The sequence below is a fragment of the uncultured Selenomonas sp. genome, from assembly GCF_963528755.1.
Taxonomy (GTDB): Bacteria; Bacillota; Negativicutes; order Selenomonadales; family Selenomonadaceae; genus Selenomonas.
In genome coordinates, this window is record NZ_CAURXA010000005.1 from 115,344 (window position 1) to 173,014 (window position 57,671).

The following is a 57,671-nucleotide window of genomic DNA, read 5'->3' on the forward strand; positions in this document are numbered from 1 at the left end:
AGGCTTATTATACCATGGAGACATATATCTGTAAACGTTTAGGCATACATTCTCTGCCTGTCAGACGGCTGCCTTTGCGTGGGAATCGGTTTTGCTAAAGACTTGCTATGACATAGCGCTGATACATATTCCCTTGCTTTTCCGTGCGCGATAGCTTAACATGGAAAGGCAATATGAGAAAGGGGCGGGAGACGGAGTCATGACAAAGTTTATTTTCGATCTCGACGGAACGATTACGAAGGAAGAGACGCTTCCTGTTATTGCCAAACATTTTTCGATGGAAGAAGAGATTGAAGAGCTTACGCGGCAGACAGTCATGGGACATGTCCCTTTTGTCGAATCATTCATTCGGCGCGTCGTCCTTCTTGGGAAGCTGCCGATCGATGAGATTGATGCACTTTTGGCGGGGGTGGAACTTCATGAGCCGATCGTGAAGTTCATTCGGAAGAATCGTGCGCATTGCGCTATCGCTACGGGAAATCTTTCGTGCTGGGTCGCGAAACTCGTCGCACGAATTGGCTGCGAAGCCTACTGCTCCGAGGGAAAGATAGAGAACAACCGAGTGGTAGAGCTTATGAATATCATAAAGAAAGAAACCGTCGTTGAAAAATATCGTGCCGCAGGGCATCGCGTCGTCTTCATCGGCGATGGTCATAATGATGTGGAGGCGATGCGTGCCGCGGACATTGCCATCGCCTCGGGATTGACGCATGAGCCGGCGCAGAGCGTCCTTTCTGTGGCGGACTGTCTTGTACGGAATGAGGTAGAACTGTGCAGCCGGCTGAATCAGCTGCTGGTAAATATTGTAGAGCCGCGAAAGCAGGATGTTTTGCCGAAATAATCAGGAAGACGTCCCGTCCGGTGCTTGAAGATAAGGAAAGTAGCTGCGGTAGGCGGCAGGCACGCTGTAAATGTCGGCGATTTCCTGTGCCGTCGCCCAGAGAAGCGGCGGCGTTTTTGTCTGAGTATCGTAGGGAGCGGTGGCTTCGTGGAGGCGCAGGGAGGCAGGGCGTGCATTGGCCTCGACGACTTCGGTTGAAGCAGGCGAGGATTTCGTCGCAGCGGATGGTTCATCGCTCGACGTTTCCGCCAGTTCGACGTGCCAGCCGACTATTTGCCATGTGATATGGGAGAAGATGTGCTGTGCGGCGGGGAGCGCGTGAAGTTTTGCGGGGATAAGTCCGAGGGCTTGCAGCGCCTTCGCCGCCTCGTTCTTTTTAAGATGGCCTTCCATGGCAGGAAAGCCCCAAAGTCCTGCGAGAAGCCCGTGTGCGGGACGCTTTTCGAGGGCGATTTTACCGTTTTTCGCCAGCAGGAAGATCGTAAGTTTTTCCGTACGCCGCCTTTTGGGCGGCGTTTTTTGGGGCAATTCCGCCTGAAGATTGGCTTCCTTGGCGAGACATAGGCGTTCAAGCGGACAGGAGGGACAGCGTGCGGCGCCGCGCGGCAGACAGACGAGGGCGCCGAGCTCCATCAAGGCTTGGTTGAAGTCGCCAGCATTTTCGGGCAGATGCGCGATCAGTGCTTCCTCGACAGCGCGCTTCGTGCTCTCCTTCAAGATGTCAGCCGGGCAGGCGAGGAGGCGCATGATGACACGCAGCACATTGCCGTCAACGGCAGGACGGCGCTCGCCGAAGGCGATGGAGGCGACGGCGCCTGCTGTGTAGCGGCCGATGCCGGGCAAAGCGAGCAGGTCGTCGAAGCGCGCGGGAATCTCGCCGCCATGGTCGCTGCAGATGAGACGCGCGGCAGATTGCAGGTGGCGCGCGCGGCTGTAGTAGCCGAGACCTTCCCAGAGCTTCATCAGCGTGTCTTCGTCGGCTCGGGCGAGAGCTCGTACGTCAGGCAGCGCGGCGACGAAGCGTTCGAAGTACGGTTTGACAGCCTCGACGCGCGTCTGCTGCAGCATGATCTCGGACACCCACACGCGGTACGGCGTAGGTTCTTCACGCCACGGCAGTGCGCGCTTCTCGCTATGAAACCAGCGCAAGAGAGGCGCGGCGATCGCGTCAAGCGTTTCTATGTTTTTCAAGATATTTTCCTGCGGCTTTTTTGCCATCGAAATCTCCTTTGGTCATGGTGCTGCGCTGGGATACGGATGAGCGGCATAGGGTCACTTTGTCTCAGTCAGAAGTGTCGCGAGCTTTTGACACATGTCAAAAACAAGCCCGTCGCAGTTTTCCTTGCGTGTGACGCCTTTTTCTTCGGTGGCGGCGAGAAGACATCGGCAGTCCGTCGTGCCGTGGGCGGCGAGGAAGTCGTCGACGAGCTTCTTCGCCGTTTCCTTATCCTTGCCCGCTTTGCCGAGGATCATCAGCGCGGCGGTCAGCGTGCCGCAGGCAGAGCCATGCATCATGCCCGCGCCGAAGAAGGCGCCGAGAGCGTCAGCTGCTTCCTTTTCCATGCCGATTTCGGCGGCGAAGGGCACGAGGAGCGACTGCGCGCAGTTGTAGTGACGGCCGCCCGGCTCCTGTCGCAGAAGTTTTGCTTCTTCAAGGTGGTTCATGGATGTGTTCCTCCTTTATGATGAATGCTTTCCTTTATTCTACCCGCTTTTTACCTCGTGCGCAAAGGTTGTTTTGACAAGGCGCATTTCGTGCGATAGAATCGTGTTAGCAGACTTGCCGCAATGTTTTGCGGGGAGATTCCAGAAACGTTCGGAGGAATACGATGAAGATCATTGCTGGCCTCGGAAATCCTGGGGCGGAGTATGCACGTACGAAGCACAATGTCGGCTTCATGCTTGTCGACGCCTTGGCTGAAAGACTTGGCGTCGATGCTTGGCGTGAGAAGTTCAACGCGCTTACAGCCGAAGGGCGCATCGGCGCGCAGAAGGTGCTGCTCGTCAAGCCTTTGACCTACATGAATGAGAGCGGACGCGCGGTAGGCCCTCTGCTCGATTGGTACAAGCTCGCGCCAGAGGATTTGATCGTCGCGCATGACGACATGGACATCGCGGCGGGCACGATCCGTCTGCGGCGCAAGGGAAGCGCGGGCGGTCATAACGGCATTAAGTCGCTTCTCGCGCACATCGGTTCGGCGGACTTCTCGCGCGTTCGCATTGGCATTGGGCGTCCTTTGCCCGGTTGGACGGTAGTCAGGCATGTGCTTGCGCCTTTTCCCGCAGACGACGCGCCGAAGATTCAAGAGGCGATTTCTTATTTATTGCCCGCCGTCGAGTGCATCGTGACGGATGGAATCGACATGGCGATGAACCGCTACAACCCGCGCAAGAAAAAGGCGGCAAAGCAGGAAGCGCAGGAGAGGGAAAGTGCGGAGAAAAGCAGCGCTGTACCGCAGGCCGAGAGGCAGGAGGGCGAAGCATGAAGGCGGAAATACGTGCGCTTTACGCCGATGAGGACGGGGCGATCTTCGATGCGCCGGGCATCGCGGGACTGGGGCGCTCGGGTGATACACTCGTGCCGCTTGCGCCTGCCGACCTCATTCCTCTGCCCGAGTCGGCGGACTTGATGTTCCTGCCCGAGCGCGCGGCGATGGGAATGACGGCGGCTGGCGAGATGCTGCCTCTGGCGGGACGCGCCGTCGCCGCCATCCTGCCTGCGGGCTATACGCGGCTCTTTCTGCCTGCCTTTCAGCGCGAGGAGAGGGCCGAAAGACTCGCTCTCTACGGCTACACAGCGGTCGTGCTCTACAAGGACGATCTCTATGCGGCGGCTCTCTACACGGATGAGAATATGAAGTGGGATCCCGTATACTACAATACGCGAGAACTCAAGAAACTCGTGCGCCGCGTTGAAAAGGATCTGCCGGGCAATCGCATCGTCGAACAGGTGGCGGGCTGCTCCTTGAAGTGGCACTGCTGCACAGCGCAGAATCTCTTCTACCGTCGCTGGGAAGCGGGCATACCGACGTCGCCCGTCTGCAATGCGAACTGCTTCGGCTGCATCTCCCTGCAGCCCGCTGAGTGCTGTCCTTCGCCGCAGAGCCGCATCGCGTTCCGTCCGACGCCCGAGGAAATTGCGCAGGTCGGCATCTATCACCTTTCGACCGCGCCCGACGCCATCGTGAGTTTTGGGCAGGGCTGTGAGGGTGAGCCGTCGCTTGCGGCGGATGCGATCGCGGCAGCCGAGCGCCTGATTCGCGCTGAGACGAAGCGCGGGCAGATCAATATCAACACGAATGCCGGCTATACCGAGGGCATCCGAAAGATCGTCGACGCCGGTCTTGATTCCATGCGTGTGAGCATCATCAGCGCCATCGAGGAGAGCTATGCGGCCTACTACCGCAGCAATTACACGCTCGCCGATGTCAAGGAGTCGATCCGCTACGCGCTTTCGCACGGCGTGTACGTGTCTCTCAACATGCTCTTCTTCCCAGGTTTCAACGACCGCGCCGAAGAACTTGAAGCGTGGCGCAGCTTCTTTCGCGAGCTGCCCGTCAACATGGTGCAGGTGCGCAACCTCAATGTTGACCCCGATGCCTTCCTCGAAGTCATGCCCGAGGCGCAGGGCGAGGCAGTCGGTGCGAGGGAGTTTTTGGAACGACTCAAGAAGGAGTTTCCGACGCTCGTCATTGGCAGTTTTAGCCACTATGTTGAATAGGGAATTTTTCGCAAAGAGAATGATTCCTATCGAATTTCTATGCTTGACATAGAAATAAATCAATGCTATTCTTTTATAGGAATTTTATATCGTTGGATCAGGTGTCGCAAGACTTAATAGGGAATTCGGTAGAAGCCGGAGCGGTCCCGCCACTGTAGCAGCGAGCAACCCTGCAAGGAATGTCACTGGGGCGAATGCCTTGGGAAGGCGCAGGGGAGCGATGAACTGGAGCCAGGAGAACTGCCTGATGGACAATCGCCATTTGACCTGCGAGTGATGGGAAGGGGATTAAGGAAGCGCCGTTTGGCGTTTCTTCGGCTGCACGAACATAATCCTCCCGGCGAAACTGCCGGGAATTTTTTTGCGCCGCCCTTATGCGCCTTTTCTGCTTTGCAGGAGGGGCGCTTTATTTTGGGAAAGGGTGATGTAGATGAAAGGCAAGAAACATCTGACATGGGCGGTGCTCGCGGCAGTTGCGGGCATGAGCTTTGCGGGCGAGGCGTATGCGACGGAAAATGCGGCGGCAGGAAAGGCGGCAGCGAAAACGACGCAGGTGCAGGAACAAGGTGCGGAAACTGCAGAAAGCGGCGGCCATGATTTGCCTGATACGCTCGTGACGGCGCAGCGCAGGCGGAAGAGCGATCTCGATACGCCTGCGACGACGACGATCATCACAGCGAAGGATATTGAAAAAGCGGGCTATCGCAACGTATTCGAGGCGATCGACCAGCAGATCGGCTCGACGAGCACATCCTACGGCGAGGCAGGACAGGATTTTGGTCTTGCAGCCGGGCGCATCACATTGCGCGGCTATGACAGGGGCACGCTCGTCATGGTCAACGGCGTGCCGATGAATCTCAAGAACTATCCGAGTACGGAAAATATACCCGCCGCGATGGTCGAGCGCATCGAGATCGTCAAAGGTGCGGCATCGACGCTCTACGGTGCCAATGCAATGGGTGGTGTTGTCAATATTATTTTGAAAAAACCGAAGGCGGACGAATCTGAATTTCAGGTTAGTCAGACGGTTGGAAATTATTTCAAGAAGAGTGAAGCGTTTTATGCAGGAGATCGCATTTTCGTTGATGTGAGTCGCGAGTGGTCAAAGAATATTCCACATTCTAATGGGTTTGGTCTCCATAAGATTTCTTGGGTTGATTGGTGGGTCGGCAAGGGCAAAAAAGATCGTATTGCGGTAATGGCACAGATTACAGATGAGTTGTCGCTCAACTATAATTACATGGACGCTGAAATCACTCGCGGCGGAACTCGCTATAAGAAGGGCGCTGGGGGCACATCCCTTGTCTTAGAGGGAACAAGATATAGTTATCGTCATAATGATTATCGACACAATGCAAGTCTTGTCTATCAGGGAAAAGACAATGGTGTCCACGCTGTTCTCGGCTATGCTTACCGCAAGGTGTGGGGATACGATTTTATTGCAGATAAAGCGTCGGCATCCAATGCGACGCTGGATGGTGAAATCTTTGATGTGCAAAAGAATTGGAAGATTGACGCCGATTCACTTGTCGTGGGGTATTCCTATAAGCGAGAAGCGATTGATACTCCTGCTAAGAAACGCAGCGCCGTACGTACTGGAAATTCTCTCTACGCCTCCTACAGCAAACAATTCACGCCGCGGTTCAATTTTACGCTTGGTTTGCGTGGTGAATGGATTAATGATCCTGTAAAGGATCAGCAGGTATTCACACCTCAGTTCCAAACGGATTATAAGTTTGACCGCAATACGGCATGGTACATCAATATTGGCAAGGCCTTCCAGATGCCGACCGTTGATGACAGTTTTAGTTATACCCATTACAATCCTTTGGGTTTGAAGCCAGAGAGCGGCTGGACTTACGAGACGGGAATCAAGATTCGTCGTGGGAATGATATGTGGAAAGCTGCTATTTATCATATGGATATGAAGAATAAGATTGGCTGGGCGAGAGATCCCGTAACATTGGAGAATTATCCTATCAATAAGGGGAATTTCAGGAATACAGGAATCGAGATTGAATATACAAAACGGTTTAATGACATGTGGAAACTCACCCTTGGTGGGAGTGTATCGAATCCGGAAGTTCAAGATCCGAGTACCGTAAAAAAGGAATGGGTACAGGATGCAGCGCGTCTTGAGGGATTGGTGCGTCTTGATTATCAGATGAAAAAGTGGCAGGGCAATCTAAATCTCAAGTATCTTGGTGATCGTGAATATACTGCGCAAAGATATGGTGCAGCACAGGATGTACCCAGTAAACTGCAGCTCAATATGAATATCATCTATACGGCGGGCAAGAACGATACCGTAACGCTCGGCGTTTACAACCTCTTGGACAGGGAAAACTACTCGAATCGCTACGGCAACCTTGATCTGCCGCTGAACTTCCGCCTGACCTATGCGCATACGTTCTGACATCGTGCGGCGCAGCGGTGCGCTGTTGCTTCTTTTTGCCGCGAGTTTCTTCCTCTGCGCCTGTGCGCGAGGAGGAACGGCGGCAGAAGAGGAAGAGGGCGAGTTTTTCCGCGGCGTCGATGATATGGGGACGGAGATCGTGCTGCACGAGAAGCCGCAGCGCATCGTGTCGCTCAATCTCGGCACGGATGAAATCCTGCTCGCGCTCGCGCCGCCCGAACAGATTGCGGCGCTTTCATCCTACGTGGATGATGCGGGGCTTTCGTGCATGGCAGAGGCGGCGAAAGCCGTACCCGTGAAGCTGCACGACAAGAGTCCCGAGCGCGTGCTCGCACAGCATCCTGACCTTGTGCTTACAACGGACAGTGTGCCGAAGGAGCTCGTGGCGAGTATGCGCGATCTGGGTCTGACGGTCTTTGTTTCCAAAACGCCCAAGAGCATCGAGGCGGTTTTTCCACGCATTGAGTCCATCGGCAAGGTGATCGGCAGGGAAGAAGAAGCGGCGGCCTTGACTGGAAGGCTGCATAAACGCTTGGCGGATGTGATGCGGCGCACGGCGGACATTCCCGAAGATGAGAGGCCGATTGTCGTCGCCTTCGCCTTCAGCGGCGTCTTCGGGCGGCGCGACGACCTCTTCGACGACATGTGCCGCCATGCCGCGCTCAGAAACGGCGCGGCGATGGCGGGTCTCACGAAGGACAACAGCATATCCATGGAGCAGGTCGTCGCGCTCGATCCCGACGTGTTCCTGCTGCCGTCGTGGAGCGGCGAGGGAGAAAAGACGGAAGAATTCCGTGAGAAATTGCGCAATGACCCGTTGTTCAAGCATGTAAAGGCGGTGCGCGAGAATCGCCTCTACTGCGTGCCCGATACGTACCGCTACAGCGCCTCGCAAAATGCCGTTGAAGCCGTCTATGTGCTGGCAAAGACCGTCTATTCCGAACGTTTTGCCGATGAAGGCGGCGCGAATGCAGGAAATTGATGCTTGATGTGCAAGCGTGCAGGAAGGGGGCGTGCGATGGGACTGAAGATGCTGGTGCTGAGCTTGACGGGAGACTGCAACCTCGCCTGTCGCTATTGCTATGCAAGCGGTCAGGCGAGGCACACGATGGCATGGGAAACGGCGCGGCGGGTTGTCGATCTGGCTGCCTCCTGCGGTGAGCCGTTCCTCCTGCAGTTTTCGGGCGGCGAGCCTCTGCTCGCATTGCCGCTCCTTGCGCGTATCGCCGCCTATGTACGCGATCATCGCATCGAATCGCGCATGGCTGTTCAGACGAACGGCACGCTGCTGACGGAAGAGGCGGTGAACATCCTATGCGATTCCAACATAGGCATTGGCGTTAGCCTCGACGGCAGACCTGCGCTGCATGATCGCCAAAGGCAATATTCAGATGGCAGAGGTTCCGCCGCTGACGTGGCGGCGGGTATCGAGCGCCTTGCGCGGCGCGGCATTGGCATCGGCTTGACGTGCGTCGTGACAGCGGAGAATGTCCACAGCCTGACCGATGTCGTCGATATGGCCTATTACTTCGGCAACGTGTATCGCTTGGGCTTTGATCTCCTGCGTGCGCAGGGGCGCGGCACGAACGCCGCTTTGCCGCGAGAAAGCGATATGGCAGCGGCGATGTGCGAGGTTTTCGCTCGGCGCGAGGCGCTTTATCGCTTGACGGGACGCCGCCTCGCCATATCGCAGGAGGAGCAGGCGAGAAGCCTCGCAGGGCGCGGCGGGAGCGGCTTTTCCCACTGCCATGCGATGAACGGCGAAGGTGTCCACGTCGACATCGATGGCGGCATCTACGCGTGCTCCTCTTTCGTCGGTGATGAGCGCTTCTTCCTAGGCGCTGTTATGCAGGGAGTGAATTTGCGTCGGCAGCAGGAAGTATCTGCTAAGATGCAGCGAAGTATGATTTTTTGCCGGCGATGTCCCGATTTCCGCGCCTGCGGAGGCGGCTGTTTCGCGCGCTGGCTGGGAATGGAACAAGAAGAGCCGTGCGCGGCGGAATGTGCGTTGAAGAGGGCTGCAGTATCGGCAGTTTTCGGAAAGGAAGGATACCGTGCAGAGTAAGGTCTTCATGCAATCGTCGCTCATCGTTGTCGTCGTTTTGCTGCTTTTTCTGACAACATCGTGCGGCGGCGAAAAGAATGTGGAGGAGCAGTCTGCGAATTCTTCGACATCGTATTCGGTGACGGACATCACGGGGCGCACGATACATTTCGACGCTCCGCCGCAGCGCATCGTCACTTTGTCGGCGACCTTGGATCAGATCGTTCTCAGCGTCGTGCCGCCTGAAAGGCTTGTCGCCGTTCATTCGAGCATGAAGGAATCCGTCAATTCCAATATGGTGGAGCTCGCTTCGCAAATACCTGAGACGATACGTCAGCCGAGCGTAGAATACATCGTCTCCCTTCATCCCGACGTGGTTCTTGTTGCAGATTGGCAGTATATGGAGCTTGCCGATCCGCTGCGCGATGCAGGACTCAAGGTCGTCATCGGCAGGGGCCCGCATAATCTCGCAGAGGTCAAGGATCTCGTGCGCCTTGCGACGGAAACCATCGGGGAGAAGAGAAGGGGTGAAATCCTGCTCAAGAAGATGGATGAAAAGCTGGCGGAGATCAAGACTAAGGTCGACGCCATTCCACAGGAGAAGAGGAAGAGCGTCGTGTTCCTCTCGCTCATGCCCACGTACGGCGGCAAGGGATCGAGCTTCGACGACGCCTGTCACTATGCGGGCGTCATCAACGGCGTTTCCGCCTACGGACTGCGCAACGGGCAGGAAGTGACGAAGGAAGTGATTCTATCGATCAATCCCGACATACTGTTTTTGCCCGATTATCCATGGAAGGGGCAGGCATGGCTCGACGAGTTCATTCGCAGCTATACGGAAGATCCGGCTCTTCAGACGCTCAAGGCGCTCAAAACTCACAGCCTGGTGAAGCCTCGCTCGTCCTTCCTCTACAACTGCTCGCAGGACTTTGTCTACGGCGTGCAGGAAATCGCCTACAGGGTTTATGGCGATGAATTTTATCTGCCTGATAATGCGCATATTTCGGCAGTCGATGAGTGAATGTGCCGAAAGATAGATTCCAAAATCTGGAGAGAGGGAAAACCTGTATGATGAAAAGGACGTATCCCTTTTCTGCCATCGTGGGGCAGGAAGAGATGAAGAAGGCGCTTTTGCTCAATATCGTCATGCCGTCCTTGGGCGGCGTGCTGATCAAGGGCGAGAAGGGGACGGCGAAGTCGACCGCCGTCCGCGCCGCCGCTGAGCTGCTGCCCGCCATGCGGGCGGTGGCGGGCTGTGCGTGCCGCTGCGATCCTGCGGCGCCGGAGTTTTTTTGCGACGATTGCCGCAGAAAGGCTGCTGCGGGCGCACGCATGAAGGAAGAGAGCGTTCCCATGCGCGTCGTGGAGCTTCCCGTCAGTGCGACGGAGGATCGCGTCGTGGGCACGCTCGATATCGAGGCGGCGATCCGGCATGGCAGGAAGGAGTTTGAGGCGGGCATCCTCGCGGAGGCGAACCGCAGCATTCTCTATGTCGATGAAATCAATTTGCTTGACGATCACATCGTCGATATCCTGCTCGACTCGGCGGCGATGGGGGTCAATACGGTGGAGCGCGAGGGCATTTCCTATGCGCATCCGGCGCGGTTCGTGCTCGTGGGCACGATGAATCCCGAAGAGGGCGACATACGCCCGCAGCTGCTCGACCGGTTCGCCCTTTCGGTGACGGTGACGGGCGAGCGCGAGGCGAAGGATCGCATCGAGGTGGTGAAGAGGCGCATCGCTTATGAGCAGGATGCGGAGGGCTTTGCCGCTTCCTACAGGGAGCAGCAGGAAGCATTGCGCGAGAGGATCGAAAGGGCGCGTGCTCTCCTCAAAAGCGTCGCCGTGGCAGATGGAATGCTGGAAAAGGCGGCGCACATCTCGCTCGCGCTCGGCGTTGACGGGCATCGCGCCGACATCACGCTCATCAAGGCGGCGATGGCGAATGCCGCCTTCTCGGGGCGCACGGAGGTCGCAAAGGAAGATATGAAGGCCGTCAGCCGCCTCGTGCTCGCGCATCGTCTGCGCCGCCGCCCCTTCGAGGAGGGCGAGGTCGACTGGTCTGCCGTGGATGATGTACTGGCTTGAGGAGATGGGCATGGAATATCCGCGCTATCCGTTTACCGCTGTCGTCGGTCAGGAGCAGGCAAAGAAGGGGCTTCTTCTCGCGCTCGTGAATCCGCGCATGGGCGGCTTGCTCATTTCAGGCAAACGCGGCACAGCGAAGTCCGTCCTTGTGCGTGCAGCAGCGCCGTTCACGCCGACGGGGAGTCTCGTCGAACTGCCGCTCGGCGCGACGGACGACATGGTTTTCGGCAGTCTCGATGTGGATGCGGCTGTGCGGGACGGCGAGCGTCGCCTGCGCCATGGTCTCCTGCATCGCGCGGCGCATACGCTCATTTACATGGACGAGGTGAATCTCCTGCGCGAGGAGGTCTTGAAGTCTGTCTTAGAGAGCGCGTCGGCGGGGATGTTTTCCTTGGAGCGCGACGGCGTATCGGCGGTCGAGGAGATAAGCTGTCTGCCTGTCGGGACGATGGATCCCGCAGAAGGCGTGCTCTCGCCCGCGCTGCTCGACAGCTTCGGCATGTTCGCGGCGATGGATGATGTGGAAGAGACGGAGCAGCGTGCCGAGATCGCGCGGCGCGTGCTCGCCTTTGAACGTGCGCCAAAAGCTTTCTGCCGCGCGTATGCGCAGCAGGAAGCCGAGCTGCAGCAGAAGGCGGCACGAGCGCGAGAGATGCTTCCTGCTGTGGAAGTTTCCCATGCCATCCTGCATCTCGCCGCGCAGTACGCCGCACGCGCCCTTTGCGTGGGAAATCGCGCCGAAATCTATCTCGTGGAAGCGGCACGCGCCTTGGCGGCGCTCGCCGGGCGCATCTATGTGATGCCGCAGGACATCGAGGAGGCGGCGCTCTTCGTGCTCGCGCATCGCATGAGCCGAAAAAAGGAGCAGCGCGAAGAGAGAAGCAGACAGCAGAAAGAGCCGCAGGAACAGGAACAACCACAGGAACAACCGCAGGAATCGCAAGCTGAGCCACAGGAAGAGTCGGAAGATGAGGCGGAGGATGCGCCGCAGGAGGAGCGTCCGGACGATGCTTTGACGAGAGATGCGACGGGCGGCGAATCGAAAGAACAGGAAGATGATAGAGGAGAAGCGCAGGAAGAAGCGGCGCAGACCGATGCGGAGCGAACGCCGCCTGCGGACGGCGATTCGGGCGGCGAAGACACGGATGAGACGCACTCTATAGAAGCGGTTATGGCGCGGCTTTCTCTCCTGCGTGAGACGGTGTGCGGGAGGAAGGGCAAGAGCGGCAGACGGACAATCATGCAGCTTGACGTGCCGGCGGGACGTCCTTGGCGCACATCGCTGCCGCGCCGCGGACGGCGCATCGACCTCGCCTTTGCCGCTACGCTTCGTGCGGCGGCGCCCTATCAACGGCAGCGGCATGGCGAGCAGGCCGTCGTCATACGCGCCGAGGATTTGCGCGTGTGGATCCGAGCGCGTCGTGCCGCCGCGAACATCCTCTTCCTCGTCGATGCGAGCGGCTCTATGGGTGCGAAGGAGCGCATGAAGATGGTGAAGGGCGCGGTGCTCGCCCTCCTGCGCGAAGCGTACCAAAAGCGTGACCGCGTGGGACTGATTGCCTTTCGCCGCACGAGCGCCGAGATGCTCTTGCCGATGACACGGAGCGTGGAGCTGGCGGAAAAGGAACTGCGCTCTTTGCCGACGGGCGGCAAGACGCCGCTCGCGGAAGGGCTTGCCGCCGCGCTCAAGATGATGGATGAGCTTGCTCGCAAAGAAGGCGCAGAAACGGTGCTCGTGCTTGTGACAGACGGCAGGACGAATGTTTCTGCGGCGGGGAAGGCGAAGGAGGAGGCGCTGCGCGCAGCGGAGGAGATCGCGCGAAGAGACACGCACTGCATCGTGCTCGATACGGAGAAGAGCTTTCCGAAGGTGGGACTGGCGCCTGAGATCGCGCAGCGCATGAATGCGGGCTATGCCACGCTGGAGCGCCTTTGTGCCGAAGGCGTATTGGAAGTCGTGCGGCGTTTTCGCGATATGCAAGAGTGATGGTGCGTGATGGAGGGGCAAGAGCAGATGGAATTGGCAAGACTGACGACGGGCGACGTCGCTTATCGCTATGACAAGAGCATCGTTTTGGTTTTCAGCGGGCGGCGCAAGGTGCTGAGCACTTCGCTTTACAACGGCGGCTACCATGAGGATTTCGAGGCGGTGTTCAACCGCGATATGACGCAGGGATCGGGAATGCCCTGCGAGTCCTTTGCACCGACGTACGTCGAGAGCATGAAGATCGTGGCGGAGCGGCTTGGTCTTGCGCCAGAATTGACCTCGGGCATGGGTACGGCGGCGCACATGGAAAACGCCTCCATCGTGTCGCGAAGCTACAAGGAACTGACCGTGACGGCGATCGTAACGGGTGGCGTGGAAACGAACGGCGGGCGCGTCGGCGATCCTGCGTCTTACTACAAGATGGCGGAGAAGAAATGCGGCACGATCAACATCATGCTCGTCATCGACGCCGATCTGCCGCCTGGCATCCTCGCGCGTGCCCTCGTGACCTGCACGGAAGCGAAGACGGCGGCGCTGCAGGAACTCATGGCGCCGAGCCGCTATTCCACGGGACTCGCCACGGGCTCGGGCACGGATCAGACGATCGTCATCGCCAACAGCGAGTCGCTGCTCTTCTTCGAGGGCGCAGGAAAACATTCCAAGCTCGGCGAGCTCATCGGACTTGCCGTCATGGCGGCGGTCAAGGAAGCGCTCAAGAAGCAGTCGGGTCTTACGCCCGCGCAGCAGCACGATCTGCTGCGCCGCCTGCGCCGCTTCGGCGTCACGGAAGAAGCGCTGTGGCAGCGATATAAGGAAGTGGCGGGCGCCGATGCCTTAATTAAGGCGCAATTCATCGCAGCTTTGGAAAAAATGACCGCCGTGCCGGCGCTCTTCCCCTTGGGCGTGCTCTTCATCCATCTCTATGATGAGCATCTCTGGGGACTGCTGGAAAAGGAGGAGACTTGGGAAGCAGCCGAAAAGCTGCTGAAAGAGATGGCGGCAGCGCTTTGCCTGAAGACGCAGGAGGGCGTGCTCATGCAGGAAGACTATATGGAGTCCCTTGCGATGCTTCTCGTGCGTGCCGTCGTCGAGCGTGCGGCTCGGACAGTTTCGGAAGCAAACGGATGCAGATGATGCATGAACAGTGAACACGAGAGGTGCAGCAAAATGAAGATCGCAGTCTATACGAATATTCAGCGCGTCTTTGCGCTCGTCCATCACGTGCAGGAAGCGTGCATGTCGGCAGTTCCCTCGCTGGCGATTGCCGTCCGCCTGGCGGATGGCATGGATTCGTGGCGCGAGGCGCAGGAGAAGGCCGATGTCACACTGTTCCTGTGGATGGGCACAGGGCTGGACAATCCCTTCTTGCAGCAGGCGTCGCGCACTTTGCAGAAGAGCCGTGCGCCGCATTTGATTCTCGTGGACAATGCCGAGCATGATAAGGTCAGCTATGGCTTCTCGGCAGAGGAAATCGCTCTCGCTTGGCAGTATTTCCGCTACGACGGCGAGGAGAATATGAAAAATTTCCTGCTGCATCTTGCCAAAAAGTTCGGACTTTCTGCTGAGCCGGAGCCGCCGCGCGCGCTGCCTTGGCACGGCATATACCATCCCGATTGGCACGACGATTGCCAGGACATTGAGGGATATCGTGCCGCGCATTGCCGTGACGGCCGGCGGACGGTCGGCGTCATCTTCTATCGTTCGGAGTGGATCGCGGGGGACTTCACCTATCACACGGCCTTGATTCGTGCGATCGAGGCGCAGGGACTCAATGCCGTCGCGGTCTTTTCCAATTCGTATCGCGACGAGCGCGTGGAGTCGCCGACGCTCTTTGATGCCATGAAGCGATACTTCTGCTGCGAGGGGAAGACCGTCGTCGACGCCATTATCACGACGATGAAGTTTTCCATCAAGGCGGGCGGCACGCGCATCGAAGATCTCTATGCGCTCGGCGTGCCGCTTCTTGAAGCGTACACGGTGCTTGCTCCCAAGGAAGAATGGGAAAGGTCGCCTGCAGGTCTCGACCCGATGGAGGTGTCCTTCAGCGTCTGTATGCCGGAGTTCGACGGCGTCATTCATGCCGTGCCGATTGCGGCGAAGGTACTCGATGAGATGGGAACGCCTCGCTATGCGCCGCTTGAGGAGCGCATGGAGCGTCTGGCTAGGAAGGCGAAAAAGTGGGCGAGTCTGCGCCATAAGGCGAACGAGGAGAAGAAGATCGCCATCGTCTTTCACAACTATCCGCCGACGAATGCGAATATCGGCAGTGCGGCGGGGCTTGACTCGCCCGAGAGCGTGCGCCGCTTGCTCGCGAGGATGCGCGAGGCGGGCTATCACGTCGATTTTGTGCCGGAGAGCAGCCAAGAGCTCATGGATATTCTTACGAATCACGCGACGAATGACCGCCGCTTCATGAGTGAGGAGCAGGTAAAGAATGCCGATGGACAACTTACGGCGGCGCAGTATGAAAGATTCTTCAAGGCGCTGCCGCAAAAGGTCAAGGAACATCTGAGAAAGGATTGGGGCGAAGAGCCGGGCGAGGTGTTCAACTACGACGGTACGCTGCTCGTGCCCGGCACGCTCAACGGCAATGTCTTTCTCACGGTGCAGCCGCCGCGCGGCTTCGGCGAGGATCCGGGCAAGCTGCTGCATTCGCCCGACGCCGCGCCCACGCATCACTACATCGGATTTTATCACTGGCTGCGCGATCTGTGGCAAGCGGACGCCGTCGTCCACGTCGGCACGCACGGCTCGTTGGAGTGGCTGCCGGGAAAGAGCACAGCGCTCTCAAACGAATGCTATCCCGACGTCTCGCTCGGCGATCTGCCCGACGTATATCCCTACTGGATCACGATTGTCGGTGAGGGCATACAGGCAAAGCGCCGCGGCGCAGCGTGCCTCATCAGCCATCTTTCGCCGCCGATGCAGCTTGCGGGCGCTTTCGACGAGCTGCAGGAGCTTGAGCAGGCGCTCGACGAGTACGTTCATTTCCGTGCGGCGCAGCCCGACAATCTGGCAGCGGTACAGGAAATCGTGCGCGAGAAGGCGGCGCTCTGCCATTTCGAGGATTCTATCGAGGAAGGCGAGGACTTCGACGCCTATGTCGCTGCTCTGCACAATTATGTGACGGACATCAAGAACATGCAGATCCGCACGGGACTTCATATCCTCGGGCAAGTTCCAGAAGCCGAAAAACTCTTAGACCTCGTGCTTGCGCTCGTGCGCGTCGAGCATGGCGGCGAGCCGTCGCTCCTGCGCCTCATCGCCAAGGAAGAGGGCTACGATTACGAAGAGCTTTTGGAGCACAGCGAACGCATGACGGAGGACGGCATGACGTACGGCAGAAAGCTCGATGCGGTGGAAGACGTCATGCGCCTGCTTCTCGTGCGCCTCGCCGCGCGCGCCTACATGCCGCAGGCGGCGAGAGAAGTGTTGGCTTTGGAACCGTTCGCCTCGTACAGTGCAGCGGGCAGGGAAGGACTTCTGGCGGCGTTCGGCGAAGTTACGGAGAAGATCGTGCCGCGCCTCCTGCGCACGGAGGAGGAGCTGACGGGCACGCTCCGCGCCCTTTCGGGCGGCTACATCGAGCCGGGGCCGGCGGGAGCACCGACGACGAACGGCGCAGACGTCCTGCCGACGGGACGCAACTTCTACGGACTTGATCCGCGCTGTCTGCCGACACCTGCAGCGTGGGAGTACGGCAAGGAACTGGGCGATGCGCTCGTCGAGCAGTATATCAGCGAGGAGGGACGCTACCCGGAGGCGGTCGGCATCGTCTTCTGGGCAGGCTCGAATATGCGCAGTCATGGACAGTGCATCGCCGAGCTGTTCTATCTCATGGGCGTGCGCCCCGTCTGGCAGAGACCGTCGCAGCGCGTCGTCGGGCTTGAGGTCATCCCCCTCGCCAAGCTCAAGCGGCCGCGCATCGATGTGACGGCGCGTATTAGCGGTCTTTTCCGCGATGCCGTGCCGAACGCCATCCGCTGGGTCGACGAGGCTGTGAAGCTTGCAGCAGTGCAGGAGGAGAGCGAAGATGAAAATTTCGTGCGCAAGCACATCCTCGCGGACACGGCATGGCTCGAAGAGCAGGGCGAAGAGCATGCTCTCGCTTGGGAACGCGCCTCGTGCCGTATCTTCGGCGATCCGCCAGGCGCTTACGGCGCGGGCGTCGGCGACCTTTTGGAGTCGAAGGCATGGCAGACGCTCGACGATCTCGCGGCCGTCTACACGCGCTTTTCGGGCACGGCGTACGGCGCGGACGGCATGGCGCGCGGCTACGATCCCGAGCTTTTCCAGCGGCGCATGAAGGAACTTGATGTCACGGTCAAGAACGAGGACACGCGCGAGACGCACATGTTCAGCTCGGACGATTATAACGCCTACCACGGCGGCATGATTGCTACCGTGCGTGCACTCACGGGCAAGGCGCCGCGCTCTTACAGCGGCGATACGAGCGACCGTCAGCGCATCGTCGTGCGCACCGTCGCAGCAGAAGCCGAGCGGCTGTTCCGCGGCGAGGCGATGAATCCGAAATTCATCGAGGGCATGAAAGAGCATGGCTACAAGGGAGCTTCCGACCTTGCGAATTATCTCGCGCACAGCTATCAATGGGATGCGACGAGTGCCGTCATGGAGGATTGGATGTACGAAGGATATGCGCGCAAGTACGTGCTCGACGCGTCAATGCAGGAGTGGCTGCAGGAGGTCAATCCCTGGGCGCTGCACCGCATGGCGGAAACGCTCCTAGAGGCGGAGCAGCGCGGCTTGTGGAAAGCGCGTGAGGAGACGAAGGAGGAATTGCGCGAGCTGTTCCTCTCCATCGAGGGCGATCTGGAAGAGAGGGCGGAACAAATTGTATAAGACAAAGAAGTATCCGCGATTTGCCGCAGTTGTCGCATGCTCTGTGCTCCTTTTTGCGCTCTTTCTGACGGGCTGCATGGGCGAAAAGGAAGAGGCGTCGAGCGCATACCGCGTGACGGATGCGGAGGGAACTGTCGTCGAGATTCCGCATAAACCCCGGCGCATCTTGACGATCAGCGCGGGCACGGACGAAATGATGCTCGGTCTTGTCGAGCCGGAGCGCATGGCGGCGGTCAACGATTCGCTCGCGGACGAGAAGCATACGAATGTGCCGTGGGTGCGCGAGAAAATTCCTACGGTCATCACGCGCAGTCCCTCTGTCGAGCAGGTTGCCGCGCTTTCACCCGACCTCATCATCGTCACGCCGTGGCTTCCTCGCGAGAACGCTGATGCCATGCGCGAGCTTGGCGTGCCTGTCGTCGTCTGCCGTGCGGCGGCGACGATGGAGGACATCCATGCCAATATCCGCCTCTTTGCAGCAGCCGTCGATGAGAAGGAGCGCGGCGAACGACTGATCGCGAAGATGGAGGAAAAGCTCGCGGAGATCGAAGAGAAGATGAAGGATGTTCCCGAGGAAAAGAAGCACAAGAGCATCGTGCTCATCTCCATCATGCCCAACTACGGCGGCGCCGGCTGCACCTTCGACGAACTCTGCAGCCATACGGCGTCGATCAACGCAAAGGCTGCCGCAGGGAACCGCATGGGACAGGAGATGACGAAGGAGCAGCTCGTCGCGGCGAATCCCGACTACATCTTCCTGCCGAGTTACGAGGACGCGGAAACGCGTGAAGAGAATTACGGCAGACAGTACATGGAAGATCCGTCTCTTCAACAGATGACGGCCGTGCGGGAAAAGCAGATCGGCCATCCTTGGGCGCGTTACGTTTACAACATTTCACAGAACATCGTTTTCGGCGTGCAGGAGACGGCATGGATTCTCTACGGCGATGCTTTTCGTCAGTCGCGGCAGGAATTTCTCTCGGCGGTGGAGTAAAGAGGAAAGGCGGCTTTGAGATTGAAAAAGATTGCGTTTTACGGCAAGGGCGGCATCGGCAAGTCGACGACTGCTGCCAATGTATCGGCGGCGTTTTCGCGCGGGGGAAAGAAGGTCTGTCAGATCGGCTGTGACCCGAAAAACGATTCGACGCGGCTTCTTTTAGGGCGCATCGCGCCGCTCACCGTGCTCGATGCGGAGCGCAGCAAGAAGGGCGCGGCGCTTTCTCTTGCGGAAATCGCGCACGAGGGATACGGCGGCGTGCGCTGCATCGAGGCGGGCGGCCCTGAGCCGGGCGTCGGCTGCGCGGGGCGCGGCATCATCGTGGCGCTCGAAAGGCTCAAGGCGCTCCATGCGTTTGATGCTGTCGATGTCGCCATCTACGATGTGCTCGGCGATGTCGTCTGCGGCGGTTTCGCCGTGCCGATACGAGAGGGCTATGCCGAGGAAATCTACATCGTTTCCTCGGGGGAGCTCATGTCGCTCTACGCGGCGAACAACATCGCCAAGGGCGTGCGCCGCTTCGCTGCGCGAGGTGTCGTAAAGCTCGGCGGCATCATTGGCAACGGGCGCGATGTCGCACGCGAAAAGGAGCTTTTGGAAGCCTTTGCCGCACGCCTCAGCACAAAGCTCATCGCCTACATCCCTCGCTCTGCCGCCGTACACGAGGCGGAGATCCATCGGCAGACGCTCATCGCCTATGCGCCGGATTCCGCACAGGCGAAGGTTTACGAAGAGCTTGCGGCGGCGATTGAGGGGAATGTGGATCTAGTCATCCCCAAGCCGATGGCGTTTGAAGAGTTGGAAGATCTGGTGGAGAGCTATGGGAACTGAAGCGAAACGCGTGGTGATGCGCCGCACGAATTGCAGCTGCAGCATGCCGGGCGTCTGGCGTGCGCTTTCCTTCGTGCGCGGCGCTCTCGTCATCTTCCACAGTCCGCGTCCGTGCGCTCACATCGCCCATGGCATGGATGTGGGAAGCTTCCATCGCCTGCGTGCAGCGGGAACGAAGGTGCGCCTCTCGCCCGTGCCGCTTCTGACAAGCTCCTTGTCGGATGCAGAGGCGATTTTTGGTGGCGAGGATCGTCTGCGCGAGTGCATACGTTTTGCTGCAGAAAAATATCAGCCGCAAGCGATATTTATCGCCAATTCCTGTGTGAGCGGCGTCATCGGCGACGATACGTGCGCCGTGGCCGAGGAGATGGAGCAAGAGATTGGCTTGCCCGTCAGCGCCGTCTCGGCGCACGGCTTTCTCGACGGCGAGTATTATGCAGGCTACCTTGACGCTGCACGCGTGCTCGTCGATCGCTTCATGAAGCCGGCAGAGCGCCGTGCGGGAAGCGTCGTGCTGCTCGGCGACTGCGGCGGCATTCACGGCGAGTACGTGAAGGAATTATGCCGCTTGCTCGGGCTTCTCTCCCTGCGCGTTGCGGGGCAGTTTCCGTCGTATCTCGCACTATCTGAGATGGATGTAGTGCCGGCGGCGGAACTTCTCATCGTGCTCGGGCGGCGCAGCGACGAGAAGCAGGCGCTTCTCGTCGACTTGGCGCGGCACATTCATGAGCGTTTTGGCACGCCGTACCTCGCCGACGTCTATGCGGTCGGCTCGGAGGAAACGAAGGAGTGGCTGCGTGCGGTCGGCAGGCTTTGCGGCAGGGAAAGGGAAGCGGAAGAAGCGATTTGCGCGGAAGAAGCGGCGTTTCAACGCGCCGTGGACGAGGTGCGCCCGACGCTCGCAGAAAGGCGCGTGACATTCGCCATCGGGCGCGACCTCGACTGGTTTCAGCCGAAGATCGTCATGCGCCTTCTGAAGAAGGTGGGCATCGAACTAGCGGGCGTCGTCCTCCTTGATTCGTTCCTGCCCGGGCGGCGCAAGGTCATGGAAGAAGAGGTAGCGTGTCTGACGGATGCGTCGATCGCCCATGAGGGCAGCCGCGAGGCGGAGGAGCTTTTCAAAGCGGCGGATTTCGTCCTGACGACGCACGAGCTTACCGACGCAAGGCTGCGGCAGATCTTTCTGGCGCTCATGCCGTCCGTCGGCTGGTCGATGGAAAAGAAGCTCCTGCACGATATGGTGCATATCGTCTGTCGTCACGAAAGCCGGGGAGGTCTGATCTATGGCTGAGCAGAAAAGGCATTTCGATGACGTCTGCGCTTGGACGGACAGCTGTGCGCTCGCTGGAGCAATGGCATTTTTTGCCGCTTGGCAAGACGCTGCCGTCATCGTCAACGGCCCCATGTGGTGCCATTACTTTGCGCTGCGCCACGTCGAGCATGGCGTGAGCGATGCCGTGCGGCGCACAGGCTGCACGCAGCTTGACAACGACGCCATCGTCTTCGGCGCGGAGGATTATCTGCTGGAAGCCCTGCAGCCTTATATCGCTGAGTCGCCGCGCCTTTTGGCCATCGTCAGCAGCTGCGCCGCAGGCCTGATCGGCGACGATGTAGCTGCCATCGCGCGCTCGGCGGGCATTGCAGCGCCCGTCGTCGCCGTCGACAGCAGCGGTCTTGCGGGCAGCTTCGCCGCAGGCTGGAGCAAGGCCGCGTGTGCGGCAATCGAGGCACTTCTGCCTGAGAAGAAGGAGGAGAAGTCGCATGGCGTGAACCTTCTCGGCATGACGGCGAGCTACTGCAACGGGGCGAACGACGCGCGAGAACTCGTGCGCCTTTTGCATCTGGCGGGCTATGAAGTGAACGCCGTCCTCGGCTGCGGCGAGACGGCGGAGGAGCTGCAGCATCTGCCCGCCGCCGCGCTCAACATCGTCGTGCACAGGGAGTTGGGACTCGCTTCGGCAGAGATACTATTGGAGCGCAGCGGCACGCCGTTTGTCGCACCGCTGCCGCCTTACGGCAGGGCGGGCACGCGGCATTGGCTTGAAGAGATCGCGGGCGCTTTGCCCGCGCCGCGCGAGAAGGATGTGCAGGAAGAACTTTCGCGTGTGGAAAAGGAAGATTTCCTGCGCCTGAACGAAATAAAGAGCATGTGGGGCGAGCTTTGGTTCGACGAGGCGCTCGTTCGTGCGCCTGAATCTATGGCTTGGGGCTTGGCAAGAGCCTTGCGCACGGAGTGGGCGGACGTGCGCCGCCTCGCCGTGGCGGCGGAGGCAGAGGAAGCGGCAGATGCCACTGGGATCGCCGACGAGGTTTTTTCTGAGACGCATACGGCGGAGCTGGCGCAGTTCCTCGCCTCCATGAAGAACGGGCTGCTGCTCGCGAGCAGCAACGAAGCGGCGCAGGTCGCGCCGCAGCACGCGCAGTTCCTGCCCGTCGCCAGTCCTGTGCTCGACCGCATTCAGCTGACGGATGCGCCGTTCATGGGACTGCGCGGCTCGCGCTTCATCGAGGAGCAGCTTTGGAACGGACATATTCTGCGACGACAATGGATGTTATAGATGTCATAAGGGAAACACGGATAAATAAAGCCGCCCGAATGTGTGAAGATGGGCAACCGGATTTATCCGTGCTTTCCGAGCAAGGGAGCGGTGGAATTTGCAGGAAATGATACGGGTTGCGGGACTTTATGCGGGCTATGAGCGGCAGGTGATCTTGGAGAACGTTTCGTTCGGTATTGCAGCGGGCGAGATGGTCGGTCTTATCGGGCCGAACGGCGCGGGCAAGAGCACGCTTTTGAAGACGATGCGCGGCATCTTGGCGCCGCTCGCGGGTGAGATCTCCGTCATGGGACAGAGAATCGGCGATTTGCCGGCGAAGGAGTTTGCGAAGAGCGCCGCCTATTTGCAGCAGCATCTGGAGATGACGTTCGATTACTCGGCGCGCGAGGTCGTGCTCTCGGGGCGCTATCCGTATCTCTCGTGGTGGCGGCAGGAGCAGGCGCACGATATCGCCATCGCCGAGGCGTGCATGGCGTATACGGGCGTCGCAGAACTGGCGGAGAAGCCGCTTCAGGCCATGTCGGGCGGACAGCGCCAGCGCGTGCTGCTCGCCAAGGTGCTCGCACAGCAGACGCCCGTGCTCTTTCTCGATGAGCCGGCGACGGGACTGGACATCATCTATCAGGAGGAGATCTTCCGCTTTTGCCGCGAACTTTGTGCCGCGGGAAAGACCGTCGTGCTCGTCGCGCATGAGCTTTCCCTCGCTGCACGCTTCTGCTCGCGTCTACTGCTCATCGGGCGCGGTGCGCTCCTCGCCGACGGCCTGCCGCGCGAGGTGCTGACGGCAGAGCTTCTGACACGCGCTTACGGTGCGCCCATCAAAGTCGTGGAGAATCCGCTGACGAATCATGCGGAGGTCTTCACGGAGGCGGAGAAGGGTGCAGGCAGGAAATCACATCTCCTGCAGGTCATCTTGGGAAGGAAGGAGGCGGCGTCGTGAAAAAATTCTGCGAGAAGAAAAACTTCTTCTTTTGGCTTCTTCTGCCGTGCCTCGTCGTCTTCGCTGTCGTCCTGTCGATGAGCTCAGGGCAGTATGACATCTCGATGGAATGCGTGCTCGCGGCTTTCTCCCACGCGGCGGGTCTGCCATTCTTTTCCGACGTCACGGTTACGCCTGAGCAGCAGGCGGTGCTCTGGCACATTCGTCTGCCGCGCACGCTCGTCGGCCTCATGGTGGGGGCGGGGCTGGGCATCTCAGGCGCAGTGCTGCAGGGCATCTTCAGCAATCCGCTCGCCGATCCCGGCATCATCGGCGTATCGAGCGGCGCTTCCGTCGGCGCTGTGCTCGCCATCGCGCTCGGCGTCTCTGCCGTCAGCGTCTTTTCGCTGCCTGCTTTCGCCTTCACGGGCGCCATACTCGCCGTGGGGCTTACCGTGTCGCTTTCCATGCGTCACGGGCGCATTCCTGTCATGACGCTCCTGCTCTCGGGCGTCGTCGTCGGCATGTTCCTCGGCGCGTGCACGGCGGCGATTCTCACGGTCATGAACGAGCAGAAGATGCAGCAGTACCTTTTCTGGACGATCGGCGGCCTCGACTATCGCCGCTGGGATCATGTCCTTCTGGGAATCGCACCCATTAGCGGTGGCGCCTTCCTCATGCTGATCCTCTCACGCCATTTGAACCTCCTTGCGTTCGGTGAGGTCGAGGCGCGTGCTGCGGGCATGCCCGTGACCTTCTTCCGCCTGCTGTTTCTGGCGCTCGCATCACTGACGACGGCGGCGGGCGTCTGCATCAGCGGCAACATCGGCTTCGTCGGACTCGTCGTGCCGCACATGATGCGGCTTCTGATCGGCCCTGACCATCGGAAGCTGCTGCCTGCAAGCCTCCTGGCCGGCGGCGTATTCCTCGTCGTCTGCGACTCTCTGGGGCGCATCCTGCTTCAAGGCATGGAGATCCGCGTGGGCATCATGACGGCGTTTATCGGTACGCCGTACTTCCTCTATCTGCTGCGCCGCCACATGAAGCTGACGTCTTGATTTTTCCTCGACAACCTTGTCCGTCGCTTGAATTTTTTAGCAAAACACCGTATAATATAGAAAATGAGAATAGGACGTGAGTGTTGATCGGAGGGAAACGTCATGATTCGCAGCATACCTTTCAATTTCCGAAACAATGCGGAGAAGACGCGCGATACGGTGGAGCGCGTGGTGGACTTCATCATGGAGCAGCCGCTCAATCCCATTGGCAAGGTGACGGGGGCGCTTGCTTCTTTTCGCTGCGACATCCTCGATGAAGAAAATTACTATGAGATTGAAGCAGAACTGCCCGGCATCCTTAAGGAAGACATCTCTTTGACCTACGAGGACGACAAGTATCTGACGATTGCCGTGGAAGTTCCTGAGCGCGAGAACCACTTGAAGTATCTGATGCGCGAGCGCCGCACGGGTCGCTTCGAGCGTTCCTTCGCAGTCGACGGCATCAAGTGGGAGGAAAGTGCAGCTTCGATGGAGAATGGCATCCTCAAGATTGTCCTGCCGAAGCTCGGTGTCGAGGACGTCAAAAAGAACAGCATAGAGATCAAGTAGGCTGAGGGTCATCATGGGCTGCTGCTCAGTGCAGCAGCCTTTTAGCGCGTCCATGAGAAAAAACAGGATTCTTTCCCTTTGTGTAGAATTAAAAGAGTAAGGTGTGCCATCTCGCTTTGAAAAGCGGCTTGGCACTTTTCGTAGAACGAAACGAGAGGAGACGGCGTACCGTCTCCGCCGGCAGGAGGTAAAACGAATATGTTGGACGATCAGGATTGGGGCGCATTCAAGCGGAAGCTCAAGGCGAAGACGGAGATTGACCTTGATCTCTACAAGGAGCCGCAGATGAAGCGGCGCATCGGCAGTCTTGTGACGCGCAAGGGCTACGATTCGTATACGAAATACTTCGATATGGTGACGCAGGACAAGACGGAGTTCGACGCCTTCATCGAATATCTGACGATCAACGTCTCGGAGTTCTTCCGCACGCCGGAGAAGTTCTCGAAGCTTGAGACGGATGTCATTCCCGATTTGCTGACGCGCTCGTCCAAGCTCAATATCTGGAGCGCGGGCTGCTCCATCGGCGCTGAGCCGTATTCTCTGGCGATGATCTTGAAAGAGATGACGCCGGGCAAACAGCATCGCATCCTCGCGACGGATCTCGATGTCGAGATCATTGCCAAGGCGAAGCGCGGCGTCTACACGGACAACGAGCTCAAATGTGTCGAGAGTCCGCGCCTCAACAAATACTTTACGAAGGGAAGCGACGGCACGTTCGCTGTGCATGAGGACATCAAGAAGCTCATCGAGTTCAAACGTCACAACCTTTTGAAGGATCCCTTTGAGACGGGCTTTGATCTGATTCTCTGCCGCAACGTTGTCATCTATTTCACGGAGGAAGCGAAGTTCGACCTCTACACGAACTTCTTCCGCGCACTGAAGCCCGGAGGCATCCTCTTCGTCGGCGCGACGGAGGCGATTTTGAATTTCCGCAAGATCGGCTACACAAGTTACCAGCCATTCTTTTATCAGAGACCGCTGGCGTGAGCGAGGCGGCATCTTTGAGGAAAGGGGGCGGGGCAGGTGTTTGCAAACGAGAAGATCGAGTGCATGAGCCGCGATGATTTGCGGGACTTGCAGCTTGTGCGGCTGAAGAAGGCGGTCTCTTGGGCGAGCGAGAAGAGCACCTTTTACCGTACGAAGTTTGCAAACGTCTGCGCGTCGCAGATTGAGAAGCTGGAAGACATTGAGAAATTGCCGTTCACTTCTCTGCCCGACATCCTCGCGACATCGCCGTTCGATTTCCTCACGCTTCCCTTGAGCGGCGTCCTGCGCATCAGCTGCCGCAATCATACGGGCGCTGTCGTCAAGATGTATACGAACGGCGACATTGCGAGGAACGTCGACATGCTGACGCGTGCTCTCGCAGCGACGGGCGTCCATCGCGCTTCTGTCGTCGGCATTCTCGGCGACATGTCGGACGGACGGCTGCTCGATTTGCAGATGGCGGCGGAGGTGATCGGCGCGACGACCGTGCTGCTCGGCGAGGACATGCAGTCGGCGGTCGAACTCGTGCGCCTGACGGGCATGGATACGCTCTTGGCGAGCCAGCCGCTCGTCATGCAGCTCATCGTGCACGCGCAGATGAAAAACATCGAGCCGTCGGCCTTGCCCATAAAGACGGTCGTCTGTCTGAACGAGGCGATCTCGAATCCGATGAGACGCCATATCTCGGATCGGCTGCAGACTGAGGTGCATGACCTCTTCGCTTCTACGGAGCTGGGCACGGCGGGACTTTTCTATCCGTGCGGCAAGGGGCAGGGGCATCATGTGCAGGAGGATTACTGCTACACGGAGCTCATTGAGTTCAGCGGCGCGAAAGTCATTCATGAGCCGGGACGCATGGGCGAGCTTGTCGTCACGATGCTCGCCGCAGAGGCGATGCCGCTCATACGCTACCGCACGGGGCAGGCGGTCATGCGGCTCGACGAGCCGTGCGGCTGCGGCCGTGCGTTCGTGCGCCTTGCGACGCCGTTCGGCTTGACGCGCTGAGCCGTTTGTATGACAAAAATGCCGCGGGCATCGTTTATGCCGCGCGGCATTTTTCTTTGGCACGAATGGGAAACGAGGGAGAAGATATGATCGAGTTCATCTTGGGGCGTGCGGGAACGGGAAAGACACACGCCTGCCTCTCCAGCATGGCGGAGCGCATGAAGGCAGAGCCTATGGGCAGCGCCCTCGTGCTTCTCCTGCCCGAACATGCGACGTATCGCGCAGAGCGCCGCCTCGCCGCCATGATGGCGGGTGCGGGTGAGGGATTCGTGCGCGGTCTCGTGTTCGGCTTCAAGCGCTTCGCGCGTCATGTGCTGCAGGAGACGGGCGGTGCGGCAGCCGCGCGCATCACGAGCGTGGGCAGACGGCTGCTGCTGAAGCGCATCCTCGCCGAAGAAGGCGACAGCCTGCAGGCATTTGCGCGTGCGGCGAAGCAGCGCGGCTTTACGGAGACGCTGGAAAGAGCCATGGAGGAGATGCGCAGTTACGGCATCGACGGCGACGCCCTGCTGCAGGCGAAATCTGCGCTCGCTGACGATGATCTGTGCCGGAAGCTCGCGGATCTCGCGCTCATCTACAGCCGCTACAGAGAGAAGATGGCGGGGCGCTACAACGATACGGGCGACATGCTCGACGCGCTTGCCGAGAAGATTCCTTCCTCGCGCCTTTTGGAGGGGGCGGAGGTATGGGTTGACGGCTTCTCCTTCTTCAATCCGCAGGAAAGAAAGATTCTTGCGGCGCTCTTTCAAAAGGCGAAGAATGTGCATATCACGCTGACGTTCGATCCGACGGACGAGGCGGCCATGCAGCGCGAGGGCAGTCTCTTCTATCGGCAGGCGCAGACCTTGCAGCAGCTGCGGCGGTTGGCTCAGGAGATGCAGATTCCTGTGCGCGTGCGCAGTTTGGAGGAGAGGCGGCGCTTTCAAAGCGACGCGCTCGCTGCCATCGAGCGCACGGCGTTCTCCTTCCCGCTCGTGCCGCAGGCGGGGACGGCGGGCGTCGCGCTCGTCGAGGCGGCGACGAGGCGGCTGGAAATGGAGGCGGCGGCTGCCGACATCGTGCGCCTGTGCCGCGAGAAGGGGCTGCGCTGGCGCGACGTCGCCATCTTGACGCGCGACGAGACTGCCTACGGCGACATGCTCGCCCTGACGCTTGAGGACTGCGGCATCCCGTACTTTCGCGACAACAAGCGTGCGGGCGTCCATCATCCGCTCGCCGAGCTCGTGCGCTCGGCATTCGAGGTGCTGCGCGGCTGGCACTACGACGCCATGTTCCGCGCATTGAAGACGGGATTTTTCCAAAAGACGCGCGAGTGGATCGACCTGCTCGAAAACTATGTGCTGGAGTTCGGCATTCGCGGCTCGCGCTGGACGATGGAAGAGGACTGGCACTGGCATCGCCGCCGCAGTCTGGACGAGGAGGAAGAGGGCGCGACGCAGAAGGAAGAGGAACGCCTCGCGCAGATCAATTCCTGCCGCCGCGCCGTGGCAGAACCCCTGCAGGAGTTTACGGCGCAGGTGAAGGCGGCGTCGACGGTGCGCGGCTACGCTGAGGCGCTCTATGGTCTGCTGCTCGCGCTCGATGTGCCTCAGACGTTGGAGCGGTGGGCGGATGAGGCGGAGAAGGCGGGGCGCCTCGCCGAGTCGCGTGAGCATCGCCAGATCTGGGACGACGTCATCTCCCTGTTGGATCAGATGGTGGAGACGAGCGGCGACGAGGCGATCAAGGTGCGCGAATTTGAGGACGTCCTGGGCGACGGGCTTGACGCCCTGCAGATTTCCCTGATTCCGCCGGGACTCGACTACGTGACCGTCGCCGACTTCGATCAAAACAGCGTTGAAAATGCACGCGCCATCTACATCCTCGGCGCGAATGAGGGCGTCATGCCGCGCCGCAGCCAGGAGAAAGGACTGCTCTCCGATGCCGACCGCCTGCGTTTGAAGGAGGCGGGGCTGGAGCTTCCGCAAGGCTCCGTCGAGGGAAGTTTCAACGAGAGATTCCTGCTCTACAAAGGATTCACGGAAGCGCGTGACTATCTGTGGGTTTCCTATGCTCTCGCCGATACGGAGGGAAAGGCTCTCCTGCCCGCCTCTCTGCTCGGGCAGATCCGCACTGTCCTGCCCGCTGTCCGTTTGCAGACCGTTCCGTTGGAGGGGGCGGAGCGCCGCCTCTTTGCGGGCGGTCGTCAGGCGGTGACGGCTCTGGCGGCGGCGCTGCGCAGCTACCGCGAGAAGGGGACGCTTGAGCCTTTTTGGCGTGACGTCTACAACTGGGCGTTGGGGGAGAAAAAGATGAGCATTGTCCTGCAGAAAGTGCGGCAGGGCATATTTTCGCGTGCTGCGGCGGAGCTTCTGCCCAAGGAGCTGGCGGCGGCGCTCTACACGAAGAATCGTCGTCTGCGCGGCAGCGTCACGCGCTTTGAGTCGTTTCGCGCCTGTCCCTTCCAGCATTTCGCACGCTATGGCCTGCATCTGGCGGAGCGTCCTGAGCATGGCTTTCGCACGCTTGACCTCGGCGTGCTGCTTCATGCGGCCCTGCGCGAATTTGGCGAGCGGCTGAAAAAGGACGGCAGACGTTGGCGCGACGTAGGCGAAGAGGAGTGCGGCGAGATCCTGCATGAGATTCTTGGCCTGCTTGCGCCGCGGCTGCAGAATGAAATCCTCCTGAGCTCGAAGCAGTACGAGAATCTCCTCGTGCGCATCGAGGAGACGGCGAAGAAGGCGCTCGTGCGCCTCATCGAGCTCGATGCGGCCAGCGAGTTCCGCCCCGTCGCCTTCGAGCGCTCCTTCGGACGCGGTGCAGGCAGCCTGCCGCCGCTGACGTATGCGCTCGCTGACGGCTCTTCGCTCGAAATCATGGGGCAGATCGACCGCATCGACATGGACGAGGCAGGGCGCTACTTCCTCATCCTCGACTACAAGACGGGCGAGGCGTACATCAACCTCGTCGAGGTGTACTACGGTCTGAGGTTGCAGCTTCTGACCTATCTGCTCGTCGCCAGAAACCTCCTCGCGCACACCGAGGAAAAGGAGCTTCTGCCCGCAGCGATGCTCTATTGCTTCTTGAAGAATCCGCTCGTCACAGCGCCCCATCGCATAGATGCGGCGGAGGCGAAGAAGCTTCTGCAGGGGCAGCTCAAGATGCCCGGCTGGGTGCTCGCGGACGCCGACGTCATACGCGCACTCGACAGTACCTTCAGCTTCACGAAGGTCGCCTTGACGAAGAAGGGCGAGATCGACAAGCGGAAGCTCGATTACGTCAAGACGGAAGAGGAGTTTGCCATCCTGCTCGACTACATCGCCTACATTCTCAAGGATACGGGAAGGCAGATCCTCTCGGGCGAGGTGCGCGCCCTGCCGTACCGCCTCAAGGACAGGACGGCATGTCGCTTCTGCCCGTACATCGCCGTCTGCGGCTTCGACCCGCTCGTGCCGGGCTTTTCCTATCGGCGGCTGCAAAGCCATGAGGACGCAGAATTGATGGACAGCATGGAATTGAAAGGACAGGAGGATGCTGAATGAGCGACGTACGCAAATGGTCTGCGGCACAGCTGAGGGCGATCGAGGAACGGGGAAAGAATCTGCTCGTCGCGGCGGCGGCCGGCTCGGGCAAGACCTCGGTGCTCGTCGAGCGCATCATCCGCCGCATCCTGCAAGGGGAGACGGACGTCGATCGGCTTCTCGTCGTCACCTTCACGAACGCCGCCGCCGCCGAGATGCGCGAACGCATCGAAGCGGCTCTCGCGCAGGAAATTGCCAAGGGAGCAGCGTCGCCGAGGCTTGAGCGCCAGCTTGCGCTCCTTTCCAACGCCTCGATCTCGACGCTTCACGCCTTCTGCCAGAACGTCCTTCGGCGAAACTTCGCCGCCATCGATCTCGATCCGAAGTTTCGCCTTGCAAACGAGCAGGAGAAGCGTCTCTTACAGCAGGACACGCTCGAAGAAGTCTTTGAAAAGAAGTACGACGAAGCGCAGGAGGACTTCCTTTCCTTTACCGCCGCTTACGGTACGGAGCGCGGCGACGAAGCGCTCTATGCCATGGTATTGCGCCTCTACGCCTTTTCGTGCAGTCAGCCCTTTCCTTCGCGCTGGCTCGACTCGCTCGTCGAGAGCTTCGACCTCGCAGAGCAGAAGCGTCTTCTCGATACGCCGTGGGCGCAGTCCGTGCTCGCGCAAATTTCCTTTGAGCTTGCCGCCGGTCTTGCCACCATCGAGCGGCTTGTCGAGAAGGCGGAATCGCTCGGCTATGAGACGTGCCATGCCGCATTGGAGGGGGACGAGAAAATCCTTAAAGACCTGCTCGACGCCTTGGCGGCAAGGGATTGGGAAGGGCTGCGGCAGGCGTTCTCCTCGTATGCTCATGCGAGGATGAACTTTCCCAAGGGCATGGACGAGGAGGAAAAGGAGGAGGCGAAGCGTCTCTTTACGCAGCCGCGCGATCGCGTGAAGCAGCGTCTCAAAAAGCTCAAGGACACGTATTTTCATGCGACGGAAGAGGAGCTTCTCGACGATCTTCGCGCTCTTTCGGGCATGGCTCATGCCATCGTCGATGTCGTCAAGGATTTCACCGCCTCTTTTCAAGCGGCGAAGAAGGAGCGCGGCGTCGTCGATTTCAACGACTTGGAGCATTTCGCGCTCGCCGTCCTCTGCGACAAGGATGCGCCGGAGGGAGAGCTTCGCCCCTCGGCGCAGGCGCTCGCCCTGCGCGAGAAGTACGAGGAAGTGATGGTTGACGAGTATCAGGACACGAACGGCGTACAGGAGGCGATTCTCTCTCTCGTCGCGCGTGATGACAACCTCTTTGCCGTCGGCGACGTCAAGCAGAGCATCTATCGCTTCCGTCTTGCCGACCCGCAGCTCTTCCTCAAGAAGCAGCGCGAGTATCCGACCTTGGGCGAGAAGTATGCACGCATCGACCTCTCGGAGAACTACCGTAGCCGCGCGGGCGTGCTCGCAGCTGTGAACTGGATCTTCTCGCAGCTCATGACGCCCGAGGCGATGGAGCTTACATACGACGATGCCGCGGCGCTGCACTTTGCGGCGCTCTATCCTGAGGATTCGCCAAAGAGTCTTGCGGGGGCGGCCGAGCTGCATATCATCGAGAGTGACGCCGAATCGTCTGTTGAGCCTGAAGAAGAGGACGAGGAAAAGGCGGAAACTTCGGCTGTGGCAGATGGCGGTGCAGAGATGCCGGCGGGAGAAGAGGAAGAAGAGCTCAAGGGCTTCGCTCTGGAGGCGGCGTTCATCGCACGGCGCGTGCGCGAGCTGATGGAGAGCGGCGCTCTCGTCGCCGACAAGGACGGCTATCGTGCGCTGCGCTGGCGTGACATCGTGATCCTTCTGCGTGCCGTGCGCACCAAGGCGGACATTCTCCTCGAAACGCTGCGTGATGCCGACATCCCCGCGTATGCGACGCTCGATGCCGGCTATTTTCAGGCAACGGAGGTGCGCGTCGTGCTCGCCGTGCTCGCCGTCATCGACAATGCGCGTCAGGACGTGCCGCTCGCGGCGGTGCTCTGCTCGCCGATCGTCGGACTGTCGGTCAGCGAGTTGGCGGAGCTTCGGCTCGCCGCGCCCGAAGAGGACATCTTCGGCGCACTCCTCGTCGTCAATGACCCTGCAGCGAAATTCTCTGCATCTTTGCGTGAAAAGGTCGACGCCTTCCTGCGGCTTCTCAAAGATTGGCGCGACCTCGTGCGGCGCGTCAGCGTGCCCGAACTCATCTGGCAGATCTACCGTGACACGGGCTACTACGATTACGTCGGTGGCATGGCGGGCGGGCTTCTGCGCCAGGCGAACCTGCGCATGCTCGCCGACCGCGCACGCGACTATGAAGAGACGAACTTTCGCGGACTCTTCCGCTTCCTGCGCTTCATCGAGAAGATGCAGCAGATGGAAACCGACCTCTCCGCCGCACGCACGCTCGGCGAAGGCGAGGACGTCGTGCGCATCATGACGATTCATAAGAGCAAGGGACTGGAATTTCCCGTCGTCATCGTCGCGGGACTCGGCTCGAAATTCAACATGCAAGACGCTTCGCAAGACCTCCTCATGCATCGTGAACTGGGGCTTGGACTCTACCGCACGGAACGCGAGAAGTCGCTCCGCTACTCGACATTTGCGCGGGAGGCGGTCGCCGAGCGCATCAAGCGCGAGAGCAAGGCGGAGGAACTGCGCGTCCTCTATGTGGCGATGACGCGTGCGAGGGAAAAGCTCATCCTCGTCGGCTCGACGAAGAAACTTGCTGCATGCGCAGAGGGCTGGTGCAGTTTCGTCACGCAGACGGAGCGTGCGCTTCCCGCCCATGCGGCGCTTGCGGCAAACTCCTTCCTCGACTGGCTCGGCATGACCGTCGCACGCCATGCGGACGGCGCACCCCTTCGGGAGAAGGCCGCGCTCCTCGAAAAGCGCGTCGCGCCCGTTGGCGAGGACGACTCGCGCTGGCAGGTGGAAATCGTGCCGGTCGCCGCCGTCAAGAGTGTCAGCGCTGCCGTCGCCGAAGACGACGAATTGTTCGAGAAACTGCGCAGGGGAGAGCCTTTGGAAGCGAGCGAGGAGAAGGACGATGTTGAGCAGATGCTCGCTTGGCAGTACGCGCCGCACGGCGTCGATAACGTGCCGGCGAAGCTCTCCGTTACGGAACTCAAGCGTCGCTTCTCCGTCGAAGATGCGGCGGAGGAGAAGGCCTATATACCGTTGAAGGAAGTGCATGGCAGTTCCAAAAATGTATTCAAACGCCCCGATTTCATGCAGGAAAAGGCAGGATTTTCTGCGGCGGAATACGGCACGCTTATGCACGCAGTATTGCAGCATATCGACCTCACGGGAGACACTGACCGCGAGGGCTTGGAAAAGCAGCTGGCGAATATGGTGGAAAAGGAGCTGCTTCTGCCCGAACAGGCGAAAGCCGTCCGTCTCGACGCCGTAGCATCCTTCCTGCAGTCGCCGCTCGGCACGCGCATGAAGAAGGCGCGGCGCCTCTGGCGCGAACTTCCCTTTAGCCGCCGCCTCGAAGCGCATCGCTTCTACCCCGAAGCTGAGCCCGAGGCGCGAATCTTCGTCCAGGGCGTCATCGACGTGCTTTTCGAGGACGAAGCCGGCGCACTCGTGCTCTTGGACTACAAGACGGACAAGAACACGCGTCCCGCAGCCGTGCGTGAGAAGTACCGCCTGCAGATCGAGATCTACACGGAAGCCGTGGAAGCGATCTTGGGCCGCAAGGTGGCGGAACGCTGCCTCTATTTGCTGCAGGACGGCAGTGTCGTGCAGTTGTAGGGAAGAGGATGGCATCATGAAAGAAATGAACGCATCTATCGAAGTTCCCCATGGAGCAGGAGTTTGGCAGGATGCACAGCTTGCTTTGAGCTGGTAGCGTGAAACGTAGATGGACTTTCAATATTCGTGATTCCCGTAAGAATCATAAGGAGAGGGCTGTCGCACACATGATGCAACAGTTTTTCTTTTTCATTAAAAAGTGAATGAGATTCAAAAATATGAATAAAATAGAATTTTTTTCATATTTTTTGCCCAAAAGGGTAGATTTATTCTCAAAGAGTGATATAATTAATGAGAATAAGAGTTGATTTCATAAATTTATAGGAAGCACGGCATCGCCCCGTGCTTTCCAAAGCATTGGAGGGAAACGCAAGTGAAAGAAATCACCGTTCGGAAAAAGAACGCGTTGGCGTTCGCTGTCGCGCTCCATCTCATGCTGCCTCTTTGTACGGTACAGGCGCATGAAAGTGCGGGAGAGATAGACGTTCAGACGGGATCCGTTGACGTCGAAGCAAACGCCGCGAAAGAGGATGCGAAGTACGAGTCGCAGTCTACGACGATCATCACGAAAGAGGACATCGAGAAGAAGCAGGCGAAATCCGTCGAGGACATCATCTTCGACGAGACGGGTATGACGCGGAGCGTCGATGCCATGGGGCGCGTCACGCTCTCGATTCGCGGCGCGGAGCCGCGCCATACTTTGATTCTCGTCGACGGTCAGCCCGTCATGGGCGACTTCGCCAAGTATACGGGCGCGGGCGACGAACTGCAGCGGCTCGGCACGGAGAACGTCGAGCGCATCGAGATCATCCGCGGCGCGGCGAGCGCGAAGTACGGCGCCGACGCTATCGGCGGCGTCGTCAACGTCATCACGAAGGCGGCGGCGAAGAGTGCAGGTCTGCGTCTGAATCTTGAAGGCAGACGTGCTGCGGGCGATTCGAATCTGCCATACAAGAACTTCTTCCTGCGCGCCGACTCGGGCAAGATCGGCAAGCTGCGCGTCGCAGCCTACGGCGGCAAGCGCGACATCATGCCGATTTACAGCATGGAATCCTTCGGCGGTCTCATCAAGAGCGGCGACTCTTATGAAGACGAGGAAAGCCGTGTGCGAAACTCACTGCGCTACTATGGCGACATTAAGAACATCGGACTTGTCGCATCCTATGATCTTGATAAGAATCATAGTCTTTCTTTGAACCTCGATCATACAGCAGAGGATATGGAGCGTTTCGTCAAGCGATCTAATTCTGGGGGAGAGGGTCTGCAGAACTTCAAGCGTGAGCTTGACCGCAACACCTATCGCCTCTCGTATGCTGGGCGCGGCGGCAATTCGGATTGGAATGTCTCTCTCGACTATGCAAAGATGAACGAGGACGATACGACGCTGACCTCGGACTATATCAATTCTCCCTATGAAGGCAAGAACACGCTCAACTACATCGACGACATCATGCATCAGCAATGGAGCCTCAAGGCATCGGCAAACACCCAGATCCATCGCGATCATCTGCTGACCTACGGCATTGGCTACACGCAGGAGAAGGGCGAGGGCAGCCGAATCAAGAACGCGCCGAACAGCCATACGCGCATGATCGATCCGTGGGAGTACGATAAGAACCTTTATACGAGAGGCGGCGCGGGTGCGCCATCTTCGCGCGTGCACGACTATGCGATGACGCGAAATGAAGCGGGAGTGCCGAAGTATGACAATGAATACGAGTGGTATGGATATAAGGACGCTGCCGGACGTTCGCTGGAGCCAATCTATACGTATCAGGATTATTTGAAATATGGCTCGCAGGGCTATGATAAAGACTGGAATCCAGCGCCGCCGGATGTCATGGCGCGACTGATGGCATTCGGTCAGCAACTGCTTGATGATGCTCGCAACCAGGATCTGACTCATATTGATACGCCGACTTCGGCAATCAATCACTACTATGACCAGGAATTTGCCAATTATGATCGTAAAATGTTTGGACATGCAGTACTTTGGAACGGAAAAGCGTTCAATGAAGAGTTTGAGGCGCGGCAGAACCGATTGACGATTGGCAGTGTGGAGATCAAGAAGCAATATGTGTTTTTGCAGGACGCATGGCAGATCAATCGAAATACTTTGCTCTCGCCAATTCTGCGCGTCGATCACAGCAGCCTTTTCGGCACACATGCGACGTTCAATATCGGCATGACGCACAACATCGGCGGCAAGACGAACCAGCGCTTCAAGGCGAATCTCGGCACGGGTTATACCGAGCCGGGCATGGGCGAGCTTTATTACAACTGGGAGATGTATGCAGGTGCGCCGATGGGGCTTGAACGAGCGCGCCTTGGCTACTATTTTGTCGGCAATCCGAACTTGAAGCCGGAGAAGTCCCTCAACTTCGATCTTGGCTATGAGGGCGAGAGCAAGGATGGCAGGGACAGCTACCGTATCAATGCTTTCCACAACCGCATCGACAACTATATGACGACCTACTTCACGGGTTATCTTATGGATTTCCATCCGGAAATTTCCGCTGATGCCAGATGGCTCCTGCCGCCCGATATGATTTACAGCTTCAAGAACATCGGCAAGGCAGAGATCACAGGTCTTGAAGCGGAGTATAACCATCGCTTTGACAAGCATTGGTCGGCGAAGCTCGGCTATACCTATCTTCATGCCATCAACAAGAGCGATCCGAACATGCCGGATCGTTTGCTCGATCGGCCGCAGCACAAGATCGACCTTGGCGTGACCTACGAGAATCAAGGCTGGCGTGCGACGCTTTGGGGGAACTACTACGTCAACATGCTCGACAGCAACAGTGTTGCGAACAACGGCAACTATTACGATTGGGACGGCGTGACAGGAAAATGGCACTACAACTTCGCTGAAGGCGGCAAGCAGACGTACGAGACAAAGACCTTCGGTATCTGGAACTTCATCCTGCAAAAAGACTTCGGCAAGGACGCGAGCGCCTATATCGGCGTCGACAATATCTTCAACCACCGCGATGACGACCGCGCGATCAACGAGCGCACGTACCGCATCGGCGTGAACTTGAAGTTCGGTCCTGACGCGAGCACGGGGGCGGGCGGGCGCTTCAAGAAGGAAGAAGTGCATCTCATCCCCGAAGACGCATGGTTCATCCAAAAGCCCTTCGATACGACGAAGGAAAAGGGCGTGCGTGTCATCGGCGATTATTGCGCACGCTGGAATGCCTTTACAGGCAAGGAAAAGCCGTCTGAAGCGCGTGTCACGACCACCGCGAGCGTAAGTGACGGCGCGTATAAGAACTACCTCGAAAAAGCCGAGCACGGTTTCGAGCAGCGGCTGCGCGTCGGCGTGGATGCGAGGATCGATGCGAACACGAATCTCACTATTTTGGGAAGCGCTTCGGGCGCAGAGGGCGTCGGTACCGATACCGATGTCGCCAAAAGCCGTGGACTCAACCATGTGCGCCTTGACGAGGCGAATCTCACCGTACATGCGAACGACTGGGACTTCTCCCTTGGACGCATGACGGAGCCGATGGGCGTCACAGGCTATTACTTCGGCAAGGAGTACGACGGCGGTCGTGCTGTCTGGACGGGCGCTCATACGCAGGTGCGTTTCGGCTACGGCGACTTCCGACACTCGACGGGCGTCACAGACTCCGCCTATACGCACGCGACACGCCAGAGCTTCGTGCGCGGCGTGACCAAAGAGGAATGGCTGGGCTATAAGGCGACCTCGATCAACAGCCGTACGACGGACGCCGTTCCGTATTATCCGAACTACAGTACGCTCATCAAGGATACCCCGGGATTTGACGGACTGTATCAACGGCTCGCCAAGGTGCAGAGTTTGGCAGAGGAAAAGCAGATTCTTGACGAGTATCTGAATGTTGTCAAACAGGATAATCCCAAAGCATATCAAAAATTGATGGATCAGTTGTCTGAGAAAGGGAAAATCCAGCACGATGACTTCGCATGGTACAAGGTGACCGTGAGGGACAAACATGGCAGCGTCGTCGGGACATATCTTTCACAGGAAGAAAGTCCGCAGCTGAAGAAGCTGCATCCGAGGGCAAGCCTTTCTTATCAAGATAGATTCAATCGCGAGAAGATGGAGGATGTCACCCGTAAGGCATGGGAGTCGGCAGAGGCAGATCTGGAGACGACGCGGACGCGGGTGGAGAAGCCTGATAATATCGACGGTCATCCGGACGGGGTTTATAATCTGACGTATGAGTTCTACGGCTATGGAACATATCACGGAAAGAAGCCGATCCTTGGCTACAATTTGAAGATGAGTGATTTGCAGCCCGGAGATTTCAGATCAATGACGAAGGATGAGGCAAAAGAGCGCACCATTCGTTCCTCTTGGGATAAAAGCGCTTACCACGAGGTGCAGTCGTTGAAACGCGACCCGGATGATCCCAATAGTGGATTTACATTAAACGGGAAGATTCCGGTAGGCAATAAAAGGGGCATATCGTATCTCGGTCAAACGATCATCGACTATCTGATTGATGATTATTATTGGGGTCCGGAGGACAAGAGCGCTCAACCGCTCAAGCTGCTGGAACGCGCAGGCTATTTTGTGCTGCAAGTCGGCACCGTTCTCGAGCGCGACCAGATCCCTGCGCTCAAGCAGGCGTTCTATGTGCAGGCACGTCACGAACTTACGCCGAATCTCGGCGTCGCCGCTTGGTATCTGCGCTCGGTCGGCAATGACTCGCATCGCTTCCTCGCGGCGAACGGCACGACGAACGATGTCAGCACATTCGATACGCTCGCGAACGTCGTCGGCGTCGGCGCGAAGTGGCAGCTCTCGAAGAACGCCGCGCTGTCCTTCGACTACGGCGTGAACACGACTGACTTTGGCAAGTACATGAACGGCCACACGCGCTACGAGCACAAGAGCGGCACAGCCGACTTCGCCATCAAAGGCAGGGAAACCGGCTCTGCACCAAAATTCTGGGTCATGCGGCTCGATCTCGGCAAAGCCGATACGAATGTGCCGCATTCGTGGAATGCGTTCATCGACTACAAGCGCTTCGAGCACGGCTCCTTCTTCGGCGGCAACGGCACGGAAGCGCTGCCCGACCGCTACCTCGACGGTATCAAGAGCTTCACCGTCGGTGCGGGCTACGTGCCGATGGAAAACCTCCTCGTCGAAGCCTTCTACACCTTCGGCGCCAAAGGCATCGGCGCACGTGACACCCTCTACGGACCCGAGCGCTTCAGCCTCGGCGACTACGCAAGGGTGCAGCTCACCTATCGCTTCTAAGGTCGAAAATCAAGAAAATGTCAAACAGCCCGACGAAAATCCGTCGGGCTGTTTGACATCTTTTTGATAGAAAGGCAGCGGGTGCTCTTCATGAGACGCGACACAGCGCTCTTCGGCAGCCGAGCCACAGCAGTCCTGTCATGACGAAGAAGCTGACACTGTAGGCGCTGTAGACGATGTGCATGGAGTGGATGCCAGTCATGTCCCAGCCCCAGCACCATGCGACGCGAAAGAGGCAGTAGGCGGCGAGCGCGGTCATCATGGGATAGAGGGTGTCGCCCAAACCGCGGATCGCGCCGATGTAGATCTGATTGACGCCGTAGAGCCAGTAGAAGGGGAATGTGTAGTAAACGGCGTCAAGCGCATTCGCAGCGACGGCAGGATCGTCGGTGAAGAGCGCGATGAGCGCGGGCGCAGCAAGACCTGCGATGAATGCCATCGCCATTGCCCCGCCCGCCGCGAGACGAAGGCTTATGCGAAGCCCTGTACGCACGCGCGCAAGGTCGTGTGCACCGACGTTCTGCCCGATGAAACTTGTGAGCGCTATGCCGAACGCGAAGAGCGGATAGTAGAGGAAGCCCTCGATGCGTGCATAGACGGTCATGCCCGCCATCGCCGCATAGCCGAAGGAGTTGATGTACGTCTGGATGACGAGGGAGGAAAGGCTCATGAAGACGGCCTGAAGCCCGGCGGGAATGCTTGTGCTGAGGATGGGCAGGAGATGCCCCAAAGCGAAGAAGGGGCGGCTAAAGCGCAGTTTCCATGTGCCATGGAGATGGAACAGTTTCCACAGGGCGAGCAGCGCCGCTGCATACTGCGCGAGGACGGTCGCGGCTGCCGCGCCTGCAATGCCGCAGGGAATGACGATGAGCAGCACGACGTCGAGCGCGATGTTGAGCACGACAGCGGCGGCGAGATAATGAAGAGCGCTCGTCGTATTGCCGAGCGCTCTCAGGATGGCGCTCGCTGTATTGTAGAGAAGCTGTGCAAGCATACCGTAGAGCACGGTTCGCAGATAGAGGCTCGCTGCCAGGATGAGTTCGGCGGGCGTGGAGAGTGCCGCGAGCAGCTGCTCGGTCAGAACGATGCCGGCCGCCGTAAAGAGAGCGGCGAACAACGCGACGGTGATGAAGATGCTCTGTACGAGTGCGCTGAGACGCGCATAATCCTTTTCCCCGTAGAGGTGGGAGACGAGGACGCTGAGTCCCGCCGAGAAGCCGATGAAGAAATTGACGATGACGGAGAGGATGAGGCTCGCCGTGCCTACAGCGGCAAGCGCCTGTGCGCCGAGCACCTGTCCGACGAGGGCAGTATCCGCAATCGTGTAGAACTGCTGCAAGAGCTGCGAGAGCAGGATCGGCAGCATGAAGACGAGCAGCTGACGCGGGATCGCCCCGCGTGTAAAATCCTGTTGATCAGCGCTATGGAAGAGCAGAACGTGGAGGTGGTGCAGATTGTGATGAAGAAAGTCATAAGTGAGCGGATTGTGCACGCCGTAAATCCGCTCGCGATGCCGCAAAGCACGAAGTTTGCCAAGAATCTTGTCCATAAAATTCGATTCTAGCACGAGCTTTTCCCGAGCCTTGGATGTGTGCTCGGGCGCAGGCTGCGGATTCTTATGAGACGCAGTGCTTCTTTGATGTCTACATCGTCCCGCATATCACCCCTTTCGTAGACGCAGACAGGATCTTTGACACCGATCTCGCTCGCGGGCATGTAGATGTATTCGGCGTTTTCTGCATCACCGAAGATGAGGCCGCTCTTTAGCTCGGATTCAATGAGGGATGCCATACTTGCCTCCGATTCGTAGCTTCAAAACATATTCTTGCGCCATAGGACATAGGATGACGCTCCGGCGATGACGGCGGCGAGGATAGCGATGGAGAGAAATGCCGTCGAGTCGTCTGCCAGCGGGACGGGGACGTTCATGCCGAAGAAGCTCGATATGACCGTCGGGATTGCGAGGATGATCGTCATGGCAGCGAGGAATTTCATCACGAGGTTCTGATTGTTCGAGATGATGGAAGAAAAGGTATCCGACATGCGCGCGAGGATCTTGTTATAAAGCTCAACCATCTCGCGCGCCTGCTTGTTTTCGATGATGACGTCTTCCAAGAGGTCCTCGTCCTCTTCGTAAATCTTGATGATGGGCGTCAGGGATTGGTTGGAGCGCAAACGCAGAAGCTTATCGAGAACAGCGCCGTTGGAGCGCAAGGCTGCACTGAAATAAGTCAAGCCTTTCTGCAGTTCGAGGAGGCGCAAGATGTCGCTGTTTTCCATCGAGCGGCGCAGGTTCAGCTCGATTTCATCCGAGTGTTTGTTGATCTGCCTGAGATAGCGCAGATAGAAGGTCGCCGACTTGTAGAGAATCTGAAAGAGGAAGCGCGTCTTCTTGAACGTGCGGAAGAGCTTCGCCGTGTTCTCGTTGAATTCCGATAGGACAGGCGTATCCTCCAAGCAGACTGTGATGAAGTAGTCCGCCGTCAGAATGATGGCGAGCGGCAACGTGTCATAGCTGTCCTGACCGCGCATGACAGGGACATTGGTCAGGACCATGACGGAGTTGTCTTCGACATCCGTATGGGAACGCTCCTCGTCATCGAGTGCGGAACGCAGAAAGTCCGGCTCGACTTCTGTGAGGTTGCTGACAACCTTGAGTTCGTAAGGCGTGGGGTCGATGATGTTGATCCATGCGCCCTTTTCGAGCGTCTTGAGCGTCAGAGTCTGCAGGGGGCCGCTCTCAAGGGACTTGAAGATTTTGAGCATAGACAGGGAGTCTCCTTTCGCGGAAGCTCCCCAAGGTCAAATGCAGGATGCTTTGAGAAAAAGGAGGCTTCCAAGCGTTTTCTTTTTATTTGTCGTGCAACTAGGGTGATCTCCGTCCATTTCCTCACCAGCTTTCCTTAAGACGAATACGAACAACGATTATTCTTTTAGCTTACTCCAGAGAAGAGCTTTCGTCAACTGTTTAAGTACGTTTTTAGCGTTTTTGAGAAACAATTATCCTTGAATCCAGAGAGAAAAAGCGTTAAAATACAAGAATAAGTTTGAGACTGAATCATACGTTACGGCAGGTTTTTCTGTCAGATATTTTCAGCATATACTATCCTAGATTTTAGGCGGTGAGTTCATGAATTCTATATTTGATGTGGGGATCGACATCGGCTCGACGACGATCAAGCTCGTCGTCCTTGATCATGAGAAGAAGATCGTGTACAAAAACTACGCACGCCATTTTTCCGAGATCGGTACTTCCCTCTGCGAGAATCTGGAAAGCCTTAAGAAGATCGTCGGTGGTGAGAAGTTTTCTTTTGCGCTGACCGGATCGGCGGGCATGGGCGTCGCACAACATATCGGGCTGCCTTTCGTGCAGGAGGTCATCGCGTGCGCTTCAGCTGTAAGGTCGCTGATTCCCGAGACGGATACAGTTGTTGAGCTTGGCGGCGAGGACGCCAAGGTGACGTACTTCGGCGATGCACCCGAACAGCGCATGAACGGCGTCTGTGCGGGCGGCACGGGTTCTTTCATCGATCACATGGCGTCGCTTCTTTCGACGGATGCGGCAGGACTCAATGCACTCGCGGAGAAGGGGAAGCAGATCTATACGATTGCTTCTCGCTGCGGCGTCTTTGCCAAGACAGACATCCAGGCTCTGATGAACGACGGTGCGGAAAAGGCGGATATTGCCCTTTCCGTTTTTCAGGCTGTCGTCAATCAGACGATCAGCAATCTCGCGCAAGGTCGCCCGATTGCGGGCAAGGTCGCGTTTCTTGGCGGGCCGCTGCACTTCCTTCCTGCGCTCAGGCAACGCTTCATCGAGACGCTGCAGCTTGCACCCGAGAACGTCGTCGATGCGCCCGACGGAAATTTTTTCGTCGCGCTCGGTGCGGCACTCTCGGAGGAGACTGAGGTCGTCGATATGGCGCGTCTGGAAGAGAGCATGGAGAAGGCGCGAGACGTGGCGGCGAAGGAGACGCGGCAGGCGGACTTCACGCTCTTTTCCAATGCAGCGGACTATGCGGCGTTCAAGGAGCGCCATGACCGTGCGAAGGTGCGGCGCGGCGATCTCGCCGCGTATGAAGGGCCAATCTACATTGGAATCGACGCCGGATCGACGACGACGAAGCTCGCGGCGATCGGTACGAAGCGTGAACTTCTCTACACGTCGTACGGCAGCAACCAAGGGTCGCCGCTTCATACGGTCATTCGTGAACTGAAGGGGCTTTACGCCGCGATGAACGAAAGGACGTACATCGCGGGCGCACTTACGACGGGGTATGGTGAAGCGATCGTCAAGGCGGCGATTCACGCGGATGCGGGCGAGGTCGAGACGTTCGCCCATTTGCGTGCGGCACAGGAGTTCTGCCCCGAGGTCACGTTCGTCATGGACATTGGCGGGCAAGACATGAAATGCTTCTTCGTCAAGGACGGCAGCATTGGCAACATCACGCTCAACGAGGCCTGTTCGGCGGGATGCGGCTCCTTCATCGAGAATTTTGCGCAAGGCCTCAACATGACGGCGGGGGAGTTCGCTGCCATGGCGATGGAGTCGAAAGCGCCCGTCGATCTCGGTACGCGCTGCACGGTCTTCATGAATTCCAAGGTCAAGCAGGCGCAGAAGGACGGCGCGGCGGTCAGCGACATATCGGCAGGCATCGCTTTTTCCGTCATCAAGAATGCGCTCTTTAAGGTCATGCAGCTCAAGGATGTCAAGGAGCTTGGCGAGCATATCGTTGTGCAGGGCGGCACGTTCTACAACGATGCTGTCCTGTGCTCGATGGAAAAGCTCATCGAGCGCGATGTCGTGCGCCCCGATATATCGGGCCTCATGGGCGCGTATGGCGCGGCTATTCTCGCACAGGAGGAGGGGCTTGAGCGCTCTTCGATACTCGCTGCCGATGCGCTGGAAGACTTTTCTGTATCGACGAGTTCGTACCGTTGCAGGCATTGCGGCAATCAATGCCTGATCACCATGCAGAAGTTCAGCGACGGCAGCAAGTACTTCACGGGCAACCGCTGTGAGCGCGGCATTGGCAAGGCGAAGCGCGAGAATCGGGAGACGGCGAACATCTACGATTACAAGTACAAGCGCCTCTTCGCCTACTACAAGCCGCTGACGGGCGCCGCCGCGCCGCGCGGTGCAATCGGATTGCCGCGCGGACTCAACATGTACGAGGACTATCCTTTCTGGTTTACATTCTTCACGCAGCTTGGCTACGAGGTCGTGCTGTCGGACAAGTCGTCGGCGGCGCTCTACTACAAGGGCATGGCGACGGTGCCGTCGGATTCCCTCTGCTATCCGGCGAAGCTCGTGCACGGGCATATCATGGATCTTGTGGAAAAGGGCGTCCAAAAGATTTTTTATCCGTGCATCCCTTTCAATGTCATCGACGAGCAGCATCCGGGCGACAATCACTACAATTGCCCGGTCGTTGCATCCTATGCAGAGAATATCCGCGCCAATATGGACGTGCTGCGCGAAAAGAACATCGAGTTTCTGCAGCCTTTTTTGCCGCTTGACGACAAGAAGCGCATGGTTGAACGCCTTTTTGAGGAACTCGGCGCTTCCGAAGGTCTTTCCAAGGGCGAGATCAAGGAGGCGGCACTCGCTGCCTACGCGGAACTTGAGAACTACAAGCAGGACGTGCGTGATTACGGCGTGAGCATCCTGCGCGAGATCGAGCGCACGAAGCAGCCTGCCGTCATGCTCGTCGGCAGGCCGTACCACATCGATCCTGAGATTCATCATGGCATATCCGACATGATCGCTTCCTACGGTCTTGCCATCTTGTCGGAAGACGCCGTCTATCATCTGCCGGTCAAGGGTGCGGGACTCAACATCGTCAATCAATGGAGCTATCATGCACGCCTTTACCATGCGGCGCATTTCGTCGCTGAGCACGAAAACTTGACGCTCATCCAGCTCAGTTCCTTCGGCTGCGGACTCGATGCCGTGACGACGGGGCAGGTCAAGTCGATTCTGGAAAGCCATCATCATATCTACACGATGATCAAGCTCGACGAGGTCAGCAACCTCGGTGCGGCTCGCATACGCCTGCGCTCTTTGATCGCGGCTCTCGCACGCCGCAGGAAGACGCCGTTTCAGCCAACGGCCGCCGAGGCGCGTCCGCGCTTCACGGAGGAGTGCCGCCGCACGCATACGATTCTCGCGCCGCAGCTTGCACCGATTCATTTCAGCCTCGTGCGTCCCGTGCTCGAAAAGCATGGCTATAAGGTTGTCGTGCCGGCTCTGCCGGACAAGGCGGCGATCGATCTCGGGCTGCGCTATGTGAACAACGACATGTGCTATCCCGCCATCGTCGTCATCGGCCAGCTGCTCGCTGCGCTGAAATCGGGCGAGTACGATCCCGATCACACGTCGATCCTGCTGTTTCAGACGTGTGGACCGTGCCGTGCGACGAACTATATGGCACTGATGCGCCAGGCGCTGAAGTATGCGGGCTATCCGCAGGTGCCTGTATTCGCGTGCTGGGGACTCGAAACGGATGCGTTCGCCCTCGACCGAAGCTGCTTTGTCGATGCGATCAAGGCGTTCCTTTACGGCGACCTGCTGCAAAAGCTGAGAAATGCGACACTGCCGTACGAGAAGGAGCGGGGAGCGGCGGAACGGCTGTATGAAAAGTGGCATGAAAAATGCCTTGCCGAGCTTATGGATGGAAGTTATTTCAAGTATGCGGACACGGTCAGGCGCATGGTGCAGGAGTTTGATGCTCTGCCGCTCGTCGAGGGGATCTGGAAGCCGAAAGTCGGCATTGTCGGTGAGATTCTCGTCAAGTATCATCCCGTGGCGAACAACCACATCGAGGAGGTCTTGATCGAGGAGGGCGCCGAGGTCGTCATGCCGGACTTTGCGGACTTCTTCCTCTACATGGCGTACGATTCCATCGTCGAGCGCGAGCTTTTTGCGGGCAGGCTCAAGGACAAGATGTTTGCGCAGATGTTCATCAGCCTCGTCGAGTTCTTTCGCCGCCCTATGCGAAAGGCGCTGAAGAAGAGTCGTCGCTTCACGCCGCCGTACAAGATCAGCGAAACGGCACGTCTCGCGAAGAAGCATGTGTCGCTCGGCAATATGGCGGGCGAGGGCTGGTTCCTCACGGGCGAGATGGTCAAGCTCATCCATGAGGGCGTGCCGAATGTCGTCTGCCTGCAGCCCTTCGGCTGCCTGCCGAACCACATCACGGGCAAGGGCGTCATTCACAGTCTCCGAAGTGATTACAAAGGGGCGAACATCGTGGCGATTGACTGTGATCCCGGCTCTTCGGAGGTCAATCAGCTCAACCGCATCAAGTTGATGCTGGCCGTCGCCAAGGAGCGGAATCCGCATCGCGACTCTGCTCCAGCGAATGATGCTGAGCGGCGCTGACGGTTTCGGTGAGCGATATGGTCTTGCAGAAAAAGTATAAAGCGACGCTCGCGCTTTCTGTCAGCGTCATCGGCACGCTCGCCGTCCTGCCTATGGTCGGTAGCGGGTTCCTCTGGGATCTTCTGGAGGCGGCTTTTCTCGCATCGACAGTCGGCGGACTTGCCGACTGGTTCGCTGTCACGGCGATCTTCCGAAAGCCCTTGGGAATATCCTACCGTACGGACATCCTGCGCCGGAATCGCACGCGCATCATGCAGGCACTCGTCGACTATGCTGCCAACGATCTTCTGAGTGCGGCGAACATCATGGCTGTAGCGAGGAAGATCGACATGGCGCAGATGTTCGTCGCCTATCTTGAGGAGCGCGGCGGGCGCGAGCGGATCAAGGACATCTCCTTCGCCGTGCTTTTGCGTGCGGCTGAGACGATGGATGCAGTGCATGTAGCCGAGCGCATCTGGCCGGCGATTCGCGAGAGCTTCAAGAGCTTTCCTTTGGAAAAATTCCTGCTGCGGTTCTTCGACATGCTTGCCGAAGAGATGAATAGCGCACGCATCCTGCATGTGGCACTTCGCGCTGTGCGCCGAACTCTGCATGACGCGAAGATGCAGGAGGTGCTGCTGGAAAACATTCGTGAGCTGCGCGAGCGGTATGAAAGACAGGCGTCGCTTCGAGCGACGGTCATTCAGGCGATGGACTTGAGTGATGAGCGCTTGCGGGAAATCGCTGTGAGGCACATGGACGCCTATATCAGCTCCATGCTCAAGGGCGAGGGGGAGGCGTATGAGCGCCTTGCAGCAGAATTCCGTTCACTGCTGCATTCCCTCGGCAAAAACGATTCGCTGAAACAGGCGATTGCAAAGTGGAAGGAAACGTCCTTCGAACGGATCGATCTTTCGGAGCAGTTCGCCCTTTGGCTGGAGCGCAACGCCAAGGGGGAGACGCCCTTTTGGCGCGAACCGTTCTTTCTTCTTGTAGATGGCAAGATTGACGAGTTTATCAAGAGGAAGAGTCTGCAGAGGCGTGCGGATGCCATGTTCAAGAATCTTCTTGAAGCGGAGCTGAACGATCATCACGCCTTTATCACGCAGATGGTCAAGGCGCGGCTGGAGGATTTCTCCGATGACGAGCTCATCGCCTTCGTAGAGAGCCGCGTCGATGACGATCTGCAGATGATTCGCATCAATGGTTCCGTCGTTGGAGCGATGGCGGGCATGGCGCTTTTCCTCATCGCATACTTTGTGGAAAAGGCGGTGGGCTGATGTTTTGGCGTTCGTGGAACAAGGCGGACAAGACGCTGCTCTTTGCCGCTGTCGTATTCTTCTTGGCGCTCGCGTTGGTCATCGCATATCCGAAGAGTCTCCTGGCACGCGGCTTTCTCGCCTGTGCCGACGCTGCGCTCGTCGGCGGCATTGCCGATTGGTTCGCCGTGACGGCGCTCTTCAAGAAGCCGTTGGGCTTCCCATGGCATACGGCGCTTTTGCCGCGCCGCCGCGAGTCCTTCATCGAAGCGTCGGTCACGCTCGTGCAGAAGGAGTTCTTTTCACGCCGCAAGATTTTCCAAGCCTTGCAGCACATCGACCTCGTCGCTCGCTTGCTTGAGTTTCTTCGGCGAGAGGATGTGCAGGAAAAGCTCGTCGCGCAGTTCCTGCACTATGTGCGCAGTTTCGCCATGCACATCGATCGCGAGAAGCAGGCGAATGCCTTTGCGGCCGAGATGCGCAGCGAACTGAAGCGGTCGCGTCCCGAAGAAATTTTTTCTTTGATCGGACGCTGGATGCGCGATGACGAGCGCGACCATGTGCTCGTCGCGCGGGCGGCGCAGTTTCTCGCTGAGAAGGCTGCTGCCCCGGAGTTTTCCCGAAAGGTCGAGGATCTGCTCTTCAACTATGCGAAGGAAAATGCCAGGAGCACTTGGGACAAGTTCCTGCTCGGCATCGGGCAGATCGCGGACGTCGTGAACTTCGCCGATCTCGCTCACCTCGTGCGTCATCAGGCCTTGACCGTACTGACGGAATTGGCCGAAAAGGATTCAGCGCTGCAGAGGGAATTTCTTGCAGTATGCTATGAGAAGGCGGAGGAGCTTTGTGCCGACGAGGAGTTTCGTTCCTTCTCGCTGGAACTGCGCGACGCCATGCTCAGAGGGCTGCCGCTTGAGGAAGCGATCGAGCGAAGTTTGGCGTTCGTGCAGAAGCATTTCTTCTTGGCGCGGGGCAGGCATAGATTCGACACAGTACTTCCTCTTTTGCGTGAGAAATTTTCTGCCGTCCTCGTAGAAGAGCTGCGGCGTGCGCTTGCGCTCGTCGGCAAGGATGAGAAGATGCAGCGTGCGATCGACCGGCTGCTCTACGATCTCGCGGCGCGTTCGGCGCTCGCCGCGCAGGATCTCGTCGCCGTCATCGTGCACGACGTGCTCGCGCGTCTGACGGACGAGCAGCTCAACCATCTCGTCTACGACAAGGTGGAGCCTGATCTCCTGTGGATTCGCATGAATGGATCCATCGTCGGCGCGGGTCTGGGGCTTGTCATCTTCGTTTTGCTGCAGCTTGTCCATTGAATATAATGAGGTGATTTTGTGAAAAAAGGGATGAAGACGGCAGCTTTGGCTGCTATTCTTGTGGGTTCTGCCGCTTGGTGCGGCTGTTTGCCGGCTGCGGCTTCTGCAGTGGACGATGCGCTCGCGCGTACCCTGGGGACGTTCACGCCAGCAGCGCCTGTCGAACCGCAGAAGCCGAAAGCGGAGCAGAGGGAAGAGCAGAAGCAGGTGCAGGAAACGCAGCCGAAGAAAACGCACGAGCAAAAGCGAGAATCTGTGCGTGAGGATCGCCGTGAGCAAAAGCCTGCGTCCAATGCTGCTGCTTCGCGCGATGCAGCAAAGCCGATGCAGATGCTGCCGAAGCCGGATGCGGGCAAGATGGCGCAGGAACTTCCGAAAGGGCAGGGGGAAGTTGCCGGACAGTCGCCGGACTTCGCCGCAATTCAGAGCGGCATTGCCAGCTACCAAAAGCGCGATCTCGATGCTGCCTACAGAGAATTCAGCAAGGCGATTGCAATCAATGGAGAAAATCCGACGGCTTTTGTCAATCGTGGCATCGTCTTGCGCGATATGAAGCGCTATGGGGATGCGCAGAAAGATTTTCTCACGGCGCAGTCCTTCGATCCTCAGAATGCGCTTATTGAATTCGAGATGGGATTGACTGCGCTTGCCCAAAATGACAGCGGCACGGCGTTCGCGCACATGGATCGAGCCGTTGCCTTACAACCGGACGATATGGGGGCGCAGATGTATCGCGCTTCCTTGCTCTATCGTCTGGGGCGCTTCGATGATGCCATAGATGGCTATACGCATGTGCTCGAAAAAGCCGATGACGCTCTCAAACTGCGCGCCTATATTGAGCGCGGCTTGGCGAAGGAACAGAAGCAGGATTTTGCTTCTGCCGTGGACGATTATACGACGGCATTGACGCTCGAAAAGGAAAATGTTCCAGCCTTGAGCCGGCGTGGCGTTTGCCTTGAGCGTTTGGGCAAGCACGAAGAGGCGATTGCAGATTTCACGCATCTTTTGGAAGGCGTGCCCGCCGATCAGGCGTCGCTCATTTATTTTAATCGTGCGGGAAGTTATCGTGCGCTCGGTCAGCTCAATGAAGCCATCGCCGATTATACGCATGCATTGGAGCATACGTCGGATGTACTTCCCATCTACATCGAGCGATCGATTTCCTATCGTTTGATGGATCGGAACGAAGAGGCGCTTCTCGACATTGAGAGGGCGCTGGCAATCGAGCCGAAGAATGCGGATCTTCTCAACTTGCGTGCGATTGAAAAGATCCAGCTCAATGATGTTCACGGGGCGCTCGCCGATCTTGATACAGCAATCGATCTCGAACCGAAGAATGCCGCATTCTTTGGTAATCGCGCGGGTGTATTGGAGAATATGGGCGAGAAGGCGAAGGCCATCGACGACTATACGGCGGCGCTTCGGTTGGAGCCGGGCAATGCCAAATTCTATTATCGCCGCGGTTATCTGTATCGTTTGTCGGGTAAGGCGGTGGAGTCTGAGAGCGACTACAAAGCGGCGACGGCGATTGAGCCGGATCTTCCCGCCTATAAGTGAAGGTGAAATAGAAAAGGCTGCCGATGGCAGCCTTTTTTCAAAAGTTCTTCTTGCGGTTGCGACGCGCGAGAAGTCGGATGACCTTTGCGCCTGTGTTGTGGATGCGCCGAAGCGGCGCGACGCGCGACTTGATCTTTGGCTTCATGTCCTTGGCCTTGCCGAAGTCGCCGCGCTTGAGGAAGGTCGTGCGAATCTTTTCAGGTTTGAAGAAACTCCTAAGCCCTTTGAAGAGCGTTTCAGGCTCGGCATTCGCGTCACAGAGGAAGATATCGCCCGCCGCGTAGCGGAGTTCCGTGTAGGTGTGCAGTGCGAGATGTCCCTCCTTGAGGGCGAGGAGGACGACGAAATGACCCTTTTCAATCACCTGCGTGTCGACCTGCAGAATGTGAAGGCCCGCTTCCTCGGTGAGACGCCTCAAGGAGGCGACGGTCATCTCCATGTCGAGCAGCTTGTTTTCTTTACAGTTGTATAAGTCGGCCGTGAGATGCCGTGCGATGATCTTCAAGAGGGAATCGCTCCTTTGCGGTAAAGTCAAAAAGTTGATCATTTCCATTATAGAGGATTTAGTTGACAATGTAAAGTTAGAGGCGTATACTGTTTCGCATTTGCAGAATTTGAGAGAATTTTACGGGGGGAAGAGGATGGTAGGAGGATTGTCAGATCGGTCGGGCAAGACATACAAGGGGGAGCCGCCCTTGCTCATTCAAGGTGCGATGAGGGTGGAGACGAGCCATATAGTCGAGCAGCTCGACGCTCTGGAAGAATACCGGCTCGGCGAGTGGTACTTCGCCTCGGGCACTTATCATGGCGTGCCTCTCGCCGTTTCGCGCACGCAGTGGGGTTTGGCGAATGCGGCGGCGACGACGGCGCTTGCCATGGAGTTCTTTCACCCCTGCGCCGTCATCAATCAGGGGACGGCGGGAGCGCATGATCCGGTTCTAAAGAATTTCGATATTGTCATAGGCAGAGAGACGGTCAATATATCGGCATGGAAATCGCACTTTCGCGCACGCGGTGAGGGTGTCGATGAAGAGGCACTCGACAAGCTCGGCGTCTTTGCCTACGACAAGGAAGCGCGTCGCTTCACGCAGGAGGTCTTTCACAGAGCAGACGAGGATCTCTTTCGGACGGCGCTCGTGCTCAAGAACTCCTACAAGAAGGGAAGCGTGACGGAGGGCGTCATCGGTACGGCGGATAGCTGGAACTGCCAAGTCGACCGCGTGCTCTTCCTGCATGATTTCTACGGCACTGTGGTTGAGGAGATGGAGGGTGACGCCGTCGCGCAAATTTGCCAGACGTACGATGTGCCGTTCCTTACGATCCGCGTCGTTTCCAATACGGTCTTTGCGGGCGACGTTGATTGGGATCTCGCTGTCGGTATCGCGCTGCAGGAATATGTTCTCTCTGTTGCCGAAGCGTATATGAAGAATCGTTGAAGGTTTGCTCGTTTTCCTTTATAATAGGAGGAAGCGAAACATAAAAGAGTGATAGAGGAGGCTGCCATGACGAAGATTCCCTTTGCACATTTGCACGTTCATACATGCTACAGCCTTCTCGACGGCGCGAGCCGCATTCCCGAGCTTATCGCACGCACGAAGGAGCTTGGCATGGATTCCGTCGCGATCACCGATCACGGGGCGATGTACGGTGTCATTGACTTCTATAAGGAAGCAAAGAAGCAGGGAATTCGTCCGATCATCGGCTGTGAGGCGTATCTTGCACCTGAGTCGCGCTTTGACCGCACCGAGGTGCGCGGCACGCGCTATTATCATCTGATTCTTCTTGCGGAGAATGATGAGGGATATCGAAGCCTCGTGAAACTCGTCTCGCTCGCCAATACGGAGGGCATGTACTACAAGCCGCGTGTCGACAAGGACATCCTGCGCAAGTATCATAAGGGTCTCATTTGCCTCAGCGCCTGCGTCGCGGGAGAGATTCCGCAGGCGATCCTGCGTGGCGAGCGCGAGCGCGCGAAAAAGCTCGTCGAGGAGTATATCGACATCTTTGGACGAGAGAATTTCTTCCTTGAGATTCAAGACCATGGAATCCCCGATGAAAAGACGGCGTTCGCAGGTGTCATCGAGCTGGCGGAGAAGTTCGGCGTCGGACTCGTGGCGACGAACGACATCCACTATGTGCATAAAGAGGACACGGAGGCGCACGATGTCCTGCTCGCGATTCAGACGGGCAAGGGCGTCCATGATCCGACGCGCATGCGCTATGCTGAAGGGGAGTTCTACATGCGTTCGCCCGAGGAGATGCAGGAGCTTTTCCACGATCACCCAGAGGCGCTCACCAATACGCAGAAGATCGCCGAGCGATGCAAGGTCGACTTCGAGTTCGGGCATCTTCATCTGCCGAATTTTCCGCTGCCGGAGGGAATGACGGACGAGGCCTACTTAAAGCAGCTCTGCGAGGAGAATCTGCCCCTTCGCTACGAAAAGATCACGCCAGCCGTGCGCGAAAGGCTCGACTACGAGCTTTCCATCATTCACCGCATGGGCTATGACAGCTACTTTCTCATCGTCTGGGATTTCATCAAGTATGCGCGCGGCGAGGGCATCGCCGTTGGTCCGGGGCGCGGCTCGGCGGCGGGCAGCATCGTCGCCTATCTCCTGGGCATCACGAACCTCGATCCCTTGAAGTATGAATTGCTCTTTGAGCGGTTTTTGAATCCGGAGCGCGTGACGATGCCTGATATCGACATCGACTTCTGCTATATTCGCCGTGAGGAGGTCATCGACTATGTGAAGCGCCGCTACGGCGCCGATCATGTCGCGCAGATCATCACCTTCGGTACGATGGCGGCGAAGGGCGCGATTCGCGATGTCGGGCGTGCGCTCGAAATGACGTACGCGAGCGTCGACCGCGTGGCGAAAGCCGTTCCGTCGGAACTCGGCATCACGCTCGACCGTGCGCTTGCCGACTCGCAGGATTTTCGCAGCATCTACGAGGAGAGCGACGAGACGAAGAGGCTCATCGACTTCGCGCGCGACCTGGAGGGGCTGCCGCGCCACTCGTCGACCCATGCGGCGGGCGTCGTGATCGCGCGAAATCCCTTGACCGACTATGTGCCCGTGCAGGTCTCCGACGGCACGCTTGTGACGGAGTACGACAAGGATCACGTGGAAGAGTTGGGCCTTTTGAAGATGGACTTCCTTGGCCTGCGCACGCTCACGGTCATCGCTGACGCCTTGAAGAACATCAAGAAGAGCCACGGCGTCACGATCGACATCGACAAGATACCGCTCGAAGATGAGAAGACGGCAGAGATGCTCTGCCGCGGCGATACGGGCGCGGTCTTCCAGATGGAATCAGCAGGCATGACGAATCTCGTCAAGGATCTGCAGCCGAAAAACTTCCAAGACCTCATCCCGACGGTCGCGCTCTACCGACCGGGTCCCTTGGGCAGTGGCATGGTGACGGATTTCATCGCGGGCAGGCACGGCAAGAAGAAGGTGACCTACCTGCATCCTCTCTTGGAGCCTATCCTTAAGGAGACGTTCGGTGTCGTGCTCTATCAGGAGCAGGTCATGCAGGTCGTGCAGGTGCTCGCGAACTTCACGCTCGGGCAGGCGGACATCCTGCGCCGCGCCATGGGCAAGAAGAAGCATGAAGTCCTGGTGTCGCAGCGCGAGACGTACATGAAGGGAACGCGGGAGAACGGCATTGATGACGCTTTGGCGGAAAAGATCTTCGATCTTCTGACGCATTTCGCTGACTACGGCTTCAACAAGTCACACAGCGCGGCGTACGCGCTCGTGGCGTGGCAGACGGCGTACTTGAAGGCGCATTATCCGCAGGAGTTCATGGCGGCGATGCTCACGAGCATCATGGACACGAACGACAAGGTCGGCGTCTACATTGAGCTTTGTCGCCGCATGGGCATTAAGATCCTGCCGCCCGACGTCAACGCGAGCGAGGCGAATTTCAGCGTCGACGGCACGGCCATCCGTTTTGGTCTCGCCGCCGTGCGAAATGTCGGCGAGGCGGCGATCAAGAGTCTCGCCGCCGTGCGCGAGGAAGGCGGCGCTTTCACGTCGCTCCTGGACTTCTGCACGCGCGTCGATATGCGCACGGCAAACAAGCGCGTGCTTGAAAGTCTCATCAAATGCGGTGCGTTCGACTCGCTCGGCGCATACCGCTCGCAGCTTCTTGCCGTCTTGGAGCGCGTCATCGACGTCGCATCAAGAAAGCACGCGGATGCAGCGAGCGGGCAGATCGGCCTCTTTGGCGAGGCGGCGATGCAGGAGACCGAGGGCGTCGCGCTTCCCGACATCGCTGAGGCAGACGCCGTGCAGCGGCTCGCGTGGGAGAAGGAGAACACAGGCTTTTTCATCACGGGACATCCGCTCGATCGCCACGCGAAGAAGATCAAAAATCTCGTGCCCATCCGGGATATTCTGGACGGCAAGAAGAAGGAGCGCCAGCTCGTACGCATCGGCGGCCTCGTCTCCTCGGCGAAGCGGATCGCGACGAAAAAGGGCGACACGATGTGCTTCTTGGATTTGGAGGACTATACGCATTCCGTCGAAGTTGTCGTCTTCCCAGCGGTCTTCTACCCGCATGTGAACCTCCTTGTTCCCGATGCGGCAATCGTTGTGCAGGGGCGCGTGAATTTCACGGACGACGGCGTCAAGGTGCTTGCCGACACGATTACTGCGCTCGACGATTATCGGCAGGATTATTACATCACGCTTGCCGCAGAGCACGAGGAAGCGGCTGCGCTCGATGCACTCTACGGCATTTTTGCGGCGCACAGGGGCGACCATGTCGTCTTTTTGAATCGGAAGGGACGTTGGCAGAAGTTGGAGCCGCAGTATTGGCTCGACGCATCTCCCGCCGTCGTGCAGGAAATCGAGGCCTTGCTCGGCAAAAACTCGGTGCTGCAGAGATAGCGCCGAAGGAGGAAATTTTCATGTGGACATCGATCTTTGTGGCTGCAACGAAGGGGCAGGCGGAGAAGATCTGCGAAAGGCTGGAGGCGGAAGGCATATTGACGGATCGGAAATCCGTCGGCAGCCAGCGCAAGGCAAACTTCGAGATACGCGTCCTCGCCTCGGAAGTGGAAGAGGCGCGCGACATCGTCTGCAATATGGCGAATCTCTGAGCGCGGTGTGCGTCGGATGCGTCCAATAAGAGTTTACGGGTAAGGGTGAAGTATGGAAGAACGATTGCAAAAAATCATCAGCCGCGCGGGCGTGGCGTCACGCCGCAAGGCGGAGGAGCTCATTGCGGCGGGGCGCGTGACAGTAGACGGCGCGGTGGTGCGTGAGCCGGGAACGAAGGCGGACGCGGCGACCGCATGTATTGCGGTGGACGGCAAGCCGCTTCCTGCAGAGGAGCGTCTCGTCTATTTCTTGCTGAACAAGCCCAAGGGCTGCGTCTCGACCGTTTCCGACGAGCGCGGCAGGCGCACGGTGCTCGACCTTCTGCCCGTGAAGGACGTGCGCGTCTATCCGGTGGGAAGGCTCGACCAGAATACGGAAGGGCTGCTCCTCCTTACGAATGACGGTACACTGACGCAGGCTCTTCTTCATCCGCGCTTTCTCGTGCACAAGACGTACCGTGCGAAGGTGGCGGGCGACCTTACGCCCGAGGCCCTGAAGAAGCTCCGAGGCGGTATCGAGCTTGCGGACGGCATGACGGCACCGGCGGAGGTGCGCGTCTACGGGGTGACGGAAAAGGGGCTCAGTGACGTCGAGGTCACGCTGCACGAGGGCAGGAATCGGCAGGTGCGTCGCATGTTCGAGGCCGTGGGGTGCGACGTGCGCGCCCTGAAGCGTACGCGTTTTGCGCAGCTCACGCTGGACGGCGTCAAGCGCGGCGCTTCGCGTCCGCTGACGAAGGCGGAGGTCGAGGCGCTCTATCGCCTCGCAGAAGAACGATGAGTGTGCGGCGCATCCTCGTTGTCGGCGCGGGACCTGCAGGCTTTATGGCGGCGGCGAAGGCGGCGGAAGCAGGCGCTTCCGTGCTCCTTTTGGAGAAAATGAAGCAGCCCGGCCGCAAGATGATGATTACGGGCAAGGGGCGCTGCAATATCACGAATGTCGCGCCCGTCGCCGAGATCGTCAAGAATATCCCGGGCAACGGCTCGTTTCTCTACAGCGCCCTGCACGCCTTTGACAATGAGGATGTGCGGGAATTTTTCCGAGAACTTGGCGTGGAGACGAAAGTGGAGCGCGGCGGGCGTGTCTTTCCCGTCAGCGATCGTGCCGCCGATGCGGTCGAGGCACTCGTCCAGCATCTTCATGCGCTTGGCGTGAAGATCGAGACGGAGACGCGCGTCGCCGAGATCTTCGTGGAAGAGGGACATGCGACGGGAGTCAGACTCGCGAGCGGCGCGAAGATGCGTGCCGACGCCGTCGTGCTCGCGGTGGGCGGCGCGTCATATCCAGGTACAGGATCGTCGGGCGACGGCTATACGATGGCGCGTATGCTCGGCCATACGGTCACGAATGTCTTGCCGTCGCTCGTGCCGCTTGTCACGGAGGAGGACTGGGTCAAAGAGGCGCAGGGACTGTCCCTGCGCAACGTGCGCGTGACGCTTCTTGCTGACGGCAGGAGAATCGGCGAGGAATTTGGCGAGATGATGTTCACGCACTTCGGCGTGACAGGGCCCATCGTTCTGTCTTTGAGCCGTGCGGCGGCCGAGGCGCTTGCGGCGGGGAAATTCGTGGAGCTTGTGCTCGACTTGAAGCCCGCCCTGACGCCTGAAGTCTTTGCGGCGCGCGTGCAGCGCGACTTTGAAAAATACCGAAACAAGGCGCTGAAGAATGGTATGCGCG

38 protein-coding genes and 1 riboswitch (1 of these 39 only partly in view) are annotated in these 57,671 nt (G+C 58.4%); of the genes, 32 read left to right on the forward strand and 6 right to left on the reverse strand.

Annotation, left to right across the window (positions count from 1 at the left end; all coding sequences use genetic code 11):
* The first annotated feature begins 199 nt into the window (after positions 1–199).
* Complete coding sequence (locus tag RWS31_RS07390; RefSeq protein WP_314597168.1) at positions 200–841, forward strand: HAD-IB family phosphatase; 642 nt, start codon at positions 200–202, stop codon at positions 839–841.
* Here the strand turns inward: RWS31_RS07390 and mutY are convergent, their stop codons facing one another.
* Together mutY and RWS31_RS07400 are read right to left on the reverse strand one after the other, a co-directional pair.
* The gene (gene mutY, locus RWS31_RS07395; RefSeq protein ID WP_314597170.1) at positions 842–2,059 is read right to left on the reverse strand and encodes an A/G-specific adenine glycosylase; all 1,218 of its coding nucleotides are present in this window, start codon (positions 2,057–2,059) and stop codon (positions 842–844) included.
* 54 nt (positions 2,060–2,113) lie between these two features.
* Positions 2,114–2,506: a C-GCAxxG-C-C family protein gene (locus RWS31_RS07400; RefSeq protein ID WP_314597172.1), complete on the reverse strand. Its 393-nt coding sequence runs from the start codon at positions 2,504–2,506 to the stop codon at positions 2,114–2,116.
* Between the two features lie 164 nt (positions 2,507–2,670).
* On the opposite strand from RWS31_RS07400, the gene pth reads away from it, so the two are divergent.
* From pth to RWS31_RS07510, 22 genes are all read left to right on the forward strand, one after another.
* Complete coding sequence (gene pth / locus RWS31_RS07405) at positions 2,671–3,327, forward strand: aminoacyl-tRNA hydrolase (RefSeq protein ID WP_314597174.1); 657 nt, start codon at positions 2,671–2,673, stop codon at positions 3,325–3,327.
* Positions 3,324–4,562, forward strand: coding sequence for a radical SAM protein (locus RWS31_RS07410; protein ID WP_314597176.1), 1,239 nt, complete (start codon positions 3,324–3,326; stop codon positions 4,560–4,562). The genes pth and RWS31_RS07410 overlap by 4 nt, the downstream gene beginning before the upstream one ends.
* Positions 4,563–4,644: 82 nt before the next feature.
* Positions 4,645–4,825: riboswitch (cobalamin riboswitch) on the forward strand.
* 167 nt (positions 4,826–4,992) lie between these two features.
* Positions 4,993–6,978, forward strand: coding sequence for a TonB-dependent receptor (locus RWS31_RS07415; protein WP_314597178.1), 1,986 nt, complete (start codon positions 4,993–4,995; stop codon positions 6,976–6,978).
* On the forward strand, positions 6,962–7,960 hold the full coding sequence (locus RWS31_RS07420; RefSeq protein ID WP_314597180.1) for an ABC transporter substrate-binding protein: 999 nt from the start codon (positions 6,962–6,964) through the stop codon (positions 7,958–7,960). Before RWS31_RS07415 ends, RWS31_RS07420 begins: the two co-directional genes overlap by 17 nt.
* Positions 7,961–7,996: 36 nt before the next feature.
* The gene (locus tag RWS31_RS07425) at positions 7,997–9,043 is read left to right on the forward strand and encodes a radical SAM/SPASM domain-containing protein (RefSeq protein WP_314597183.1); all 1,047 of its coding nucleotides are present in this window, start codon (positions 7,997–7,999) and stop codon (positions 9,041–9,043) included.
* Positions 9,033–10,043: an ABC transporter substrate-binding protein gene (locus RWS31_RS07430; RefSeq protein ID WP_314597185.1), complete on the forward strand. Its 1,011-nt coding sequence runs from the start codon at positions 9,033–9,035 to the stop codon at positions 10,041–10,043. The genes RWS31_RS07425 and RWS31_RS07430 overlap by 11 nt, the downstream gene beginning before the upstream one ends.
* 47 nt (positions 10,044–10,090) lie before the next feature.
* Positions 10,091–11,110 carry an AAA family ATPase gene (locus tag RWS31_RS07435; RefSeq protein WP_314597187.1) on the forward strand — a complete coding sequence of 340 codons (1,020 nt, stop codon included), beginning with the start codon at positions 10,091–10,093 and terminating at the stop codon, positions 11,108–11,110.
* Between the two features lie 10 nt (positions 11,111–11,120).
* Positions 11,121–13,097 carry a VWA domain-containing protein gene (locus tag RWS31_RS07440; RefSeq protein ID WP_314597189.1) on the forward strand — a complete coding sequence of 659 codons (1,977 nt, stop codon included), beginning with the start codon at positions 11,121–11,123 and terminating at the stop codon, positions 13,095–13,097.
* A 27-nt stretch (positions 13,098–13,124) separates the two neighbouring features.
* Positions 13,125–14,231 (forward strand): adenosylcobinamide amidohydrolase, encoded by a 1,107-nt coding sequence (locus RWS31_RS07445; RefSeq protein ID WP_314597190.1) that lies wholly within the window; start codon positions 13,125–13,127, stop codon positions 14,229–14,231.
* 33 nt (positions 14,232–14,264) lie between these two features.
* Entirely contained in the window at positions 14,265–17,957 is a 3,693-nt protein-coding gene (gene cobN / locus RWS31_RS07450; RefSeq protein WP_314597192.1) for a cobaltochelatase subunit CobN, read from the forward strand.
* Complete coding sequence (locus RWS31_RS07455; protein WP_314597194.1) at positions 17,950–18,951, forward strand: ABC transporter substrate-binding protein; 1,002 nt, start codon at positions 17,950–17,952, stop codon at positions 18,949–18,951. The genes cobN and RWS31_RS07455 overlap by 8 nt, the downstream gene beginning before the upstream one ends.
* 21 nt (positions 18,952–18,972) lie before the next feature.
* Positions 18,973–19,785, forward strand: a complete 813-nt coding sequence (locus tag RWS31_RS07460; RefSeq protein WP_314597197.1) for a nitrogenase iron protein NifH — start codon at positions 18,973–18,975, stop codon at positions 19,783–19,785.
* Positions 19,775–21,076, forward strand: a complete 1,302-nt coding sequence (locus RWS31_RS07465; RefSeq protein ID WP_314597198.1) for a nitrogenase component 1 — start codon at positions 19,775–19,777, stop codon at positions 21,074–21,076. Before RWS31_RS07460 ends, RWS31_RS07465 begins: the two co-directional genes overlap by 11 nt.
* A complete protein-coding gene (locus RWS31_RS07470) occupies positions 21,069–22,343 on the forward strand; it encodes a nitrogenase component 1 (protein WP_314597200.1) in 1,275 nt (424 codons plus the stop codon). Before RWS31_RS07465 ends, RWS31_RS07470 begins: the two co-directional genes overlap by 8 nt.
* A 106-nt stretch (positions 22,344–22,449) precedes the next feature.
* Positions 22,450–23,283, forward strand: a complete 834-nt coding sequence (locus RWS31_RS07475; RefSeq protein ID WP_314597351.1) for an ABC transporter ATP-binding protein — start codon at positions 22,450–22,452, stop codon at positions 23,281–23,283.
* Complete coding sequence (locus tag RWS31_RS07480; protein ID WP_314597203.1) at positions 23,280–24,320, forward strand: iron ABC transporter permease; 1,041 nt, start codon at positions 23,280–23,282, stop codon at positions 24,318–24,320. The genes RWS31_RS07475 and RWS31_RS07480 overlap by 4 nt, the downstream gene beginning before the upstream one ends.
* A gap of 102 nt (positions 24,321–24,422) precedes the next feature.
* On the forward strand, positions 24,423–24,869 hold the full coding sequence (locus RWS31_RS07485; RefSeq protein ID WP_314597205.1) for an Hsp20 family protein: 447 nt from the start codon (positions 24,423–24,425) through the stop codon (positions 24,867–24,869).
* Between the two features lie 198 nt (positions 24,870–25,067).
* On the forward strand, positions 25,068–25,856 hold the full coding sequence (locus tag RWS31_RS07490; protein WP_314597207.1) for a protein-glutamate O-methyltransferase CheR: 789 nt from the start codon (positions 25,068–25,070) through the stop codon (positions 25,854–25,856).
* 36 nt (positions 25,857–25,892) lie between these two features.
* Entirely contained in the window at positions 25,893–26,861 is a 969-nt protein-coding gene (locus RWS31_RS07495; protein WP_314597209.1) for a phenylacetate--CoA ligase family protein, read from the forward strand.
* 86 nt (positions 26,862–26,947) lie between these two features.
* Entirely contained in the window at positions 26,948–30,382 is a 3,435-nt protein-coding gene (gene addB, locus RWS31_RS07500) for a helicase-exonuclease AddAB subunit AddB (protein WP_314597212.1), read from the forward strand.
* The gene (gene addA / locus RWS31_RS07505) at positions 30,379–34,134 is read left to right on the forward strand and encodes a helicase-exonuclease AddAB subunit AddA (protein ID WP_314597214.1); all 3,756 of its coding nucleotides are present in this window, start codon (positions 30,379–30,381) and stop codon (positions 34,132–34,134) included. The genes addB and addA overlap by 4 nt, the downstream gene beginning before the upstream one ends.
* Before the next feature lie 373 nt (positions 34,135–34,507).
* Positions 34,508–39,388, forward strand: a complete 4,881-nt coding sequence (locus RWS31_RS07510; protein WP_314597215.1) for a TonB-dependent receptor domain-containing protein — start codon at positions 34,508–34,510, stop codon at positions 39,386–39,388.
* Between the two features lie 88 nt (positions 39,389–39,476).
* Here the strand turns inward: RWS31_RS07510 and RWS31_RS07515 are convergent, their stop codons facing one another.
* Genes RWS31_RS07515 through RWS31_RS07525 form a run of 3 tightly spaced genes read right to left on the reverse strand, consistent with a single transcriptional unit; the run spans position 39,477 to position 42,154 of the window.
* Positions 39,477–40,937, reverse strand: coding sequence for an MATE family efflux transporter (locus RWS31_RS07515; RefSeq protein WP_314597217.1), 1,461 nt, complete (start codon positions 40,935–40,937; stop codon positions 39,477–39,479).
* 11 nt (positions 40,938–40,948) lie between these two features.
* Positions 40,949–41,179 carry a hypothetical protein gene (locus tag RWS31_RS07520; protein WP_314597219.1) on the reverse strand — a complete coding sequence of 77 codons (231 nt, stop codon included), beginning with the start codon at positions 41,177–41,179 and terminating at the stop codon, positions 40,949–40,951.
* 21 nt (positions 41,180–41,200) lie between these two features.
* Positions 41,201–42,154, reverse strand: coding sequence for a magnesium transporter CorA family protein (locus tag RWS31_RS07525; protein ID WP_009646203.1), 954 nt, complete (start codon positions 42,152–42,154; stop codon positions 41,201–41,203).
* Between the two features lie 364 nt (positions 42,155–42,518).
* Between RWS31_RS07525 and RWS31_RS07530 the strand changes: the two genes are divergently transcribed.
* Genes RWS31_RS07530 through RWS31_RS07545 form a run of 4 tightly spaced genes read left to right on the forward strand, consistent with a single transcriptional unit; the run spans position 42,519 to position 50,883 of the window.
* Positions 42,519–46,772 (forward strand): acyl-CoA dehydratase activase-related protein, encoded by a 4,254-nt coding sequence (locus RWS31_RS07530; RefSeq protein WP_314597220.1) that lies wholly within the window; start codon positions 42,519–42,521, stop codon positions 46,770–46,772.
* 17 nt (positions 46,773–46,789) lie between these two features.
* Complete coding sequence (locus RWS31_RS07535; RefSeq protein WP_314597222.1) at positions 46,790–48,031, forward strand: DUF445 domain-containing protein; 1,242 nt, start codon at positions 46,790–46,792, stop codon at positions 48,029–48,031.
* A complete protein-coding gene (locus RWS31_RS07540; RefSeq protein WP_314597224.1) occupies positions 48,031–49,326 on the forward strand; it encodes a DUF445 family protein in 1,296 nt (431 codons plus the stop codon). Before RWS31_RS07535 ends, RWS31_RS07540 begins: the two co-directional genes overlap by 1 nt.
* Positions 49,327–49,344: 18 nt before the next feature.
* A complete protein-coding gene (locus RWS31_RS07545; protein ID WP_314597225.1) occupies positions 49,345–50,883 on the forward strand; it encodes a tetratricopeptide repeat protein in 1,539 nt (512 codons plus the stop codon).
* A gap of 37 nt (positions 50,884–50,920) precedes the next feature.
* Here the strand turns inward: RWS31_RS07545 and speD are convergent, their stop codons facing one another.
* Positions 50,921–51,388, reverse strand: coding sequence for an adenosylmethionine decarboxylase (speD, locus tag RWS31_RS07550; RefSeq protein WP_009646234.1), 468 nt, complete (start codon positions 51,386–51,388; stop codon positions 50,921–50,923).
* Positions 51,389–51,524: 136 nt separating this feature from the next.
* Here speD and RWS31_RS07555 point away from each other — a divergent pair, with 136 nt between their 5' ends.
* The 5 genes from RWS31_RS07555 to RWS31_RS07575 all read left to right on the forward strand — a co-directional run.
* Complete coding sequence (locus tag RWS31_RS07555) at positions 51,525–52,319, forward strand: 5'-methylthioadenosine/S-adenosylhomocysteine nucleosidase (protein ID WP_314597226.1); 795 nt, start codon at positions 51,525–51,527, stop codon at positions 52,317–52,319.
* A gap of 66 nt (positions 52,320–52,385) precedes the next feature.
* Entirely contained in the window at positions 52,386–55,781 is a 3,396-nt protein-coding gene (locus tag RWS31_RS07560; protein WP_314597227.1) for a DNA polymerase III subunit alpha, read from the forward strand.
* A 20-nt stretch (positions 55,782–55,801) separates the two neighbouring features.
* Positions 55,802–55,993, forward strand: coding sequence for a hypothetical protein (locus tag RWS31_RS07565; protein ID WP_006192211.1), 192 nt, complete (start codon positions 55,802–55,804; stop codon positions 55,991–55,993).
* Between the two features lie 52 nt (positions 55,994–56,045).
* A complete protein-coding gene (locus RWS31_RS07570) occupies positions 56,046–56,774 on the forward strand; it encodes a pseudouridine synthase (RefSeq protein ID WP_314597229.1) in 729 nt (242 codons plus the stop codon).
* Positions 56,771–57,671, forward strand: partial view of an NAD(P)/FAD-dependent oxidoreductase gene (locus tag RWS31_RS07575; RefSeq protein WP_314597231.1) — the 5' portion only. 362 nt of this gene lie beyond the right edge of the window; 901 of the gene's 1,263 nt are visible here — the first part of the coding sequence; the start codon lies at positions 56,771–56,773; the stop codon falls past the right edge of the window. The genes RWS31_RS07570 and RWS31_RS07575 overlap by 4 nt, the downstream gene beginning before the upstream one ends.

What these genes read in the sequence shown, in the direction of transcription:
- RWS31_RS07390 (WP_314597168.1), top strand. Translation starts at nt 200, where the DNA reads ATGACAAAGTTTATTTTCGATCTCGACGGAACGATTACGAAGGAAGAG.
- mutY (WP_314597170.1), bottom strand. Translation starts at nt 2,059, where the DNA reads ATGGCAAAAAAGCCGCAGGAAAATATCTTGAAAAACATAGAAACGCTT.
- RWS31_RS07400 (WP_314597172.1), bottom strand. Translation starts at nt 2,506, where the DNA reads ATGAACCACCTTGAAGAAGCAAAACTTCTGCGACAGGAGCCGGGCGGC.
- pth (WP_314597174.1), top strand. Translation starts at nt 2,671, where the DNA reads ATGAAGATCATTGCTGGCCTCGGAAATCCTGGGGCGGAGTATGCACGT.
- RWS31_RS07410 (WP_314597176.1), top strand. Translation starts at nt 3,324, where the DNA reads ATGAAGGCGGAAATACGTGCGCTTTACGCCGATGAGGACGGGGCGATC.
- RWS31_RS07415 (WP_314597178.1), top strand. Translation starts at nt 4,993, where the DNA reads ATGAAAGGCAAGAAACATCTGACATGGGCGGTGCTCGCGGCAGTTGCG.
- RWS31_RS07420 (WP_314597180.1), top strand. Translation starts at nt 6,962, where the DNA reads ATGCGCATACGTTCTGACATCGTGCGGCGCAGCGGTGCGCTGTTGCTT.
- RWS31_RS07425 (WP_314597183.1), top strand. Translation starts at nt 7,997, where the DNA reads ATGGGACTGAAGATGCTGGTGCTGAGCTTGACGGGAGACTGCAACCTC.
- RWS31_RS07435 (WP_314597187.1), top strand. Translation starts at nt 10,091, where the DNA reads ATGATGAAAAGGACGTATCCCTTTTCTGCCATCGTGGGGCAGGAAGAG.
- RWS31_RS07440 (WP_314597189.1), top strand. Translation starts at nt 11,121, where the DNA reads ATGGAATATCCGCGCTATCCGTTTACCGCTGTCGTCGGTCAGGAGCAG.
- RWS31_RS07445 (WP_314597190.1), top strand. Translation starts at nt 13,125, where the DNA reads ATGGAATTGGCAAGACTGACGACGGGCGACGTCGCTTATCGCTATGAC.
- cobN (WP_314597192.1), top strand. Translation starts at nt 14,265, where the DNA reads ATGAAGATCGCAGTCTATACGAATATTCAGCGCGTCTTTGCGCTCGTC.
- RWS31_RS07465 (WP_314597198.1), top strand. Translation starts at nt 19,775, where the DNA reads ATGGGAACTGAAGCGAAACGCGTGGTGATGCGCCGCACGAATTGCAGC.
- RWS31_RS07470 (WP_314597200.1), top strand. Translation starts at nt 21,069, where the DNA reads ATGGCTGAGCAGAAAAGGCATTTCGATGACGTCTGCGCTTGGACGGAC.
- RWS31_RS07475 (WP_314597351.1), top strand. Translation starts at nt 22,450, where the DNA reads ATGATACGGGTTGCGGGACTTTATGCGGGCTATGAGCGGCAGGTGATC.
- RWS31_RS07485 (WP_314597205.1), top strand. Translation starts at nt 24,423, where the DNA reads ATGATTCGCAGCATACCTTTCAATTTCCGAAACAATGCGGAGAAGACG.
- RWS31_RS07490 (WP_314597207.1), top strand. Translation starts at nt 25,068, where the DNA reads ATGTTGGACGATCAGGATTGGGGCGCATTCAAGCGGAAGCTCAAGGCG.
- addB (WP_314597212.1), top strand. Translation starts at nt 26,948, where the DNA reads ATGATCGAGTTCATCTTGGGGCGTGCGGGAACGGGAAAGACACACGCC.
- addA (WP_314597214.1), top strand. Translation starts at nt 30,379, where the DNA reads ATGAGCGACGTACGCAAATGGTCTGCGGCACAGCTGAGGGCGATCGAG.
- RWS31_RS07515 (WP_314597217.1), bottom strand. Translation starts at nt 40,937, where the DNA reads ATGGACAAGATTCTTGGCAAACTTCGTGCTTTGCGGCATCGCGAGCGG.
- RWS31_RS07520 (WP_314597219.1), bottom strand. Translation starts at nt 41,179, where the DNA reads ATGGCATCCCTCATTGAATCCGAGCTAAAGAGCGGCCTCATCTTCGGT.
- RWS31_RS07525 (WP_009646203.1), bottom strand. Translation starts at nt 42,154, where the DNA reads ATGCTCAAAATCTTCAAGTCCCTTGAGAGCGGCCCCCTGCAGACTCTG.
- RWS31_RS07530 (WP_314597220.1), top strand. Translation starts at nt 42,519, where the DNA reads ATGAATTCTATATTTGATGTGGGGATCGACATCGGCTCGACGACGATC.
- RWS31_RS07535 (WP_314597222.1), top strand. Translation starts at nt 46,790, where the DNA reads ATGGTCTTGCAGAAAAAGTATAAAGCGACGCTCGCGCTTTCTGTCAGC.
- RWS31_RS07540 (WP_314597224.1), top strand. Translation starts at nt 48,031, where the DNA reads ATGTTTTGGCGTTCGTGGAACAAGGCGGACAAGACGCTGCTCTTTGCC.
- RWS31_RS07555 (WP_314597226.1), top strand. Translation starts at nt 51,525, where the DNA reads ATGGTAGGAGGATTGTCAGATCGGTCGGGCAAGACATACAAGGGGGAG.
- RWS31_RS07560 (WP_314597227.1), top strand. Translation starts at nt 52,386, where the DNA reads ATGACGAAGATTCCCTTTGCACATTTGCACGTTCATACATGCTACAGC.
- RWS31_RS07565 (WP_006192211.1), top strand. Translation starts at nt 55,802, where the DNA reads ATGTGGACATCGATCTTTGTGGCTGCAACGAAGGGGCAGGCGGAGAAG.
- RWS31_RS07570 (WP_314597229.1), top strand. Translation starts at nt 56,046, where the DNA reads ATGGAAGAACGATTGCAAAAAATCATCAGCCGCGCGGGCGTGGCGTCA.